The organism is Bradyrhizobium sp. BR 10261, from assembly GCF_019455395.1.
Classification (GTDB): domain Bacteria; phylum Pseudomonadota; class Alphaproteobacteria; order Rhizobiales; family Xanthobacteraceae; genus Bradyrhizobium; species Bradyrhizobium manausense.
Genome location: NZ_JACOFQ010000028.1, coordinates 1 through 57,012, shown reverse-complemented (window position 1 = coordinate 57,012; position 57,012 = coordinate 1). Strand labels below are relative to the sequence as shown.

Genomic DNA, 57,012 nt, shown 5'->3' with positions numbered 1-57,012 from the left:
GGAACGGCGCCTTCGACGAGGATCAGGCCACGCTCGACATCGGTCTGGACGACGCGAAGGTTCAGCGTGGTGATGCGATCGACACCCATGTGGCCGGGCATCTTCTTGTTCTTCCAGGTCTTGCCGGGGTCCTGACGACCACCGGTCGAACCGATCGAACGGTGCGAGACCGACACGCCGTGCGTGGCGCGCAGACCGCCGAAATTCCAGCGCTTCATGCCGCCGGCGAAGCCCTTACCGACCGAAGTGCCGGTGACGTCGACGAACTGGCCGACGACGAAATGATCGGCCTGGATCTCGGCGCCAACGGGGATCATGGCGTCCGCGGTGACGCGAAACTCCTCGACCTGGCGCTTCGGCTCGACCTTGGCGACCGCGAACTGGCCGCGCTCCGCCTTGGGCATGTACACGGTCTTGCGGCTGCCAGAACCCAGCTGGAGCGCGACATAACCGTTCTTCTCTTCAGTGCGGTGGCCTACGACCTGGCAATTGCCGAGCTTCAGCACGGTCACGGGGATATGTTCGCCGGCCTCTGTAAAGACCCGCGTCATCCCGACCTTTTGTGCGATCACTCCGGAGCGCATCGGCGTGCTTCCTGTTCTTTCTGTCCGCTAGGTGCGAACGTGATCCAAAATCTTAGAGCTTGATCTCGACGTCGACACCGGCGGCCAGGTCGAGCTTCATCAAAGCATCGACGGTCTGCGGGGTCGGATCGACGATGTCGAGCAGGCGCTTGTGAGTGCGCATCTCGAACTGTTCGCGGCTCTTCTTGTCGACGTGCGGCGAACGGTTGACGGTGAACTTCTCGATGCGGGTGGGCAGCGGAATGGGTCCGCGGACCTGCGCACCGGTGCGCTTCGCCGTGTTCACGATCTCGCGGGTCGACGTATCGAGGATACGATGGTCGAACGCCTTGAGACGGATACGAATGTTTTGGCCGTTCATTGCCGTGGTCTCTCTTTAGTGGGGGGTGGCGAATAGCGAATAGCGAATGTCCCCATTCGCTACCCGCCAATCCCTATTCTCGTATTTACTCGATGATCGAGGCGACGACGCCGGCGCCGACGGTGCGGCCACCTTCGCGGATCGCGAAGCGCAGCTTCTCTTCCATCGCGATCGGCACGATCAGGTGCACTTCCATCGCGATGTTGTCGCCCGGCATCACCATCTCGGTACCTTCCGGCAGATGCACGACACCGGTCACGTCGGTGGTGCGGAAGTAGAACTGCGGACGATAGTTGGTGAAGAACGGGGTGTGGCGACCGCCCTCTTCCTTGGTGAGGATGTAAGCCTCGGCCTTGAACTTGGTGTGCGGCTTGACCGAACCCGGCTTGCACAGCACCTGGCCGCGCTCGACGTCTTCACGCTTGGTACCGCGGAGCAGCGCACCGATGTTGTCGCCGGCCTGGCCCTGATCGAGCAGCTTGCGGAACATTTCGACGCCGGTGACGGTGGTCTTCTGGGTGGCGCGGAGACCGACGATCTCGATTTCCTCGCCGACCTTGACGACGCCGCGCTCGACACGGCCGGTCACGACGGTGCCGCGGCCCGAGATCGAGAACACGTCTTCAACCGGCATCAGGAACGGCTGGTCGATCGGACGCTCCGGCTGCGGGATGTAGCTGTCGACGTTCTTCATCAGCTCGAGGATGGCGTCGTGGCCCAGCTTCTTGTCCGAATCTTCGAGGGCGGCGAGAGCCGAACCCTTGATGATCGGGATCTTGTCGCCCGGGAAGTCGTACTTGGAGAGCAGCTCGCGAACCTCGAGCTCGACGAGTTCGAGCAGCTCCGGATCGTCGACCATGTCGCACTTGTTGAGGAACACGACGAGCGCGGGCACGCCGACCTGGCGGGCGAGCAGGATGTGCTCGCGGGTCTGCGGCATCGGGCCGTCAGCAGCCGACACGACCAGGATCGCACCGTCCATCTGGGCGGCGCCGGTGATCATGTTCTTCACGTAGTCGGCGTGGCCGGGGCAGTCGACGTGCGCGTAGTGGCGGTTCGGCGTCTCGTACTCGACGTGCGCGGTCGAGATGGTGATGCCGCGCGCCTTCTCTTCCGGCGCCTTGTCGATCTGGTCGTACGCGGTGAACGTCGCACCGCCGGCTTCGGCGAGAACCTTGGTGATCGCCGCGGTCAGCGACGTCTTGCCATGGTCGACGTGACCGATGGTGCCGATGTTGCAGTGCGGCTTGGTACGTTCAAACTTTGCTTTGGCCATTTGACTCTCCGTTCAATCGTCAGCTCTAGACCGACGACAATCAGGCAAACTTCTTTTGGACTTCCGCCGACACGTTGGCCGGCGCTTCTGCGTAGTGATCGAACTGCATGGTGAAGGTCGCGCGGCCCTGGCTCATCGAGCGCAGGTTGTTCACGTAACCGAACATGTTCATGAGCGGCACCATCGCATTGATGACGTTGGCGTTGCCGCGCATGTCCTGGCCCTGGATCTGACCGCGCCGGGAATTCAGGTCGCCGATGACCGAACCGGTATAGTCCTCCGGGGTCACCACTTCGACCTTCATGATCGGCTCGAGCAGTACGGACTTGCCCATCTGCAGCGCTTCGCGGAAGCAGGCGCGCGAAGCGATTTCGAAGGCCAGCGCCGACGAGTCAACGTCGTGATACTTGCCGTCGACGAGCGTCACCTTGACGTCGACCACGGGGAAGCCCGCGACCACGCCGGACGACAGCACGCTCTCCAGACCCTTCTCGACGCCGGGAATGTATTCCTTCGGCACCGCGCCGCCGACGATCTTCGATTCGAACTCGTAGCCCTTGCCGGGCTCATTCGGCTCGACGATGAACGATACGGCCGCGAACTGGCCGGTACCGCCGGTCTGCTTCTTGTGGGTGTAGCTGTGCTCGACGCGCTTGGTGATGCGCTCGCGGAACGCCACCTGCGGCGCGCCGATGTTGGCATCGACCTTGTAGGTACGCTTGAGGATGTCGACCTTGATGTCGAGGTGGAGTTCGCCCATGCCCTTGAGGATGGTCTGGCCGGACTCGTGGTCGGTCGACACCCGGAAGGACGGATCCTCCGCGGCGAGCTTGGCCAGCGCCACGCCCAGCTTCTCCTGGTCGGCCTTGGACTTCGGCTCGATCGCGATCTCGATGACCGGCTCGGGGAATTCCATCTTCTCCAGGATCACCTGCTTGTCGGGATCGCACAACGTGTCACCGGTGCGCGCTTCCTTCAGGCCGGCCAGCGCGACGATGTCGCCGGCATAGGCTTCCTTGATGTCTTCGCGGTTGTTCGCATGCATCAAGAGCATGCGCCCGATGCGCTCCTTCTTCTCGCGGGTCGAGTTCACGACGCCGGTGCCGCTCTGCAGAACGCCGGAGTAGATGCGGCAGAAGGTGATGGTGCCGACGAACGGGTCGTCCATGATCTTGAACGCGAGCAGAGCCAGCGGCTCCTTGTCGTCCGCCTTGCGCACGACCTCGTTGCCCTTGTCGTCGGTGCCCTTGATCGCAGGCACGTCGAGCGGCGACGGCAGATAGTCGACGACCGCGTCGAGCAGCGGCTGCACGCCCTTGTTCTTGAAGGCCGAGCCGCACAGCACGGGATAGAACGCGCCGGTCAGCACCGCCTTGCGGATCAGGCGCTTCAGGGTCGCCTCGTCCGGCTCCTTGCCGTCGAGGTAAGCGGCCATGGCGTCGTCGTCGAGCTCGACGGCGGCTTCCACCATCTTCTCGCGGTATTCCTTGGCCTGGTCGACGAGGTCTTCCGGAATGTCGACATAGTCGAACTTCGCACCGAGCGACTCGTCGTTCCAGACGACGCCCTTCATCTTCACGAGGTCGACGAGACCCTTGAAGTTGTTCTCGGCACCGATCGGAAGCTGGATCGCGACGGGCTTGGCACCCAGACGGTCGACGATGTCGGCCAGACATTTGAAGAAGTCGGCACCGATCTTGTCCATCTTGTTGGCGAAGACGATGCGCGGAACCTTGTACTTGTCGCCCTGGCGCCAGACGGTCTCGGTCTGGGGCTCAACACCCTGGTTCGAGTCGAGCACGCAGACGGCGCCGTCGAGCACGCGCAAGCTGCGCTCGACTTCGATGGTGAAGTCGACGTGGCCGGGAGTGTCGATGATGTTCAGGCGCTTGCCATTCCAGAACGCGGTGGTCGCAGCCGAGGTGATCGTGATGCCACGCTCCTGCTCCTGCTCCATCCAGTCCATCGTCGCGGCACCTTCGTGCACTTCGCCGATCTTGTGGCTTTTGCCGGTATAATAGAGGATGCGCTCGGTCGTCGTCGTCTTGCCGGCGTCGATATGCGCCATGATACCGAAGTTACGGTAGTCCTCGATGGCATGTTGGCGGGGCATGGGGTGTTCCTTGCGAGTCCGTTTGGTTCGCCGTTACCAGCGATAATGCGAGAAGGCGCGGTTGGCTTCTGCCATCCGGTGCACGTCTTCACGCTTCTTGACGGCGTTCCCGCGGTTGTTCGATGCGTCCAGCAGCTCTGCCGAGAGGCGCTCGGTCATGGTCTTCTCGTTGCGCTCGCGTGCAGCCGAGATCAGCCAGCGGATGCCCAGCGCCTGACGGCGGGTCGAGCGAACTTCGACCGGAACCTGATAGGTCGCACCGCCGACGCGGCGGGACCGCACCTCGATCGTCGGCATGACGTTCTCGAGCGCCTGCTCGAACACGCCGAGCGGGTTCTGCTTGGTCTTGGATTCGATGATGCCGAACGCACCGTAGACGATGCCTTCCGCGACCGACTTCTTGCCGGCGTACATCACCGAGTTCATGAACTTCGTGACGATGATGTTCCCGAACTTCGGATCGGGAAGAACTTCGCGCTTTTCCGCTGAGTGGCGACGAGACATTGAGCTGGTTCCCGCTTACTTCGGACGCTTCGCGCCGTACTTCGAACGACGCTGCTTACGGTTCTTGACGCCCTGGGTATCCAGAACGCCGCGGAGGATGTGGTAGCGCACGCCGGGCAAGTCCTTGACGCGGCCGCCGCGGATCATGACCACCGAGTGCTCCTGAAGGTTATGGCCCTCACCCGGGATGTAGCCGATCACCTCGAAACCGTTGGTCAGACGCACCTTGGCGACCTTACGAAGCGCCGAGTTCGGCTTCTTCGGGGTCGTGGTGTAGACGCGCGTGCAAACGCCACGCTTCTGCGGCGACTGCTGCAGCGCTGGCACCTTCTTGCGCGACTTCTGCACTTCACGCGGTTGAGCGATCAGCTGGTTGATCGTCGGCATCCTGGCCTTACCCTTTGTTATCGCAGCCCCTTACGGGTCCGCTGTCTTGCCGCGAGCCCGTTGCCGGGACCGCAAATTCTTGTCGCGCTACCCGCCCGACGAGGCCGCCTCGCACGGGAACAATCCGCACAAAGCGAAATCGCGCCAACCGCTCCATCGCTGAGCGGAAAGCGCTTCGACGCCACAGAGGACCGCAGTCTTTGGGCCGATCAGCGTAAAGCGACGGCCCGCGCACCGAGGTCATGCATCCGAATTCGGCCTCGCGAGAACATGCTCGGAAGACCTAAAATCGCACTGGCATTGCCTAGCTATTATCGACAGCGTTTGAGCGGCATTCGTCGAGGTTGGTGCCCGTCTTTGCGACCCCTCAGGGATCAAACGGGTAGCCCGTTCCGACGTTGGCGATGCTCACCGCCTGTCGTTAAGTGAGGCGCTTTCTATAAGTGAGAATCGTTCAAGTCAAGGCGAAACCACAGTCACAAAGCGCTTCTCGCGCCTTCAGAAATTGCCTGTGGGCGCCCTCACAGCGCATCCCGGATATGGGAACGAAGCCCCTGCTCCGCCAGCCTCAGACCAATTTTTACCCGGATTAAATGTACTTTTATAACCAACGCTAAGGCTTTTTTTCTGTTCACGCGTCAATCTGCCCACTTTCGGCAGAGGCAAGCGCGATGCGGTACACCGATATTGCCATCATTGGCGGGGGACTTGCCGGCTCGACCGCCGCCGCAATGCTCGGGCGTGCCGGCGCTTCAGCCGTGCTGATCGACCCGCGCGAGACCTATCCGGCCGATTTTCGTGTCGAGAAGCTCAGCGGTCACGCGCAGCTCGAGCGATTCCAGCGCACGGGAATCGCCGACTCAGTGCTGCGCCGCGCGACTTTCTCCGGCAAGAACTGGATCGCACGGTTCGGCCATCTGCTCGACAAGGCGCCGAGCCGGCAGTTCAACCTCCTCTATGATTCCCTGGTCAACGCGATCCGGGACGAGATTCCCGGCACCGTCGAGCGAATCTGGACCAAGGCGGTATCGGTCGAGACCAGCCCCGAACGGCAGAGGGTAGCGCTCGCCAATGACGAGACGATTTCCGCCCGCCTTGTCGTGCTCACCAACGGTCTGAATGTCGGCTTGCGGCACCAGCTCGGCATCAGCAGAAACATCATCAGCGCCTGCCATTCGATCTCGATCGGGTTCGATGTGGCGCCGGCCGGGCGGAACGCGTTCGACTTCCCGGCGCTGACTTATTCCTCCGAGCAGCCGAGCGACCGTATTGCCTACATCTCGCTGTTTCCGATCGGCACGCGGATGCGGGCCAATCTGTTCGTCTATCGCAGCTTTGACGATCCCTGGCTGGACGAATTCCGCCGCGCGCCGGCCGAGACCTTGAACGCCGCCCTGCCGCGGCTCAAGTGCATCACCGGCGCCTTCGACATCTTGGGCGAGGTGAAGATTCGCCCGGTCGATCTCTATGTGAACAATGCCAGCGATCAACCCGGCGTGGTGCTGGCGGGCGATGCCTACGCAACCTCCTGCCCGGCTGCGGGCACGGGTTGCGACAAGGTGTTCACGGACGTCGAGCGACTCTGCAACATCTATATCCCGCAATGGCTGGCGTCGGACGGGATGGATGCGAACAAGATCGCCGCCTTCTACGCTGATCCCGTCAAGCAGGCCTGCGATGAATGGTCGGCGGCGAAAGCCTTCGACTTCCGCTCGGTTTCGATTGCGACGAGCCCCTACTGGACAGCGCAGCGCTGGGCGCGTTTCATGGCTTGGTCGACCCAGGGATTATTGCGGCGGCTCGGAGGCGCTGTCGACCTGGAGCCGAACTTCCTCGGTCACTCCTCGTCCTCGTCGAGGTCCTCATCGTCCTCGTCGTCATCACTGTCATCGTCAGCCTGAGCGGCCACGCCGTGCGGCTGGTGGATCTGGTCGTTCCACAGCTTGCGATAGGTGCCGTTCTTGGCGAGCAGATCGGCATGCGAACCGCGCTCGATCGCCCTGCCCCCTGAAATCACGATGATCTCGTCCATCTCGACCACCGACGTCAGGCGATGGGTCGACCAGATCATGGTGCGGCCCTTGGCGACCTTCAGCAACGTGCGGTTGATCGCGGCCTCCGTGGTCTGGTCGAGCGCCGAGGTCGCCTCGTCGAGCAGCAGCACGGACGGATTGCGGATGACCGCGCGCGCGATCGCAATGCGCTGGCGCTGGCCGCCTGAGAGTGTATCACCGCGCTCGCCGACCGGGGTGTCGTAGCGCTGCGGCAGGCTCATGATGTAGCGGTGGATCTCGGCCTTCTTGGCCGCCTCCTCCACCTCATCATCGGTCGCGCCCTCCTTGCCGAGCCGGATGTTCTCGCGGATCGACATGTTGAACAGCATGTTCTCCTGGAACACCACCGCCATGCTCCGGCGCAGCGAATCCCGCGTCACCTTGCGGACGTCGACACCGTCGATGGTGACGCGGCCCTCGTCCGGCACGTAGAGCCGCAGGATCAGGTTGAGCAGCGTGCTCTTGCCGGAGCCCGAGGGGCCGACAATGGCGATGCGCTTGCCGGCGTTGAGCCTGAGGCTGAGATTGTCCAGCACCGGAGTCTGCGCGCCCTCGTACTGGAACGTCACGTGGTCGAAGGTGATGTCGTGGGTGATGCGCGGCAGATCGGGCGCGCCGGGACGGTCGGCAGCGCGGGTGGGCTCGTCCAGCAACTCCTGCATATGGCGGATCGCGGCGGCCGAGGAGATCGACACCGGGATGAAGTGCATCACATGGGCGATGTTGTAGGAGACCTCCCAGAATGCGCTCTCGAAAGTGACGAAAGTTCCGATGGTGATCTGGCCCTTGGTGGCCAGATAAGCGCCGATCGCGAGCACGACGAGGTGCAGCAACAGCACCGAGATGGTGACGGTGCGCTCCACCATCGTCGACAGGAACCCGGCAGCCGCGATCTTGTTGCGGGTCTCGTCGTTGCGGAAGCTGAAGAAACCGAACATCTTGCGTTGCAGGCTGAAGGCCTTGATCACGGCCTGCGCCGCCACGTTCTCCTGGACCATGCCGAGCAGCGCACTTTCGTTGAGCTTCTGCTCGTAATTGGCCTGCACCGCCTTCGGCGTCAGGATACGTGGACCGATCAGCGTGATCGGGAACACCAGCAGCGCGACGACTGCGAGCTGCCAGTTCAGGAACAGCATCAGGATAATGCCGGCGATCAACTCCAGGAACGGCAGCGCGGCGCTGTTGGTGAAGGTTTTGACCGAGCCTTCGAAGGCCGAGAGGTCGACCGAGAAGCGCGACAGGATCTCGCCGCGCTTGGTGCGGCCGAAATAGGCGGCGGGCAGGTCCTGAACGTGCTCGAACAGGCGTTTGCGGACATCGGAGATGACGCAGGCGGCGAGCCGCGCGTCCCAGCGTTCGTACCAGACCGCGACGATCGACGTGAAGATACCGGCGGCCGCGAGCACGCCGAGGATCTTGTACAGCGCCTGGAAATCCTCCTCGCCGAGCGCGTCGTCGATCAGGAACTTCAGGCTGAGGGGCATGATGACGTTGAACAGCGTCTCGACCAGAACGCCGAACGCCACATAGCCCAGGATGCGCTTGTAGTTGGACAGGAAGGGCTTGACGAAACCCAGGATGGTCGCGAGCGCGCCGGCGGCTTCGCGCGCAGTGAAGACGACGAGATCCTCATCATCATCGTCATCGTCGAGCTCAAGCTCGTCATCATCCTCGTCTTCGTCGTCCTCGTCGTCTTCGAGGTCCGGCTTGATGCTGGAGGCGAGCTTGTCGTCGAGCTCGGCCGCCTCTTGCGCGGCGAGCTTCTGTTTGTCGGGAGAAACGGGCCTGGACGCCATGAAACCAACCGATGCTGACGGCCGGCATGACCGCAGAGAAAGCAGAAAATAGCGGAAACCGCTATTTGCACCGATTCTATGCGATCAGGATGAATTCGGCAAAGCAATTGGCGAATTCATTCCGCCTTGAAATGCTAGTCGTCGTCTTCGTCCTCGACCTTGTCGAAGAAGGAATAGCGCAAGCTGTCGGCGTCGGCATACCACTGGCCCGGGCCCTTGCCTGCGGCGAGCGTCGCGGTCCAGAGCGCATCGGTGCAATCCTTGCGGTGCATCGACAGGTCGAAGCCGTTGCCGAAGAACAGCTCGGACCATTCCCACCACGTGCCGAGCTTCTTGACCCCGCGCAGGAGGTCATAGCGGTCGATCACGGCTGGGGCCATGTCCGAGGTGACCGAGCCGAACACGAGTCCGGTCTTGACCACGCGGTTGAGCTCACGGATCGCGCGGACCACCTGCTTCGGGGCAATGTGACAGAGGCAGGTCTCGAACACGAAATCGAACGAGCCATCCTTGAAGGGCATGTCGGTGATCGAGCCGAGTTTGTTGTACTTCTTCAGCGCCTTCGGCGTCCTGGCGTGGATGGCGCGGTTGTTCTCGATGCCGAAGGCATCGATGCCGCGCTCGCGCAGCGCGCCGACAAGCTCGCCGCTGGCGGAGCCCGCGACCAGGAGCTTTGTGCCCTTGGCCCTGCCCCAGACAATGCCGATCAGCTTGGTCAGATAGTCGGGATCGGTGAAGTGGCTCCACGCCTCGCTATAGGGGCCGAGGCCGCGATAATTCTCGAAATAGTCGCGATCGATCTTGTCGGAGATCGGCTCGCCCTTTTGCTGCGCGCGCTCACGGCGCAGCCGCATCATCTCGGTCAGGATGATGTCGGTCGCCGCATCCGAGGAATCGAGCAGGCCGTTCAGCGTGGAATCGAACAGATAGTCGCCGACCACGACGATCCCAGGATGTTCCTTCGGCTCGGGCCGGTGATTGGTCATGACGTCGCGCACGGGCAGACCGCCCGGTATCGCATTGACCGAGGACAGCCAGCGGTGGATCTTGCCTTCCATGAAGTGCGCACGGGCATCGCCGAGCGAGGCTGGGAGCGATTTCAGCGCGGCGTCGATCAGCTCCTGGTCAGACAGATTGGCGAAGGCGAGCGCATCGGAGCCGGGAATCAGCCAGTTCAACACGCCGTGCTTGCCGACGTCGTGGCGCGCGCCCTCGTTATAGACGCAGCAGCCGCCAAAGGCTTCCGACATGAACCAGGCGCCGGGAATCATGTCGCCCCAGAACGGGCTATCGAACAGGATCGAGACGCGCAAATAATGCGCGGGACGGTCGAAATAAGCGACGTGCTTGACCATCGACTTGCGCAGCTGCTCGCCTTCCCAGCCCATCGTGGAGAGCCAGGAATGCGGCAGGCAGACCAGCACGAGATCGAAGTCGCGCGTCTCCGGCCCCTTCCCGTTCATCATCTTCAGCTGATAGCGGCCGGTCGGCGCCTTGCCGACGGCGAGCACGCGATGATTGAGCTGGATGTCGGCGTTGACCTCGGACTGCAGGCACTCGATCAGCTGCTCGTTGCCGTTCTGGATGGAGTAGAGGCCGATATAGCCGTCGACATCCATCAGATAGTTCTTGAGCGCGTTGAGGCCGTTGGTGTTGTGGCTTTCGGTCGCGATGTCCGAACGCGCCATCACCTTGAAGAAGCGCTTTGCGGTCTCGTCCTCGACCTCCTCGTCGAGCACCTGTTCGGCGGTCTTGTAGGCCCAGGGGTTCTCGTTGTCGTGCGCGCCGACGCCCTCGTAATATTCGATCGGTGACATCACTTCGGTGCAGCGCTTGCGGAACGCCTCGATTGCCGCTGCGGTCTTGGCGCCGTATTTGCGGCGCATGCCGGCGACGTCGTCGAGCAGCTCACCGCCGAACTGCACCTGCTCGGCGTCCATCGGAATGGTCTGCAGGCCGAAATGCTGGATCAGCTCGCGCAGCGGATCCGGGCCCGTCATCGAGTAGTCGTAGATCTCCGCAACGCCGGCCTCATACATCGCCGGCGCGGAATCGAATTTGCGCGTGACGATCTTGCCACCGAGCCGGTCGGAGGCCTCGAAGATGGTGATGCGGCAGAGATCGCCGAGCTTACGCTTCAGATACCAGGCGCTCATCAGCCCGCCGGGGCCGCCGCCTACGATTGCGAGATCAAGCATGTGAGTTCCGTGGTCTCCGGCCCTGCCCCCGTCACGGGACCACCGGTCTAAGCTCCCTTAGCAGAAGCGCTTTTCAGGCTGAAGGAAAGATGAACAAAGGTTGATCCCGCATCGCAGCAGACGGAGAAAGCAACAAAAAGGCCGGCAAAAGCCGGCCTTTCCGTTATCCTCAGTAATCGTACGGAGGAGCTATTATTCCGCGGGCGGGAGCGCAGGAAGCTCCGCCTCCGGCGCCGGCGACACGACAGCCGCCTGCTTCTCGCGTTCGTCCAGGATCAGCTTGTCGCGCTTCATGGCGACTTCGCGGATCTTGGCCATGGAGGCGCCGGTGCCTGCCGGGATCAGCCGGCCGACGATGACGTTCTCCTTGAGGCCTTCGAGCGGATCGATCTTGCCGTTGACCGCCGCTTCCGTGAGGACGCGAGTGGTCTCCTGGAACGAGGCCGCCGAGAAGAAGGAGCGGGTCTGCAGGCTCGCCTTGGTGATGCCGAGCAGAACCGGCGTACCCGTGGCGGGCTTCTTGCCCTCTTCCTTGGCCTTCTCGTTCAGCGCGTCGAACTCGATCTTGTCGACCTGCTCGCCGGAGATCATGTCCGTGTCGCCCTGGTCGGTGATTTCCACCTTCTGGAGCATCTGACGGACAATCACCTCGATGTGCTTGTCGTTGATGAGCACGCCCTGGAGCCGGTAGACCTCCTGGATTTCGTTGACCAGATAGGCCGCCAGTTCCTCGATGCCCTTGACCGCAAGGATGTCGTGCGGCGCCGGGTTGCCTTCAACGATGAAGTCGCCCTTTTCGACGATGTCACCGTCCTGAAGGTGGATGTGCTTGCCCTTCGGGATCAGGTACTCGCGCGGCTCGTCGGTCTTGTCCATCGGCTCGATCGAGATGCGGCGCTTGTTCTTGTAGTCGCGTCCGAACCGGATGGTGCCCGCGATTTCGGCGATGATCGCCGCATCCTTCGGACGCCGTGCCTCGAACAGTTCCGCCACCCGCGGCAGACCGCCGGTGATGTCACGCGTCTTGGCGCTTTCGGTCGAGACACGGGCGAGGATGTCACCCGGGTTGACCTTGGCTCCGACGTCGACCGAGAGAATGGCGTCGACCGACAGCATGTAGCGGGCATCGCCGCCACGGGCGAGCTTGAGCACCTTGCCGTCCTTGCCCTTCACCACGATGGCCGGACGCAGGTCCGAGCCGCCGCGGGTCGAGCGCCAGTCGATGACCACGCGCTTGGCAATACCGGTGGCCTCGTCCAGCGTTTCCGAGATCGACTGGCCCTCGACCAGATCCTCGAAGCCGATGGTGCCCTCAACTTCGGTGAGAAGCGGACGGGTGTACGGGTCCCACTCGACGATGCGCTGGCCGCGCTTGACCATGTCGCCGTCGTCGACGTGCAGGCGCGAGCCGTACTGGACACGGTGCGTCGCGCGCTCAGTGCCGTCGGCATCGACCACCGCAACCACCATGTTGCGCACCATCGCGATCAGGTGACCTTCGCTGTTGCGGGCGATGGCCTTGTTCCGGATCACGATCTTGCCGTCGAAATTGGCTTCGACGAACGACTGCTCATTGAGCTGCGCCGCACCACCGATGTGGAAGGTGCGCATGGTGAGCTGGGTGCCCGGCTCGCCGATCGACTGCGCCGCGATGACGCCGACCGCTTCGCCGTGGTTGACCGGTGTGCCGCGGGCGAGGTCGCGGCCGTAGCACTTGCCGCAGATGCCGTTGACGAGCTCGCAGGTCAGCGCCGAGCGGATCTTCACCTCCTGAACGCCGCCCTGCTGGATGGCCTCCAGATGGCTCTCTTCCATCAGCGTATCGCGCTTGATGATCACCTTGCCCGAAGCGTCCTTGATGTCTTCGCAGGCCGTGCGTCCGAGGATGCGCGAGCCGAGCGAAGCGACCACGGTGCCGGCATCGACGATGGCGCGCATCTTGATGCCGAGCTTGGTGCCGCAATCGGACTGCGTGATGATGCAGTCCTGCGCGACGTCGACCAGACGACGGGTCAGGTAGCCCGAGTTCGCGGTCTTCAACGCGGTGTCCGCGAGGCCCTTGCGGGCGCCGTGGGTCGAGTTGAAGTACTCGAGCACCGAGAGGCCTTCCTTGAAGTTCGAGATGATCGGCGTCTCGATGATCTCACCCGACGGCTTGGCCATCAGGCCGCGCATGCCGGCGAGCTGGCGCATCTGGGCCGGCGAACCGCGGGCACCGGAGTGAGCCATCATGTAGATCGAGTTGATGTCGGCATCGGCTCCGCTCGCCGTCTTCTTGGTGGCGGAGATTTCCTTCATCATCGCCTTGGCGATTTCTTCCGTGGCCTTCGACCAGGCGTCGACGACCTTGTTGTACTTCTCGCCATGGGTGATCAGACCGTCGTTGTACTGCTGCTCGAAATCCTTCGCCAGCGTACGGGTGGTGTCGACGATCTTCCACTTGCCGTGCGGCACGACCATGTCGTCCTTGCCGAACGAGATGCCGGCCTTGAACGCGTTGTAGAAGCCGAGCGCCATGATGCGGTCGCAGAAGATCACAGTCTCCTTCTGGCCGCAGTGACGATAGACCTGGTCGATGACGCCCGAGATCTCGCGCTTGGTCATCAGCTTGTTGATGATCTCGTACGAGATGCGCGGGTTCTTCGGCAGCAGATTGCCGAGCATGACGCGGCCGGCGGTGGTCTCGATCCAGCGCTTGGAGACCTTGCCGGTCTCGTCCATGCCTTCCCACCGGTACTTGATCTTGGTGTGGAGGTGGATGACCTTCGCATGCAGGGCGTGCTCGAGCTCGGCCATGTCGCCGAACAGCTTGCCCTCGCCGGGCAGGCCTTCGCGCATGATCGAGACGTAGTAGAGACCGAGCACGATGTCCTGCGACGGCACGATGATCGGCTGGCCGTTCGCCGGATGCAGGATGTTGTTGGTCGACATCATCAGGACGCGCGCTTCCAGCTGCGCTTCGAGCGACAGCGGAACGTGCACGGCCATCTGGTCACCGTCGAAGTCGGCGTTGAACGCCGAGCAGACCAGCGGGTGAAGCTGGATCGCCTTGCCCTCGATCAGCACCGGCTCGAACGCCTGGATGCCCAGACGATGCAGCGTCGGCGCGCGGTTGAGCAGCACCGGATGCTCGCGGATGACCTCGTCCAGGATGTCCCAGACCTCGGGCCGCTCCTTCTCGACCAGCTTCTTCGCCTGCTTCACGGTGGTGGACAGGCCCTTGGCGTCAAGCCGGGAATAGATGAACGGCTTGAACAGCTCGAGCGCCATCTTCTTCGGCAGGCCGCACTGATGCAGGCGCAGCTCGGGACCGACCACGATCACCGAACGGCCCGAATAGTCGACGCGCTTGCCGAGCAGGTTCTGACGGAAACGGCCCTGCTTGCCCTTCAGCATGTCGGCGAGCGACTTCAGCGGGCGCTTGTTGGCACCCGTGATGACGCGGCCGCGACGACCGTTGTCGAACAGCGCATCGACCGCTTCCTGAAGCATGCGCTTCTCGTTGCGGATGATGATGTCGGGCGCGCGCAGCTCCATCAGCCGCTTCAAGCGGTTGTTGCGGTTGATGACGCGGCGATAGAGGTCGTTGAGGTCGGAGGTCGCGAAGCGGCCGCCGTCCAGCGGCACCAGCGGACGCAGGTCCGGCGGGATCACGGGAACGACGGTCAGGATCATCCATTCCGGCTTGTTGCCGGAGTGGCGGAAGGCCTCGACGATCTTCAGGCGCTTGGCGAGCTTCTTGTGCTTGATGTCGGAGTCGGTCTCCTGCATCTCGGCACGCAAGCTGAGCTCGAGCTTCTCGAGGTCCATGCCCTTGAGCAGCTCGCGGATCGCCTCGGCGCCGATCATGGCGGTGAAGCTGTCCTGGCCGTACTCGTCCTGCGCCTTCAGATACTCGTCTTCCGACAGCAGCTGACGGTCCTTCAGCGCGGTGAGGCCCGGCTCCAGCACGACGTAATATTCGAAGTACAGGATCCGCTCGAGATCCTTCAGCGTCATGTCGAGCAGAAGGCCGATGCGCGAGGGCAGCGACTTCAGGAACCAGATGTGGGCAACGGGCGCCGCGAGCTCGATGTGGCCCATGCGCTCGCGCCGGACGCGCGACAGCGTGACCTCGACCGAGCACTTCTCGCAGATGATGCCCTTGTACTTCATGCGCTTGTACTTGCCGCACAAGCACTCGTAATCCTTGATCGGCCCGAAGATGCGGGCGCAGAACAGGCCGTCGCGCTCGGGCTTGAAGGTGCGATAGTTGATGGTCTCCGGCTTCTTGATCTCGCCGTAGGACCAGGACAGAATCTTCTCCGGGGACGCGATCGAGATCCGGATCTGGTCGAAGACCTGAGCCGGCGTCGTCGGATTAAAGAGATTCATAATTTCTTGGTTCATCGTCTTCTCCTCGCGTACCGGTCGCCTCCGGCCGCAAATTCGAAAATCACTCGAGCGGGGCGCCCTGCCCTCAAGGCATCGGAAAGGGCGCCAATGCCCGGCCGCGATGGCCGGGCATGAAAGGTCGTGTTACTCGGCCGCTTCCGACGTCGGCGCCGGACCCATCTTGGAATTGTGCAGGTCGACGTTGAGGCCGAGCGAGCGCATTTCCTTGACCAGCACGTTGAACGATTCCGGAATACCGGCCTCGAAGGTGTCGTCGCCACGCACGATCGCCTCGTACACCTTGGTACGGCCGGCGACGTCGTCCGACTTCACGGTCAGCATTTCCTGGAGCGTGTAGGCCGCGCCGTAAGCTTCGAGCGCCCACACCTCCATTTCGCCGAAACGCTGGCCGCCGAACTGCGCCTTGCCGCCCAGCGGCTGCTGGGTGACGAGCGAGTACGGACCGATCGAACGCGCGTGGATCTTGTCGTCCACGAGATGGTGCAGCTTGAGCATGTAGATGTAGCCCACCGTCACCTTGCGATCGAAGGCGTCGCCAGTGCGGCCGTCATAGACGGTCGACTGACCCGAAGCGTCCAGACCCGCGAGCTTCAGCATCTCCTCGATATCGGTCTCCTTGGCACCATCGAACACCGGCGTCGCGATCGGCACGCCGCGGCTCAGATTATGGCCGAGTTCAAGCAGCTCGTTGTCGTTGAGCGACTTGATGGTCTCGTCCTCGCCGTAGACCTTCTTCAAGGTTTCCTTCAGCGGCTTGATGTCCTGCTTCGACAGGTAAGCATCGACCGTCTGGCCGATACGCTTGCCGAGGCCGGCGCAAGCCCAGCCGAGATGCGTCTCGAGGATCTGTCCGACGTTCATGCGCGAGGGCACGCCGAGCGGATTGAGCACGATGTCGGCGTGCGTGCCGTCCTCGAGGAACGGCATGTCCTCGATCGGCACGATCTTCGACACCACGCCCTTGTTGCCGTGGCGGCCGGCCATCTTGTCGCCGGGCTGGATCTTGCGCTTCACCGCGACGAAGACCTTGACCATCTTCATCACGCCGGGCGGCAATTCGTCACCGCGCTGAAGCTTCTCGACCTTGTCGAGGAAGCGCTGTTCCAGCCCCTTCTTCGACTCGTCGTATTGCTTCCGCATGGCCTCGATCTCGGCCATCAGCTTGTCGTTTGGCGAAGCGAACAGCCACCACTGCGACTTTGGGTACTCCTCGAGCACCGCACGGGTGATCTTGGTGTCCTTCTTGAAGCCCTTGGGACCGGCAATGCCCTGCCGCCCCTCGAGGAGCTCGGCGAGACGGTTGTAGACGTTGCGGTCCAGGATCGCCTGCTCGTCGTCGCGGTCCTTGGCCAGACGCTCGATCTCTTCCCGCTCGATCGCCAGCGCACGCTCGTCCTTGTCGACGCCGTGGCGGTTGAACACGCGGACTTCCACGATCGTGCCCTGCACGCCCGGGGGGACGCGCAGCGAGGTGTCGCGAACGTCGGAGGCCTTTTCGCCGAAGATGGCGCGCAGCAGCTTTTCTTCCGGCGTCATCGGGCTCTCGCCCTTCGGCGTGATCTTGCCGACCAGGATGTCGCCCGCACGCACTTCCGCGCCGATGTAGACGATACCGGCTTCGTCGAGGTTCTTCAGCGCTTCTTCCGAGACGTTCGGAATGTCGCGGGTGATTTCCTCAGGCCCGAGCTTGGTGTCGCGCGCCATCACCTCGAACTCCTCGATGTGGATCGAGGTGAAGACGTCTTCCTTCACGATCCGCTCGGAGAGCAGGATCGAGTCTTCGAAGTTGTAGCCGTTCCACGGCATGAACGCGACGAGCACGTTGCGCCCCAGAGCGAGCTCGCCGAGATCGGTCGACGGACCGTCAGCGATGATGTCGCCCTTCTTGACGATGTCGCCGACCTTCACCAGCGGACGCTGGTTGATGCAGGTCGACTGGTTGGAGCGCTGGTACTTCATCAGACGGTAGATATCGACGCCCGACTTGGTCGGATCGAGATCTTCCGTTGCACGGATAACGACGCGGGTCGCGTCGATCTGGTCGATCACGCCGGAACGGCGCGCCGCGATCGCTGCACCCGAGTCACGCGCAACCACGCCTTCCATGCCGGTGCCGACGAACGGCGCCTCGGCGCGAACCAAAGGCACCGCCTGGCGCTGCATGTTCGAGCCCATCAGCGCGCGGTTGGCGTCGTCGTTCTCGAGGAACGGGATCAGCGCCGCGGCGACCGAAACGAGCTGCTTCGGCGACACGTCCATGTAGTCGACCTTGTCGGGCGTCAACGGCACGACGTCGCGGGTGCCGCTGGCGCGGCAGACCACGAGGTCCTCGGTGAAGCGGCCCTTGGCGTCGACGGGCACGTTGGCCTGCGCGACCGAATAGCGGCCTTCCTCCATCGCCGAGAGGTACACGACCTCGTCGGTGACGCGACCGTCCTTGACCTTGCGATACGGCGTCTCGACGAAGCCGTACTTGTTCACGCGCGCGAAGGTCGCAAGCGAGTTGATCAGACCGATGTTCGGGCCTTCCGGCGTCTCGATCGGGCAGATACGGCCGTAATGCGTCGGGTGCACGTCGCGCACTTCGAAGCCGGCGCGCTCGCGGGTCAGACCGCCCGGTCCAAGCGCCGAGAGGCGGCGCTTGTGGGTGATCTCGCTGAGCGGATTGGTCTGGTCCATGAACTGCGAGAGCTGCGAGGAGCCGAAGAACTCGCGCACGGCGGCAGCCGCCGGCTTGGCGTTGATCAGGTCCTGCGGCATGACCGTGTCGATATCGACCGAGGACATGCGCTCCTTGATCGCGCGCTCCATGCGGAGCAGGCCGATGCGGTACTGGTTTTCCATGAGCTCGCCGACCGAGCGCACACGGCGGTTGCCGAGATGGTCGATGTCATCGATCTCGCCCTTGCCGTCGCGCAGGTCCACCAGCGTCTTGATGACGCAGAGGATGTCTTCCTTGCGCAGCGTGCGCTGGGTGTCGGGCGCATCGAGGTCGAGACGCATGTTCATCTTGACGCGGCCGACCGCGGAGAGGTCGTAACGCTCGGCGTCGAAGAACAGCGACTGGAACATCGCCTGCGCCGAATCCAGCGTCGGCGGCTCGCCCGGACGCATCACGCGGTAGATGTCGAACAGCGCGTCCTCACGCGTCATGTTCTTGTCGGCCGCGAGCGTGTTGCGGATGTAGGCACCGACATTGACGTGGTCGATGTCGAGCAGCGGCAGCTCCTTGTAGCCCTGCTCGTTGAGCACCTTCAGCGACTTGTCGGTGATTTCCTCTCCGGCTTCGGCGTGGATCTCGCCGGTCTTCGGGTTGACGAGGTCCTCGGCGAGGTAGTTGCCGACGAGCTCCTCATCCGACATGCGCAGCGCCTTGAGCCCCTTCTCCTGGAGCTGGCGGGCGGCGCGGACGGTGAGCTTCTTGCCGGCCTCGAGCACGACCTTGCCGGTGTCGGCGTCGATCAGGTCGTTGATGGTCGAGTAGCCGCGGAAACGGTTGGCGTCGAACGGAACGCGCCAGCCTTCCTTGGTCCGCTTGTAGAGGATCTTCTTGTAGAACGTGGACAGGATCGCCTCGCCGTCGAGGCCGAGGGCGAACATCAGCGACGTCACCGGAATCTTGCGGCGACGGTCGATACGCGCATAGACGATGTCCTTGGCGTCGAACTCGATGTCGAGCCAGGAGCCGCGATACGGGATCACGCGGGCAGCGAACAGCAGCTTGCCCGACGAATGGGTCTTGCCCTTGTCGTGGTCGAAGAACACGCCCGGCGAACGGTGCATCTGCGAGACGATAACGCGCTCGGTGCCGTTCACGATGAAGGTGCCGTTCATCGTCATGAGCGGAATGTCGCCCATGTAGACGTCCTGCTCCTTGATGTCCTTGACCGACTTCGCGCCGGTTTCTTCATCGATATCGAACACGATGAGGCGCAGCGTCACCTTGAGGGGGGCCGCGAAGGTCATGCCGCGCTGGCGGCACTCGTCGACGTCATACTTGGGCTGCTCGAACTCGTAGCGGACGAATTCGAGCATCGAGGTGCCCGAGAAGTCGGAAATCGGGAATACGGAACGGAACACAGCCTGCAGGCCCTCGTCGAGGCGCCCGCCCGCGGGTTCATCGACCATCAGGAACTGGTCATAGGACGCCTTCTGAACCTCGATGAGGTTCGGCATCTCGGCGACTTCCTTGATGTGTCCGAAAAACTTGCGAACGCGTTTGCGACCGGTGAATGTCTGCTGCGCCATCGTGGCCTCTCATTTTCGTCGCCCGATCTGGGCGAACCGTCCGAACGCAGCTGCCGCCGCCCCCGGGTTGAATTTTTCGAACCCGTTTTGGGGACCGAAAAACCAGGTTCAGGCCGTCATGTCCTGAATCTGTTCTTCAGACCTTCAAAACGCAAAACGACGCGCGGGGCGCATAGGCACGCCCGCCCGTCACAACGATCGTCTTCACGGACTGCAAAAGCCCGAAATAGCCTGCTCTCCCAACGGCTTACAGGGAAACCCGGCATCCCTGCCCACCGCGCTTTCGTGCTGCCGACCCGATATGGGGCGACAATAGTGCAGATTCGAGGGTCAAACCCTCAAATCCCCACACATTTTCGTGTGTGGCCTGCGTCGGGACGATCCGTCGCACGCCTTTTGCATCTGGCCCCGTCCCTTCCGATCGGCATGGCCGGGCCTAACCCGGCCATGCACGATCTCGAGACGAGATCCCCGGGTCGCGCTTCGCGAGCCCGGGACATCGCTGAAGCAACTTGTGTTACTTCAGCTCAACCTTGGCGCCAGCCTTCTCGATCTGGGCCTTGATCTTCTCGGCTTCTTCCTTGTTCACGCCTTCCTTCAGCGGCTTCGGAGCACCCTCGACGAGGTCCTTTGCTTCCTTGAGGCCGAGACCGGTGATGGCGCGGACTTCCTTGATGACCTCGATCTTCTTCTCGCCGGCGGAGGCGAGAACGACCGTGAACTCGGTCTTCTCTTCAGCCGGAGCGGCGGCAGCGCCACCACCAGCCGGACCGGCCACGGCGACAGCCGCGGCAGCCGAAACGCCCCACTTCTCTTCGAGGAGCTTGGCCAGTTCAGCGGCTTCGAGCACGGTGAGGCTCGAGAGGTCGTCAACGATCTTCTGCAAGTCAGCCATTGTTCAGTTTCCTTAGGTGTAAGTCTGGTTCGGGTTTGAGTTTTGCGAAGGGCGTCAGGCCGCTTCGCCCTTTGAGGCATGAGCCTGGATGACGCGCGCGAGCTTGCCCGCGGGCGCGTTGGCGAGCTGAGCAAGCTTGGTCGCCGGGGCCACAAGCAGGCCGACGATCTTGCCACGCAGTTCGTCAAGCGACGGCAGCGAGGCAAGCGCCTTCACGCCGTCGACATTCAGGACGGTCTTCCCCATCGAGCCGCCGACGATGACGAACTTTTCGTTCGCCTTGGCGAATTCGATGGCGACCTTCGGCGCCGCTACCGGATCGTTCGAAGTGGCGATCACGGTCGGTCCCTTCAGCATGGGGCCGATGGCAACGACGTCGGTGCCTTCAAGAGCAATTTTGGCGAGACGGTTCTTCGAGACCTTCACCGAGGCACCAGCCTGCTTCATCTGCTTGCGCAGGGTCTGCATCTGGGCAACGGTCAGGCCGGAATATTGAGCAACGATCGCGACGCTCGTGGTCTTGAAGACCCCATTGAGCTGTTCGACCGCCTCTTTTTTTGCCGCTCGTTCCACAGCAAGCTCTTTCCGGTTGGCGGTCATCGCGAAGCGGGACCGCCGGGTTGCACCCATCGTCCCGCCCAAACCTGAACCTCAGGGCCAAAACCCATCGGACGCGCCGGGCAAGACGACAATTCAAAGCCTGCCCTCCGGGAGCCCAAGGGCCCACGGCGTGTCGAGGTCCGAACCAGACCCGTTCCGCAACCACCTTAAGGTGGAAGGCGAAGTGAAATCCGGTCTTCACCCGTCTATGCAGGCCATGCGATTAAGCCGTTGAGAAATCGAAATTTCCCGCGGGCGCCTGCAGTCTTGGACAGGACGAGGCCAGCCGGCGAACCGCCTGACCCCTGCCCGCATCCCACCGGCCGATGGATTTCCTTTCCTTTTCGGGCAAATCCTTACGGACGTCCTGAAAAGGAATGATCTCCTGCGTGTCGGTTTTCGGAATGCGTGCACGAACGCGCCAGCCAAGGCCGGTACGTCCGGAGGCGGTTCTTTAACCGCTCTCTGCCGGAATGCCAAGAGCAAAATTCACACCAGTTCCAATCCGTTGCCGACCCGGCTTGATCCGAGCCAATAAGGGCCGATTCAGGCCGATTTGACTGGATAAGGCAGCGGCTTGCCCTCGAAAAACGCAGTGAGGTTGGCCAGCACGCAGTTCTGCATGGCGACCTGCGATTCGAGGGTATGGCCACCGATATGCGGAGAGAACACCACGTTCGATAGCGCCGTCAGCGCGTCAGGGGTGTGCGGCTCCTTCTCGAAGACGTCAAGACCGGCACCGGCGATGGTTTTGTCGATCAAGGCCGCGAGCAGGGCCTTCTGGTCGATCACCGAGCCGCGGGAGATGTTGACGACATAGCCGTCCGCGCCGACGCGCCCCAGGATGTCGGCGTTGACGACGTGCTGGGTCGCCGCCCCTGCCCGGACTGCGATCATCAGGACGCTGCACCAGTCGGCCAGCGCTTCCAGGGTCGGGAAATATTGATAGGGCAGATCGTATTTGCTGCGGCTGAAATAGCCGACCTCGCTCTCGAACGCGGCGCAGCGCGTCGCGATCTTGCGGCCGATCTCGCCCATGCCATAGACGCCGATGCGCCGGCCGGGCATGCCGGCTTGCGGGCGCATCATCGGCGACGGCTTCGATGTCGCCCAGTCGCCGCTGCGGACATATTGGTCGGCGACGATCAGCCGCCGCGTCGTCGCCAGCATCAGGGTCATCGCAATATCCGCGACTGAGGCCGCATTGGCGCCCGGGCTGTGCCCGACAGCAATGTTGCGCGCGGCCGCGGCCTCCAGGTCGACCCCGTCATAGCCCGTGCCGTAGCAGACGATCGCGCCGAGCTTCGGGAACAGGTCCATCGCCTCCGTATCCAGCGGCGATCCGCCGGCCGTGAGCAAGGCGCGGACGGTGCCGAGCTCGTCCGCCGAAAACACCTCCTGCGCAGCCTGGCCGCGCGTGTCGAGCAGCTCGAACCGCTCGGCGAAGCGCACGATCATCGACTTGGGAAAGCGCGAGTAGACCAGGACCTTGTCAGCCATTGTTGTTTCCGATGAGTGCCGCCCACAAGCGACGAGGGGCGGAATCGGTTGCCCAATTCCGCCCCTCGCCTCATGCAATTTCCAGACTTAACCGAGAATGGTGCCCGGTTCGACCTTCACGCCCGGGCCCATCGTCGAGGACACCGCAACGCGCTGGATGTAGGTGCCCTTGGAGCCAGCCGGCTTTGCCTTGGCGACCGCATCAGCGAGCGCCTTGATGTTCTCGACCAGCTTCTCCTCCGAGAAGGAGGCCTTGCCGACGCCAGCCTGCAGGATGCCGGCCTTCTCGACGCGGAACTCGACCGAGCCGCCCTTGGCCCCCTTGACCGCACCGGTGACGTCCATGGTCACGGTGCCGATCTTCGGGTTCGGCATCAGGCCGCGCGGGCCAAGCACCTTACCGAGGCGGCCGACCAGCGGCATCATGTCGGGGGTGGCGATGCAGCGGTCGAAATCGATCGCGCCGTTCTGCACCTTCTCGACCAGGTCTTCGGCGCCGACGACGTCGGCACCGGCGGCCTTGGCTTCGTCAGCCTTGGCGCCGCGGGCGAACACACCGACGCGGAGCGTACGGCCGGTGCCGTTCGGCAGGGTCACGACGCCGCGGACCATCTGGTCGGCGTGGCGCGGATCGACGCCGAGATTGATCGCGACCTCGATGGTCTCGTCGAACTTCGCCTTGGCGCGCTCCTTGACCATCTTGATGGCGTCCGTGAGCGGATAAAGCTTTTCGCGGTCAATGCCTTCGCGGGCCTTGTTCAAACGCTTTCCGATTGCCATGACCGCTTACCCCGCAACTTCCAGACCCATCGAACGGGCGGAGCCCTCGACCATCTTCATGGCCGATTCGATGGTGTCGCAATTGAGATCCTTCATCTTCTTCTCGGCGATCTCGCGCACCTGCGCGCGTGTCACCTTGCCGGCCTTGTCACGACCCGGCGCCTTCGAGCCGGACTGGATCTTGGCGGCCTGCTTGAGGAAGTAGGACATCGGCGGCGTCTTCATCTCGAAGGTGAAGGAACGGTCCGCGTAAATGGTGATGATCACCGGGATCGGGGTGTTCTTCTCTTCCTTCTGGGTCTGGGCGTTGAACGCCTTGCAGAACTCCATGATGTTGAGACCGCGCTGACCAAGCGCGGGACCGATCGGGGGCGAGGGATTCGCCGCACCGGCCGGGACCTGAAGCTTCAGGTATCCGGTCACTTTCTTTGCCATGTATCACTCCTGTTGTGCCGGCTGACGCCGGCGGTTCAGGTTCGTGGTCTGGGTCGGATGCGGCTGGCAACCGCCCTCTCCCTCCCACGGCCTCTCTTTGCGCGAGACCGGAGTCTCACGCGCACCCGGTCAGACCTTCTCGACCTGACCGAATTCCAGTTCCACGGGCGTGGCGCGGCCGAAGATCGACACGGCGACCTTCACGCGCGAGCGCGCCTCGTCGATTTCCTCGACCACACCGGAGAACGAAGCGAACGGGCCGTCGGCCACGCGCACGTTCTCGCCGATCTCGAACGACACCGACGCCTTCGGCCGTTCCACGCCTTCCTGCACCTGGTGCAGGATGCGCATGGCCTCGGATTCCGAGATCGGCATCGGCTTGTTTTCCGCGCCGAGGAAGCCCGTCACCTTCGGCGTGTTCTTGATCAGATGGAACGCCTCGTCGGTCAGCTTCATCTTCACCAGCACGTAGCCCGGGAAGAACTTGCGTTCGGCGTCGATCTTGCGGCCGCGGCGCACTTCCGTGACCTTCTCGGTCGGAACCAGCACCAGCTCGAACAGCTCCTCGAGCCCGCGCTGCTTGGCCTGCTCACGGATCGATTCGGCGACTTTCTTCTCGAAGTTCGAATAAGCGTGGACGATATACCAGCGCTTGTCGGACGATTGGGTTGCGGCGGCTGTTGCCATCAGTGAATGCCCAAAAGGAAGGTGATGAGGTAGCGGATGATCTGATCGGCGGCGAAGAAGAAGATCGAGGCCACGGCGACCATCACGAACACCATGATGGTGGTGATCGTGGTCTCACGACGGGTCGGCCAGGTGACCTTGGCGGTCTCCGAGCGCACTTCCTGCAAGAACTTGAACGGGCTGACTGCCATCGTTTGAGACGCCAATAAGGATTTCAGGGATCCGAACAGCCGCCTGTGGCCCAGCCCTCTGTCTCGAAGGATGAGCCGGAAAACCGGGCTCTGATGTTCGGGGATTTCAAAGCCGCGCCGGAGATCCGCGTCTAACGGGCCGGCTGCGAGTGCGGGGTATCTACTGCGGATGAGGCCAAAGGTCAAGATCGAGGGAGCCTCCCCGGCCCGACCGGCCCTGCCAGGACGACGAGGCAGAGCCCAAGCCGATCAAGGATTTATCTGTCCCTTAGGCGCGCCCCAAACGGCTATGACCCGTTCCCTGCAGATCGCCCATCAGCGCCCTCGCCTCGAGGGGGTGTAGACATAGTTGCGGTACTGGACCTCGGGATTCCCGACATGGAGAATCTGGAGATGGCCGCAATCCCGGCAAAGATGCGACGCCATCGTGGGATGCCGCCTCCGTCGGCGGCCTCTTCATTATCTATTGGCGTCAAGGAAATCCGAAACTTCGCCTACCGGCAGACCAAACCTTCATCGCTTCTGCAACACGGTCGAGAGCGCCGAACCGTCGTTCAAGATCGAAAAGACCTCCCGCGAAGACAGATGTTCTGCGGCCTCCTCGAAAGTATCGCTCGCATCGACCTTGGCACGGCCGACCGCCAGATTGGGGTCGACCATGTCGGGCCTGGCGGCGCGGGGAGGCGGCAGCTGCGCGAGATGGAAGGTCAGGAGCGCAGGGTCTTCGCGCAGCTCCAGCAACCCGGGTTTGATCCCTGCATCCGCCGACGCGCTCAATTCGTTCGCCCGACGCAGGATCGGAGGCGGCTCTCGGTCTTCGGGGGTGACAAACAAATTGCCGGAGACGGGCTGGGAGGTGAGCGCGCCGATGGGAACGGCGAACAGCAGTCCGACGATAACCGGCGACATCCAGAGCAGAAGCGGCAGCGAAACGGCGTAGGCGCTTGCCGCCATCGCCACGCCGCACAGGGTTGGAACGCCGTATTTCCGATAGAGCTCGCGGCGCTCCACCGTGCCGTCGTCGCGCCTTTGCGTCTGCCAGCCCGCATCGCGACCGGCCAGAATCTCGACCACCGCGATCGACTGAAAGATCATCATCACCGGTGCCATCAGCGCGGATACGATGATCTCCGCGAAAAGTCCGGCCAAGGCTCGCAATGCGCCGCCGAATTGGCGTCGCGCCGAACCCCGCATGCAAACCAGGATTAGGCTGAGCAGCTTCGGTAGCAGCAGCAGACCCATGGTGGCGACGAACACCCAAATGGCGAGTACGGGATCCTGGGCCGGCCAGGTCGGAAATAACGAGAACCCCTTCGGAAAATACTCCGGCCGCACGAAGCGGGCCTGCAGCGAGATCAGCATGCCCAGCAACAGGAAGAGCAGCCACAGCGGTGCCGTCAGATATGCCCCGATTCCCACCATGAAATGCAGGCGCGACACCCAATGCAGACCTCGCGCCGGCACGACAGCGAGATGCTGAAGATTGCCTTGGCACCAGCGTCGATCGCGCGCCGCAAAATCGAGGAGCGATGGCGGCACCTCTTCGTAGCTGCCGCCAAGCGTCGGCAGCATGTAGATGCCCCATCCGGCCCGCCGCATCAGTGCGGCCTCGACAAAATCGTGACTCAGGATGTGGCCTCCAAATGGCTTGCGTCCGCGCAGCTGCGGCAGCGCGGCCGATTCCGCGAAGGCCTTCACCCGGATGATCGCGTTGTGGCCCCAGTAGTTGCCTTCCGAGCCGTGCCACCATGCCACGCCGGCCGCGATCATAGGGCCGTACAGGCGGCCCGCAAATTGCTGGACGCGGCTGAACAGGCTTCGCGCGTTCACGACCATGGGAAGCGTCTGGACGAGCCCGGCGCTCGGGTTGCTCTCGATAGCATGGACCAATCGGACGATGGTCTGCCCGCTCATCAGACTGTCGGCATCGAGCACGATCATGAAGTCGTAGATGCCACCGAACCGCGTGATCCAGTCGGAGATGTTACCGGCTTTCCGCGCCGTGTTGTCGGCCCGGTGGCGATAATACAGCCGCGTTCCAACGGCCTGTCGCAACGCGAGCAGGGCTTTTTCTTCGGCCACCCAGATGTCCGGATCAGTGCTGTCGCTCAGAACGTACCAGTCAAACAGCTTTTCGTGCGATGTCGTCTCCAAGGATTCGATGATCGCGCGAAGCCGCGCCGTCAATCGGTGCGGGTCTTCATTGTAGGTGGGAAGCAGCATAGCAGTGCGGCTTGCGATGGCAGGCAGTTCCGTCGCCGGGCCGTCCCCGTCCGGACGATGGGCCAGCAGCACAAAGAAGCCGGCCAATGCAGACGCGAACGAAAAGGCGACCCAAGCGAGCAGAACCAAGAAGAGCGCCAGCACCATGGCTTCGAGGATGGTAACGCCGCCGACCTGCAGCACGCGATACATCTCGTAGCCACCCGCTCCCGTAAGCGCCGCCGTGGAGACAAGGATGACGCCGCGTCGCCAGGCCAACGCGGGCACAGCCGCCGCAGGAAGACGGTCCGGTATCCGGCTCTTTCCGAGGTCGCCAGCAGCCATCGGAAGTGGAGCCTCGCGCGGCAGCAGGCGCTGGGTCGCGATATCGCCAGCCATCGGCTGCGGTGCAGTCAGGGTGCCCATCGGTAGACCCAGATTTCCGACAAGGGCTTGTCGCCTTGGGTGAGAAACGCGCGCAGTTCGATCGGCTCGCCTTTCACCTGGCACTGGAAGTTGAGCCGCCAGCCGCCGGTGTACGGGTTGGGCTGCGTCACGATGTTCTTCACCTCGGACTTCTCCGCCGTCACCACGCCCTTGACGGTCGCAGGATCGATGCCCTTGAGGTTGTAGCCGACCAGATCGAGCACGAAGAGGCGCGCGTCCTCGCCCCTCGCGCCGATGCCGCTTCGGGTGAATCTGGCGAGCGAATGCGGTTTTGGGCTATCCGGTCCCCAATGCAGCCGATAGGTGTAGTTGTGTTCGCCTTTAGCCTGGAGCGGGGTTTTGGGCCGCCAGAACGCGGCGATGTTGTCGTGGACTTCCTCTTTGGTCGGGATCTCGAACAGCATGACGCCGCCCTCGCCCCAGTCACCGATCGGCTCCATCCACAGACTTGGGCGTTTCTCGAAGCCGGATTCGATGTCTTGGTAGGCGAAGAAATTTCGCTCGCGCTGCATCAAGCCAAACCCCCGCGGATTGAGATCCTGAAAGGTGCTGATCTGCAGATCGCGAGGGTTGCTGAGTGGGCGCCAGAGGCTTTCGCCCTTTCCGTTGAAGATCGCAAGCCCATCGGAATCGTGGACGGACGGACGGAAGTCGTCGATGTCGTTGCGGTCGTTCGGGCCGTAGAAAAACATGCTGGTCATGGGTGCGAGGCCGGCCCGCTGCATTTCGACTCGCGGGTAAACCGACATCTCGACATCGAACACCGTCGTGTCCCCGGGCCGCACGGTGAACCGGTAGCTCGCTGCGCAGCTTTTGCTATCGAGCAGAGCATGGATCACCAGCGAGGTCGCACCCGGTGCCGGCCGCTCGAGCCAGAAGGCCTTGAAGAGCGGAAATTCCTCGCCCTTGGCTTCACCCGTATCGATCGAAAGCCCCCGGGCGGAAAGCCCGTACGTCTGCCCCTTGGCCACGGCGCGGAAATAGCTCGCGCCGAGGAAGACGCAGACCTCGTCGTAATAGTCGGGGCGGTTTATGGGCGAGTGTATGCGGAAGCCGGCGAACCCGAGATCGATGTCTTCGAACGCCGGGACCTTCTCGCCGAACGAGAAGTCCGCCTTGCGGTACTTGAACTCGGTTGCCTTTCCGTCGGCGACCTCGAAGATCGTCACTTTGTTCTTGTAGAAGAAGCCGCGATGAAAGAACTGCGCCTCGAATGGAAGATTCTTGTCGCGCCAAAGCGCCCGTTCGGGCAAAAAGCGGATCGAACGGTACTGATCGTAATCCAAGTCCTTCAATTCGCTCGGAAGCTTTTCGTCGGGAGCCTCGTACGGCTTGCCCGCCAGCATGCGGGCCAAGTCCCTCACCGTTGACGGCCCAAACACCCCATCCGGCGCCGCGGCGAAACCGCTGCGCGAAGCGAGCAGCAACGCCGGCAGCACTGCCGACCCTTGAACAAGCTGGCGTCGGTTCACATGCCCTCCTACTCGCTACTGCTGCCGCGGCCATGCAACAACCACCACGCCCGCGAGTTCCATGGCCGGATCGACCGCGGAACGGACGAAATTGGACGAGCTCAAACTCCTCCGCCATCCAGAACGGCTGATGGCCCGCGCTTAACCGATGGTCACCAGCGCCCCGCGGGTAGGTAGGAACTGCCCGAGTGCTCCCGCGTTCCCGCCACGTCTGAACTCAGCGAATGCGCCGGCTTGGCGCGGCGGCGATGCCTTCGGAGGACAAATGTCGAGATTGGCGCCCGGAGCCGCTCCCAGATCACTGCTGCATCCCGGCTTCATCGGTGCCGGATCAACCCTGCTGATCGCAGGGTTGGCGACCGATATCATGTACTGGAATACGTCGAACTGGCAGTGGGCCAATTCGTCAACATGGTTGATCGCGGCAGGCTTGGTCCTGGCTCTGTTCGCCGCCATCATCCTGATCATCGATTTTCTCACCAGCCGAGCTGGACGGATCAATTGGGTCCCCTTCCTGCTCGTGGCAGCGGCAGCGCTGCTGTCGCTCGTGAATGTCTTCGTTCACAGTCGCGACGCCTGGACCTCGGTGGTGCCGCAGGGGATTTCGCTCTCCGCGATCGTGACGATTCTGCTCCTGATGGCCGCCGCCACCGGTTGGAGGGTGACAACGGTTCGTACCACCGCGACCGGAGACAGCCTGTGACCTATGCAGTGCTTCGAGCCTTGCCGGCCCTCTGCGCCCTCCTCGCGCTGACCGCCTGCAGCGACCAAGGCGGTGACCCAATGCGGCAATACGGGTCAGATCCCTATCTGCCCGAACCTCAGAACTACTTGTTGCCACCCATGAGCGTTCCCAAGGAGATTGGCTGGAAACCAGGGGAGACGCCAACGGTCGCCGGAGGATTGAAAGTTCGGGCAATGGCGACAGGGCTGATGCATCCTCGCATCGTTTATCCTCTGCCGAACGGCGACGTCCTCGTTGTCGAGGGCAACAGCCCCGGCACCACACCTTTCCGGCCCAAGGACTTCATCCAAGGCAAGGTTAAGGCGCGGGCCGGAACGGCCGGCAAGGGCGGTAACCGCATCACGCTGCTTCGCGATGCCGACGGAGATGGAACGCCGGAGCAGCAAACAATACTCGTCGACCACCTCCACTCACCCTACGGCGTGGCTTATGTGGACGGCACACTCTACGTGGCCAACACGGACGCGATCATGGCGTTCAAATACACGCTCGGACAGACCAAGATCACGGAGCCAGGTTCGCAGCTTGCGGACCTTCCTGCCGGTCCGATCGACCACCACTGGACGAAGGCGATGGCTGCGAGCTCCGATGGATCCAAGCTCTACGTTGGGGTCGGGTCGAACAGCAACATCACCGAAAACGGCCTCGACGCCGAAGAGGGGCGCGCCGCGATCTATCAGGTCGACCGCCAGACTGGTGCCAAGCGCATCTTTGCTTCGGGTACGCGCAATCCAACTAATCTGGCGGTCGATCCCGAAACTGGCCGGTTGTTCGCGGTGGTGAACGAGCGGGACGAGATCGGCCCGGATCTTGTCCCGGACTATCTCACAATGGTGCAGGAGGGCGCCTTCTATGGCCGGCCTTACAGCTATTGGGGCCAGCACCTTGACGTCCGAGTCCATCCGCAGAGACCTGACCTTGTGGCCAAGGCCGTCAAGCCCGACTACGGCCTAAGTTCTCACGTGGCCGCGCTCGGCCTTGCATTCAGCAAAGGCGAGACGCTATCTCCGCAGTTCGACAACGGCATCTTTGTCGGTGAGCACGGCAGTTGGGACCGCAGCCCGGTCAACGGTTACCAGGTCATTTTCGTGCCGCTGGTGAATGGGCGACCGGAGGGCAAACCTGTCCCGGTCGTCAGCGGATTTCTCGGCAATGATACCGATACGGTGCGTGGTCGACCCGTGGGCGTAGCGCTTGACCGCACCGGTGCGCTGCTGGTTGCCGACGATACCGGCAACGCGGTGTGGCGCGTCAGCGCGCAAAATTCGGCTCGTTAGTCCAGAGGATCATCACGTCGCCCTATCCTGTCCTAAGACGATCGTCGGGTTCACGGCAGTCCAAGCCAAGTGAGTAATTGAGCGCTCCCTCCTCCAGCTGTCGCTGCCGCCTTTCGTTCCGCTGCGATCATGAGGATCGTCAACAGCTGGAGCTGGCCGAAATCTTCCGATGCACACGTTGCCAATGCGAAGGCGATGTGCGGTGCCTATTCGGCCGACGCTTCGATCTAACCTGGGTTTACGCGCGACGTCTCGCAGGATGGCGCGCTACGGGGAACAACGGGCGGGCGACGTTGGTTTCCTGCCCAGGAGCATTCCATGAGATTAAGGAAATCGATCGAAGGTCTCGGACCTTATCCGTCGCTGCTCCTGCTGGCAGTTCCGGTAGCGACCGTAGAACCACTGAAACTCGTCGCGGTGGCGGTCGCCGGAAGAGGCCACTGGATTACAGGTACGGCGATGATCGTTGCGTGCTACGCGCTTAGCCTTCTCGTGGTCGAGCGACTTTTCATCATCGTCAAGCCGAAGCTGCTCACAATTCCATGGTTCGCGAAAGTTTGGGAAGCGTTCGTGTCGGTCCGTACGCGCGCTTGGGGCGCCTTCAGAGGGTAGATCGGACTTCGCCAAGATTCCAAAGCATCGCCAAGGGAGTGCGCCGGCTGGTCCCGCGACATTCTTCGGCCGGCGACCGCCTCTGGAATGAGCCGCGAGATTCTGCGGCTCATTTTCGGCTACCTAGCTCAAGATTTAGAACTGCGAGATGGTGGCCCATCGCAAGGCCGTCAGGCCTCACGACTGCTTTGCCTTTTCCCTGGCCGCTTTGACGGCGTCCGTTCCCGCTTGCTTCATCCGATCCACCGCCTCGGCACCCATATCGCCCGCCTCCGCCACCAGCGTATCGGCAGCTTCGCGCAGCGCCTTCGACACGGCAGTCCCACGCCTGCTCAGATCACCCTTCACCTCGTCGCTGACCCCGCCGATGTACTCGTCTTCGATCTGAGACGTTCGAAACGCGCCCGCGAGTGCGGCGCCAATGGCCAAGCCGATGGCGCCGATGACCAGCGGCTGCCTCTCCATAATGTCGCCGAGCGAAGACTGAGCTTTCGCCAAGGTCTCTGCTGTGCCCACGTTGGCGAACCGTTCGCGAGCGTAAGCCACGCCTTCCTCGAAACGATCCCGGACGCCCTCCGCCGCATCAGACATCGTGTCGGCTGCAGCTCCGGCGGCCGCGCGTATCGTCCCGCTCGCATCGCTTCCCTCATGGTCAAATTCCGGGGCTGTCGGCGGTGCTGCCGTCCGCTGCAAGCCCGAGGCGGCAGCCCGAAGATTGCTCGCGCTGGTGTCGACGACATCTGACGCGACGTTGGCAGCCGATCGTGCAGCACCCTTAATCTTCTCGTCGCCAAGCAGCAGCCAGAGTGCTCCACCCCCGATCAGCGCGGCGGAGAGCGGGTTTTCTCGGGCCGCAGCGAGGAGACTGTCAAAAAAACCGGTTTGCGCACCACCGCTCATCGCACCATTCCCTTCACAGTGTCCTTGTCCTTTTCAAGCTGCCGTATCGTCTCCTGGGGCGTGAGGTTGCGCGCGTCCAGCCGCTTCACGCCAACAGCAAACAAGGCGCCCGATATGGCCGCCGCGACAATCGCCGAGCTTAGGTAGGCCAATGTCGGCGACCACCCGGCACTGATCAACGCCGATGACAACGCGAACAATGCCATGACTACGGCAGGCATAACCAAGACTGCGCCTCCGGCAAAAAATCCGAGGGCTCCACCGAGCCTTTGCACTTTTTCGCCTAGTTCGGCCTTCGCCAGATCAAGCTCATTCTGGAAAAGCTTCGCGACCTGAGCCATTGCGTCGCCGATGAGTCCCGAAATTTTGTGGAGATCGTTCTCGCCGGTTTCGATATCGTGCTTGATGCTCATGATGCGCCACCATTCCCCGAAGGTGACTTCTGCTGCTGTCCTGTCGTGGATTCCGTAGAGTTTTGGCCACTGAAGCCCTCACTCGCGAAGGCGGCTCTCTGCCCAGATGAGCCAGCTCCTGCAGCTGTCGCCGAGCCCGTTCGCTGTGAGGTCGAGGAGCTGCCCGAAGCCTTTAGAAAGCGTACTGCGGCGAACCCGGCCAAAACGGAAAGGCCTAGAAATGCTGCGGGTTGCCGCTTCGCAAAATCGGTCGCACCGTCCACGAGGTCGCGGAAGCTGCCGTCGCGAACCTTCGCGGCCGCTTCTTCCACGTAGTCCGCAGCTGAATTGATCCCTCGTGCGGCGAATGGCACGTCAGTCTCGAAGGCGCCGGCGGCCTGGCGGAAGTTGCCCGCCAGGCGCTCGATGAAATCGGCGCCCGCTCGTTGTTGTTCCCGCGCACGCTCTTGGATTTGGTCGACGGTACCACTCGCGACGTCCTTAGCGGCATCGCTGGCTTCGCTGAACCTGTCACGGGCCATGTCCGCCGATGCCTGCAGGGCCTCCGTGGCGCGCTGTTTCATCTCGGCCCCAGCATCCCCAACCTGATCCTTCAGGCTTGTGGAGGAGTTGTTCTTACCTTTGTTGAAGTTGGCCGGCTTGATCACATCTGAATCGCTCATGTTGTGTCTCTCAGGTGCTCGATTTTGGGGATGGGCTGAATGCGGCGTCGACGGCCTCGCCAGCCGCCTCCTTAATGTTGTCGGCAAAATTGCGTGTCATCCGGCTCGCATGCCGCCCGAGATCGGCTTCACTCACAGTTCTCGTGGCAGCATCGGCGGCAGACAACGTCGCCTCCTTGGCTGCCTCGAAACCGGATTGAGCCATTTCGCTTGCCGCCTCCTTAAGGCTGTCGCTGGTCGGGCCTGCCGTCCTGTCCTCGAATTTCGTTTCCGGAAGCGCGGCCGCAATCATGGCTCCGATGGCGATACCGAGTCCCCCAATCAGTGCGGCATTGTCGCCGACGATCTGGCGCGCCTGTTCCGGAGCGGCGGTCGCCGAATCCCTGATGGCGTCCATTCCCCCGGTGATCTTGGTACCTACTGTTCCAGCCGCCTCCGTTGCTCGCGTCCTGAGGTCGTCGGCCGCCGTCTTGGCCGCGTCCATCGCATCATTGACTGCGCCGGCGGCCCGTCCGTGGAATTCGGAAAACTTCGCCTTCGCCTGGACTCCCTCGGCAGTCTGGCCAATGAATCGGCCCGCACCATCCACCAGCGGCGACGCCGCTCCAGCAGCCCGCTCGCGGACGCTCTTGGAGGTCAGAGCGAGGCCCGCAGCAATCATGAGAAGCGGCAGGGGTACACCTCGCGCCAATCGCAGCAGGGGCACGGCCACTGCGGTGCCCGCGGCGATCGCATGCATCGGGTTGTCCATCGCCTGCTGTTTGAGCCCTTCGACCCAGCCTTGAGCTTTGTCGCTCACATACTCCGACACTTCCGATTTGACGTGCTGGGGCGAGACGATCTGACGCAGATCCCGCGTCGTTTCGGAGATCCCCTGCTTCAGACGGTCGACCGTGGCCGCCAACTCTGCCCGGCTACGCTCGGACTCGCGTCGTAGCTCCTCCACCGATCGAGTCATGTTCATCCTCTTGGTCTTATTTTCAATTGTGCCTTGAGGACGAACTCACCTTCTGTTGGATCGTTCCTAGTAGCCGCTCCAACCATTACGCGACCAAACAGGAGAGCACTGCGGAGGAACGCAATCGGGATAGCCGGGTCCGATCACTGTCACGTCGCCACGTCTCCTCCATCGACTGTTCTAGACCCTCGCGAAAGAACGCGAGATCTCGGCCTACCAATCCTCGAATTGCCTGCGGCTCGTCTGGAGGGATAAGGCTTGGTGTCCTTAGGAACGCTGGACCCGGCGGCGAATTGTTATGCGCTGGTTTGCTGGCTGCACCGGCGAGCGGCCCCTTTCCTACGGGGAGGGGACCACGATTTTGCGCAAGGTCCTCATGTCGTGGACGAAGAGCGCGACCGGAGGATAACTTGCGGGTTCTTGTAGCAGAGGACGAAGACCTGATCCGTGACGTGGTGGTGGACATCCTGGAGGCGCACGGACATCAAGTGATGGAGGCCGATAGCGGCGAACGCGCGCTCAAGCTCTGCGCGCAGGCCGCACCCGAACTTCTATTCACCGATATAAGATTGGCCGGCACTTTGTCGGGATGGGACGTAGCCATCAGATGTCGGGAGTCGAATCCAACTATCCCGGTCATCTACGCGACCGGCTACACTCACACCGCGCCGCGTCCAGTATCTGGCAGTGTCATGCTTCAAAAGCCATTCAGACTTGAACGCCTTCTTGAGGCGATGAAGTCGCTCACCGGCAAGTAGCCGTGCCCGAAGTGACGGGTGACCGGCGAGCTATGAACATCCTTGCCGAGTTACATGAAGCTGAGGAAGAGCTGATAGGGCGCGCTGTCATCTTGACGGACGGTAAGGCAGGTTCGATTGAACGCCTATTTCTCGACGACATTCATGGGCTGCGCATTTCCATAGTTGGACATGATGGCCAGTGGCCCATTTCAACGATCAAGAAAATTGAGGGTTGATCGCCGACCATGAATCCAGCGGGGCATCGGAGCGCACCGCGCGCACGCCCCCGACGCTTTCTTCCCACGCGATGTCAGCCGGGACCATATAGCCGGAGGATATCCTGCCGCCCAGACTGGTGTCAGCAGTGTCCGGCGCTCATGGCCTCTGCTGCGGGGCATCTTCGGAATTATCTTCGGGTTGCTCGCTTTTCTCTTTCCGGAGCCCACCATGCTTTAGCTGGCGTTGTTGTTCTCGGCTTACATGTTGGTCGACGGCGTAGCAGGAATCATTTCCGCCGTTCGGGCGATGCGGCGGAAGGATGAATGGGGACTGCTGATATTTGAAGGCCTAATATCGCTGTCGGCGTTGCTGCCTTTGTCTGGCCTGACCTGACGGTGCTTGCCTTTGTTTTTCTGGTCGCCGCCTGGGCGGTCATCTCAGGCGCGCTGATGCTGGCTGCTGGCTTTCGCCTCAAGCTTGATCATGGCCGCTGGTGGATGGTTCTGGGCGGGCTGTTGTCTCTCGTTTATGGCGCGCTGCTGGTTGCTATGCCGCTGATCGGGGCAGTAGTGCTTACGTGGTGGATGGGAGCCTGCGCGATGGCCTTCGGTATTGCGCTGGTCGTTCTGTCCTTCAAGTTGCGCGCTCGCCAGAACGAGCAGACTGGCTCCTCCGCCGTGGCGGCGCGAGAGATGAGCGCCCCCCAAGACGGCGGCGCATCATCGCAGATTGGCCCAGCATCGGACCTAACCAGGCATAGCGTACCGCCGCCAGTGGCGAGTGATCGCCGGTCCAGAGTGTCGGAACGAAAACAAAACTGCAGGGTTCATGCTCGACAGTCGGAAGTGATCCGATGCTTCTGATCCGACATGAGTACGGCAGGCGGACGGTGTCCGCCGGAACTTTTCTGATCGCGGTGCTGGCCACGCGCGCAGCGGTGCTCGTGACCCGCTGCGAGACTTGACGTGTTCAGGTGGAGTTCGCGCGCCTCTGGCGGCGTCTTGCCATGATCGCGCGGGCAATCGAGATCGCTGCGGGCGTTGTTCTGATCGTGCTCGCTCTGCGAGACGTCTTCGACACGGTGGTCGTCCCCGGCGAGAGCAGAGGCACTTTGCGCGTAGCCCGTAGGCTCCTCGTGGTGGCTGTCCCGATCTGGAAGTGGACACGTCGCGGCAAGCGTGCGGTTTCGACCAGTTTCGCACCCGCAATCTTGATGGGTTCTTTTTTCATCTGGATGGGTCTCCTCCTGCTCGGCTTCGGCCTGGTGGCCCATGGCTTGAGGTATTCGTTCTCTCCGTCTCCCGATTTCCTTCAGGCGTTGTTCATTGTCGGAAGCGCCCTCTGTACCGTGGGGCTGAGCGGCATCGAGGCGCAAGGACCCGCGCGTTGGGCCCTGGTTACGGCGGGCTTCTCCGGCCTTTCGGTCCTGACGATGGCGGTGACTTACTTGCTCGAGGTGCAGGAGGGGATCTCTCGCCGCGACTCCGGGATTTTGAAGCTCACAACGGCGGCGGGCGAGCCGCCGTCTGCGCTAGGACTGCTGGAACGTTACGCAGACCTGAACTCCCCCGAGGAAATCAGGCGCGTTCTCTATGGCGGTCGCGACTGGTGCGCATCCGTGCTCCAAAGCCATGCTTCGCACCCTTCCCTGATTTACTTCAGGTCGGCATCAGTAGGCGCCGGGTGGCCGGCGACTCTTGGCGCAATGATGGACCTCGCGCTCATCCTCGAACTGCTGATCGATGATCCGGGCAGCCTAGCTCCCGCGATCCTTCTTCGCAGCGAAGGATTGCGGCTCATTGACGAATTGAACCGCGTGGTCGGCCTCGATCCTCTGGTTGACGATACGACAGGAGCGTCCGTGCCGCAGCTCTGCGCCCGGCTGGCCGCCGCAGGCTACAAGCTGCGACCATCGATCGATGCGCTGACGTTTACGGAGCGACGCCGTAGGCATGCAACATGCGTGCAGGCCGCTGCGGAGCATCTTGGTACGGCGGCGGCGCCGTTATTGCCCTGATCGCGCCGCTAGCGCTAAGCCGAGACCTGACTTCGGTTTTGAGTCGATAAGCGGAACGTTGAGCATGAAAGAGGCCGCCAACCTGACGCGGCCTTACAGGAGGTCATAAGCAGGCCGGCAAGGAAAATGATCGCGCTGACGAGCGCAATCCCAACAGATGCGCGCTTGGCGAGAACAAGCCTCGATTTGTGGCTCGGGATCAGGCGATCAATACGGCTATTGCAGGCCGGGCGTTCTCAGCCACTCACTCATGTGCACACCCTCTTCGAGCTGGCGGGCCCTGCGCAGAAGAGTTTCCCGCTCGTTACCTGGGGGAGCCTCAACTGCCTTCTCGCGCAGGTGCTCAGCCTCCGCCGCAAGGCGCTCTTCCAATGATTGCGATTGCTTGAAGCGACGCCGCCGCTTGGACATAGCGCTCTCCCAGTATGCATTTGGCGCGAGCGCTGATGGGCGCCCCCATCACCGATGTTTGCCGCGGGCCGGGCGGTGATCTGGGAAACTATTGAGTTTGTGACGCGGCTTCCCTGACAACTGATAATTCCAGGCGATTACTCTCGTCGCGCCAGTTTGGCAAAGTGCAAAAGCCGACGTCAGTGAACAAAAAAAGGAACACGCCCCGCCGTATGCGATTGGAGGTTCGGAGAGCGTCATGACGAATATTGACACGGGCGGCCAAGAAGGCACGAGCCAGAACCAGATTCCCAACTCAAGAAAATCTCTCGAGGCGCCTCGGAGAGCCGACAGGGACGTCGAATCAGAAGATCGTGGCCGGCAGGCGACCTCGCCGTCGGAAATCCCCGCGAAGGGATGGAAGGACATCCTGCTGCGTGTCTTTTCCAACATCTCTAGACACCGCGTCCTCACCCTCGCAGCAGGTATGACCTACTACAGCATACTTGCCATTTTTCCGGCGATTGCAGCGCTGGTTGCGATCTACGGACTCTTCTCCGATCCCATGACCATCGGCAAGCACCTCGATCAGCTTGGCGGCTTCCTACCTGGCGGGGCATTGGATATCGTGAGAGAGCAACTGACCCGCGTGGCGTCGAAAGGCTCCAACACGCTCGGCCTCACCTTCCTGATCGGGCTGGCAACATCTCTTTGGAGCGCCAATGCCGCCATGAAGTCGCTTTTCGACACGTTGAACATCGTTTACGGCGAAGACGAGAAGCGCGGGTTCTTCAAGCTGAATGCTGTTTCCCTGGGTTTTACGGTCAGCGGGATCGTGTTCATGATGGCGGCCTTAGGCTGCATCGTCGCTGTTCCAGTGATCCTCAACTATGTAGGCTTGTCCAACACCGGCGACCTTCTGGTCCGCATCGGGAGATGGCCAGCGATGTTTCTGTTACTGACGCTGGCCTTGGCCTTGATTTACCGCTATGGCCCCAGCCGAGAGGCGGCCCAATGGCGTTGGGTCACGTGGGGCAGCGCGATCGCGGCACTGCTTTGGCTCGCGGTATCCGGGCTATTCTCCTGGTATGTCGCGAGCTTCGGTAAATTCAACGAGACGTACGGTTCGCTTGGGGCTGTCATCGGCTTTATGACCTGGCTGTGGATTTCGGCCATCGTCATCCTTCTTGGCGCCGAGATCGATGCCGAGATGGAGCATCAGACCGCCCGCGACACAACCACGGGCCCGCCAACCAAGATCGGCGCCCGCGGGGCCCGGGTGGCCGACACGGTCGGCGCGGCACGAGGTCATTGAAGGTTGGTGCTGCTCATCGAGCCGCCGTCCGGAAAGCAGACAATCAGTTCATGATACGCCACGTTGGATTGCGTCGAACCCTACATCCGTCAGTTCGACTGCCCGCGCGTCCGCAACGCTGACGTATCCAAGCTGATTCATCTCCGAAACGGCCACCGCAACGCTGGGATCGGTCCCGAAGTGTGCGTCGAGAGTTGCGATAGTCATGCGCGCACCGGGTTTCGCTGCGTTTCACGAAAAAATTCGAGGATTTCGCGGGCTGTTTCGCTGAGCGGTGCCTCCATCGATCCGCTTTCATTGGCCGATCGGGCACGCCTGGGCGTTTGACCCAAAGAGCGATACATAGAAACGTCCAGCCTTACCGGGCCACGATGGCTCGATAGTGGCGCAAGTAATCCCGTGCCATCCGCTCCGCCGTGAAGCGCTCTTCGAAGCGCGTACGGACGCGCCCGCGATCGATTTGCCCAAGCCGCGCTACAGCCTGAACTGCTTCGTCCTCATTTTGGACGATGAAACCTGTCACGCCTTCCTCTATAATCTCGGGCACCGAACCGGACCGGTAGGCAATGACTGGCGTTCCGCAGGCCATCGCCTCAATCATCACCAATCCAAACGGCTCGGGCCATTTGATCGGGAAGAGCAAAGCAGCAGCTCCCGCAAGGAAAGGCTGTTTCGATTCGTCATCTACTTCGCCGACCAGCTGGATCTGTTTGCCGTCAATCTGAGGCTCTATCTTCTCTCTGAAATACCCTGTTTCGGCGCGAGGGACCTTGGCAGCAATTCGAAGCGGCATTCTTGCGGCGAGAGCGATGCGGATAGCATCTTCGGGGCCTTTTTCGGCGGTTAAGCGCCCGAGAAACGCCAGGTACGATCCGGCAGCCGATGAGGCGCGGAACTGGTCGATAGGCAGACCGTGATAAACCGTTCCACACCAGTTTGCGCTGGCGAGCGGGATGCGCTGATTATCGGAGATGGATACAAAACAAGCTTCTGGAAACTTGCTGGTCACGGCCGGCAATCCAGGCAGATCCAGCCGGCCGTGCATCGTCGTAAGGAATGGCACTCCCGCTCGTTTGAGGATGGGCAGATGTAGCCAATCGATGTGAGCGTGGATCACGTCGAACTGGGTAGCGCAATCGGATACGGCTTCTAGTTGGGCGGCCAAAGCCGCGTTCGGATCTGAGCGTGGTCGCCCAAGGCGAAGGGCTTTGGGCCAGACCGGAAAAAGCGTAGCTCGGGTCCTGGAATCGCCGCTCGCAAACAAAGTGACCTCATGCCCAAGCTCGACGAGTGCGTCCACCAGCCAGGCAACAACTCTTTCAGTCCCGCCATAGAGCCTTGGCGGGACGCTTTCGGCCAGGGGAGCAATCTGAGCTATCCTCATTGAAATATTCGAAACCGAGCTTGCGTCTCAGCGGCCTGAATTCGAACCGGCGGGCTCGCGAAAGCTATCGCGGAGCAGGTCGCCTCTGTCAGGCAAGCGCACCATCATTCCATGCGAAACCAACGATATCCGTAGCCATCAAGTTCAATCTCATCATCCAGATTGGCGTTTGATGAGTAAATGCGATTACCGAAGACGTCTATCAGCTTGCGTTCTTTCGAAAGACCCGTGACATGGACATTGCCCTTAGCCTGCGACAAGTTGGGCAATGTGAGCACCGATCGGCCCTCCCACGCGAATTGTTGGGTCAGAACTGTGGATTGACTATGCGCAAGGCGCGCACGCTGCATGCTCTTTGGGTTTCCACAAGCTCGCACGGTGACATTCGTCAATTCGCCAACGGGTTTTCGTCGTCGCTGAAGCCTATTGCGACAGTGGGCGCTCATCTTGCCGCGTTTGAGCGCTGCCGTGTCTGCCGGCGCCAGCTAGCTAACCGACCGCGCATCTCGCCCGCCGTCTCACGCTCTCCGACCCAGCCGTTTTGCGGCGCACCTGCACGAAGCGCAGGCGCAGCCAGCAAGCCGATCAGCGCCTGACGAGTACGCATACTGACTTGGCAGCAAGCTTCCTGCTTGACGAGCCATCAGAGAAAATTGGGTACAAGGACGGTAGAAATCCTCGTTCTACCGCACTCACATTTAGGCTAAGTTATTGATTTTGCTGGCAGGAGTGGCAGGGCTCGAACCTGCGACCCCCGGTTTTGGAGACCGGTGCTCTACCAATTGAGCTACACTCCTACGAACCTGCGTCGCCGCGGCTCAGGGGCGCTTTCAAGCACAGGGGACGACCGGATTGCAAGGGAGAAGCGCATTGGGGCGGCTTGTTCACAGTGCCGCGTCTGGGCCAGTGTTGCGCCCGAACGACAAGAACACAGCCGGGAGCCCTCATGAACGCCCACGCCGCCACGACAGTCGCCTCTGCACCCCGCACACCGGCCCTGCCGGACGCCCGCCCCGAAACCCTCGGCCTGTCACGGCCCCGCCTGCAGGCGATATCGGTTGCGTTCAAGCGCGAGATCGACAAGGGAACCATCCCCGGTGCGACCGTGCTGGTCGCCCGCGGCGGCCAGGTCGGCTGGTTCGAGGCGCTCGGCAAGCAGAGCCCGGCAGCCGCGGCGCCGATGGCGCTTGATTCGATCTTCCGGATCTTCTCGATGACCAAGCCGATCGTTTCGGTCGGCGTCACGGCGCTGGTCGAGGACGGCCACCTCCTGCTCGGCGATCCCGTCGCCAAGTTCATTCCGGAATTCGCGAACCAGAAAGTCGGCGTCGTCAGCGGCGGCAAATTGGAACTGATTGCGCCAAAGCGGCCGATGACGGTGCAGGACCTGCTCCGCCACACCTCGGGTCTTACTTACGAGCACCAGGGCGACGGCCCCGTGCACAAGCTCTATCAGGAATCCCGCGTCCGCAGCCGCAAGATCACCAATGCGGAGCACGCCGCACTGGTGGCGAGCTTTCCACTGGTCTGCCATCCCGGCGACGAATTCAACTACAGCCGCTCCACCGATATCCTCGGCCGCATCATCGAGGTCGTCACCGGTAAATCGCTCGGCGCATTCCTGTCGGAGCGTATCCTTGCACCTTTGCAGATGACCGAGACCGGCTTCTCGACCTCCGGGGCCAATGCTGGCAGGCTCGCCCAGCCGTTCGAAGCCGACCCATGGACCGGCGACAAGGTCGCGCTGTTCAACATGCTCGAGCAGCCGGTGATGGAGTCCGGCGGCGGCGGTCTGGTCTCGACCACGATGGACTACGCCCGCTTCGCACTGATGCTGCGCAATGGAGGCACCCTCGACGGCGCCAGGATCATCGGTCGCAAGACACTGGAGCTGATGGCCTCGGATCACCTCGGACCTCACATTCAGACCAACGGCACGCTGCTCGCGCCCGGCCACGGTTTTGGCCTCGGCTTCGCCGTGCGCCGCGAAGCTGGCATCGCGCCCTTCCCCGGCAGCGTCGGCCAGTACTCCTGGAGCGGCATCGCCGGAACGTTCTTCTGGATCGATCCGAAGGAGGACCTGATCACGGTGTTCATGAGCCAGGGCCCGGGACAGCGTGATTTGACAAGGACGCTCGTGCGGAATCTGGTTTACGCGGCGGTGGAGTGAGGTCGCTTCCCGTCGTTTAGCCGCAACGCTGCATCCTAATTCTCGCCGTCATGCCCCGGCTTGACCGGGGCATCCAGTACGCCGAGGCGGATGTTGTGAGAGCGAGTTCTCCATCGCCGGCCTCTGGGATCCTGGATCGCCCGCCTTCGCGGGCGATGACACCTGTTGTTGTCTCAACTAATTGTCGCGCCGCCGTCGATCACCATGGTCTGGCCGGTCATGAAGTCGCCGGCCTTCGAACCCAGGAACACGGCTGCACCCGCGATCTCGTCGGGAATGCCGATGCGCAAGAGCGGCGAGCGCGAGGTCGACGCTTTCAAATTCTCCGGATTGTCCCACAGCGCCTTGGCAAAATCGGTCTTGATCAGGCCGGGCGCGATGCAGTTCACGCGGATGTTGTGCTTGCCATATTCGCAAGCGAGGTTGCGCGCGAGCTGCATGTCGGCGGCCTTCGAGATCGCGTAGGCGCCGAGAATGGTCGAGCCTTTCAATCCGCCGATCGAGGAGACGATGATGATCGAGCCGTCCTTGCGCTCGATCATCTGCGGCACCACCATCGAGATCAGCCAGTTGTTGGCGACGATGTTGTTGTCGAGAATCTTGCGGAACTGATCGTCGGAAATGCCGGCGAGCGGGCCGTAATACGGGTTCGACGCGGCGTTGCAGACCAGCACGTCGATCTTGCCGAAGGCGCGGTTGCTCTCGTCGACGAGGTTTTGCAGATTCTCTTTCGAGGAGATGTTGGCGGCGATCGCGACCGCGGTGCCCTTGCCGTACTTCTCGTTGATGTCCTTGGCGACCTGCTCGCAAACGTCAGCCTTGCGCGAGGAGATCACGACCTTGGCGCCGTGCTCGGCCATGCGCTCGGCGATCGCAAGCCCGATGCCGCGCGTCGAGCCGGTGATGACGGCAACTTTACCCTTCATGTCGAACAAGGTCATGTTTCTCTCCCAGATTGATCTTCGTAGCCGACGTCACTCCGGGACGGTCCGTAGGACCGGACCCGGAATCTCGAGATTCTCAGGTACGCAACTGCGTACCATAGTTCGATGCTTTGCATCGGCCCGGAATGACAACTCAGCTCACGCGAGCTTCTTGACTTCCGGCCCTGACGGCTGATGCATCTCGGCATGGGCATCGTCGGCGATCCAGGGTTGCTGGTTCACCATCGGCAGCCGCCAGACCGAGCGCTCGGGGCTGGCAAAATAATCGAGCCGCGTGATCGAGACGTTGTCGATGTCGAACGACAGCGCCCGCTCGACCTGGCCGTCGAGCGCAAGGCCGATCGCCGCCTTGATGGTGCCGCCATGCGCGACCGCGATCACGTCCCGCCCAGCCGCCTCATTGTTGATCCGATCGATGGTCCGGCGCGTCCTGATATAGAGGTCCATAAAGCTCTCGCCGCCGGGTGCGGGCTCGTTGATGTCGGCAAACCAGTTCGAGCCGACGGGACGGCTCGCGATGAAGGCGGCGCGGTTCATGCCCTGCCAGCGGCCGAGATTCTGCTCGGCGAGGTCCGCCTCCCATGTCATCGATTCAGGCTTTGGATAGCCCGCCGCCCAGATCGCTTCCGCGGTCTGATGCGTGCGCATCAGATTGCTCGAATACCACACCGCCTGGCGTGGCAGCACCTTTGCAACGGCATTGAAGACGTAGGTGTCGCTGGTATCGCAGGCGATGTCGCTCTGCCCGTAGATGTTGCCGCCGTCGTTGCGCACCGGCGCATGCCGGACCCACCACCATCGCGTGATGACCACATCAGGCTTGTCTTCGGCTGCCATCGAAACCCTTCCATCCTGTCTCATGTCGCTGTACGTGAGGTGTGAACGTGTCTCAAGACACTTTACTGTTTGAAATCTTGTTTGAAATTCCGTCGCGCGGCAAGCGTCGCGTGCCAAGCAAAGGGAGAAACGCATGGGCCGCCTGCAAGGCAAATCCGTCATCATCACCGGCGCCGGCAGCGGCATCGGCCGCGCGGCTTCGCTGCTGTTCACCAGAGAAGGCGCCAAGCTGATCGCGGTCGATCGCACCGAGGCGGTGAAAGAGACCGTCGACGAGGTGAAAAAGGCCGGCGGCGTTGCGGAAGCCATGATCGCCGATGCAGGCTCCGAGAAGGATGTCATGGCCGTCATCGACAAGGCCGTGACGACGCATGGAAGGCTCGACGTGATCTGGGCCAATGCCGGCGTCTCCGGCGGGCTCGTTCCGCTCGGCGAGCAGACCGTCGAGCATTGGCAGGAGGTGCTGCGCGTCAATCTGATCGGGCCGTTCCTCGCGGTGAAGCATGCGATGCCCCATATGGTGAAGCAGCAATCCGGCGCGATCGTGCTCACGGCGTCGGTTGCGGGCCTCAAGGCCGGCGCCAGCGGACATCCCTATGCCGCGAGCAAGGCGGGCGTCATCTCGCTGGTGCAGACCACGGCCTATTCGCTCTCCGGCACCGGCGTGCGCATCAATGCGGTCTGCCCCGGCCTGATCGAAACCGGCATGACCAAGCCGATCTTCGACCGCGCCAAGGAGCGCGGCACCCATGACAAGATCGGCCAGCTCAATCCGCTGAAGCGTGCGGGCCAGCCGCACGAGCTCGCGGCGATGGGATTGTTCCTGGCGAGCGATGAAGCCTCTTACGTCAACGGCCAGGCGTTCCCGGTGGATGGTGGTCTCACGGCGTCGATGCCGTATACGGGCAAGCCGGTTTAGCGGCTCCGGCGTCGTCGCCATTACATCCTCAGTGTCGTCCCGGCGAAAGCCGGGACCCATACCGCGGAATCTATCGAGCGCCGAAGATCGAAGTACCGAACAACGCCTCGTCGCCAAACTCCTCCCTGGGGTTATGGGTCCCGGCCTTCGCCGGGACGACGATGGGGAGATAGCATACCCATCCGCATCAACACCGTCATTGCGAGCGTAGCGAAGCAATCCAGAGTCTTTCCGCGGATACATCTCTGGATTGCTTCGCTACGCTTGCAATGACGGGGTATGTGGGTGGCAGCGTCGCTATGGTCATTCGCATCTTTGTTGCAGACACACCTTCACATTCTCGCGGCTCATTTTGCCCGAGCAGCCCCTGTGTTGATTTGCGCGCCCCAGCATCACGTTGGTATGGTTCATGCAAGCACCTTTGCCTCCGTGTTCCTCCGACAAGAATTGACAATGCCCAATCCGATCTTCCCGAACTCACGCCCCGACCGTATCCGCAACATGCTCGCCGAGCTCGTTGCCTTCGACACGATCAGCGATCGCACCAACCTGCCCCTGATTGCACATATCGAAAGCTATCTCGCCTTGCTCGGCGTCAAAGGCGAGCGCATCACCGACGAAACAGGAACGAAGGCCTCGCTCTGGGTCACGATCGGACCGGAGGATAGGCCCGGTCTCGTGCTGTCAGGGCACACCGACGTCGTACCCGTCGTCGGCCAGGACTGGAGCCACGATCCGTTCAAGCTGGTCGAGCGCGACGGCAAGCTTTTCGGCCGCGGCACCACCGACATGAAGGGATTTGTCGCGGTGTGCCTCGCCATGGTGCCGGAGATGCTGGAGGCGAAGCTGGCGACACCGATCCATCTTGCGATCTCCTATGACGAGGAGATCGGCTGCGTCGGGGTGCGGCCGATGCTTGCCGGGGTCGCGAGGAAGAAAGTGAGGCCGCTCGGCGCCTTCATAGGCGAGCCGACCGAGATGAAGGTCATCATCGGCCACAAGGGCAAGCACGGCGTGCGCGCGACGTTCCATGGCCTCGCCCGCCATTCCTCGATCGCGCCCGACGGCGTCAACGCCATCGAATATGCCGCCGAGCTGATCACCGAGATCCGACGCCGCGCGGTGAAGCTCGCTGGCGAGGCCGAGCGCAACAGTCTCTACGACGTGCCGCATTCGACGCTGCTGACCAGCATCGTGCATGGCGGCGCGGCGCTGAACATCGTGCCTGACACATGTACCGTAGATTTCGAATGTCGCGGCATCGGCATCACCGAGTCCAAGGAGGTGACGGATGCGATCATCGCCTGGGCCAAAGCCGAGCTCGAGCCCGCGATGAAGGCGAGACATTCGGACTGCGGCATCGATTTCGAGGAAATTCTCGACTACCCCGCGCTCGACACCAAAGCGGATACGGCCATCGTCACGCTGGCCAAGAGCCTTGCGGGGCGCAACGACCATGCCAAGGTCGCGTTCGGTACCGAGGCAAGCTTGTTTGCCAGCATGGCTGATATCCCCTCGGTCGTGATCGGCCCGGGCTCGATTGCGCAGGCGCATACGCCCGATGAGTTTGTGGAGATGGCGGAGCTGGAGAAGTGCGCGAGCTTCGTGGAGAAGCTGATCGCGCATTGCGCGAAGAACTGAAAACGTAGGGCGGATTAGCGCAGCGTAATCCGCCATTCTCTCCGCTCTCAGCACTGTGGCGGATTACGCTGCGCTAATCCGCCCTACGGGTCCTGGCGTTGAAGCGAACGCTGCCCGTCATCGCTCCTGCAACGCCAGCCGCACGCCGACGGCGCAGTAGATGGTCCCGACCACCTTGCCCTGCCACTTCACCACGGCAGGGTGGCGGCGCAGCAGATTGCCGAGCCGGCCGGCGCCGAGGGCGAATACGACGGTGCTGACCAGGCCGAGCAGCACGAAGACAATGCCCAGGATCGCAAGCTGAAGTCCGATCGAACCGTGCTCCGGCCGCACGAATTGCGGCAGGAAGGCCAGGAAGAACAGCGCGGTCTTGGGGTTGAGCATCTCGGTCAGCACGGCCTGGCGAAAGGCGCGGCCCGCGCCGATCGCGGGCACGCCGCCGTTCAGCTCGATCGGTGCCTTGTCGAGCATGGCGCGAATGCCGAGATAGATCAGGAACGCGGCGCCCGCATATTTGACGATGCTAAACAGCAGCGCCGAGGTCGCGATGATCGCCGAGAGGCCGACGATGGCCATGCTGGTGTGGATCAGGTCACCGGCGGCAATCCCGGCGCCGGTCGCGATGCCGGCCCTTGTGCCGGAGCTTGCGGCGCGCGCGATGGTGAGCAGCGTCGCCGGGCCTGGAATAAACACAAAACCGAGGACGATGATGACGTAGGTGATGAGCGTGGCGTGATCGATCATATGGCGGGCTCCGGGCGGATCAGTGCAGGAGGCTGCGCGACGGCGAGTAGTCCACCGGCACCAGCAGGCGGTCCTCGATCTGCCCGACCATGAGACCATGCTCCGCGTGAGTAACCCGCTTGATCTCGGCCCACTCGGCGTCCGCCATGAAGGCCGTCCATGCCGATGTCTTGGCCGCCTCATCAGGCCATTCCAGCAGGTAGGCGAACTCGGTGCGCTCGCCTGACTTTGTTTCCCACATTGCGACGATCCGGAAGCCATATTTGGTTCGCATGATGCGCGCGGCATGGTCGCGGAACCGGGCGTGAAAGGCGACCTTGTTCTTCTCGAAGATCTCGTAGATGCGAAGTTGCTGGATCATGACTGTCTCCTTGGAGGGGAGATATGGTCGAACAATGAGCTGTCAAACCAATACAGGCGGTTCGTAGGGTGGGCAAAGCGAAGCGTGCCCACCACTTCCCGCGGTCGTGGACAGACGGTGGGCACGGCGCTAAGCGCGCCTTCGCCCACCCTACGAGAGCTGTCAACGCGGGAGCACGTGAGCCACCTCGCCGTCATAGCGAGGAGCTCTTGCGACGAAGCAATCCACCGCGGAAAGATTCTGGATTGCTTCGCTACGCTCGCAATGACGGTGGAACGAGCTCGCCCCACTCACCGGTGTCATGCCCCGGCTTGACCGGGGCATCCAGTACGCCGCGGCTTCTCGATTCCGTCGCTGAAGTCTCTGGGATGGATGGCCCGTGGATACAACGTCGCACCAAAAGCGCGGCCCTCGGCCGCGCGCTCGTTCATTCCTACGCGGCGCCCGCCTTCTGCGCGTATTCCCACGACGCCTTCGACAGCGGCACGGTGCGCTTGGCTGACTCCAGCGCCTTGGCGTTGGCGGCGGTGCCGTCGCGGACGCGACCGGCGATGCCTTGGGTGATGCCGGCGAGGCGGAACAGATTGTAGGCAAAATACCAGTTCAGATCGGGCACGGTCATCCTGGTGACGTTGCAATAGATCTGCGCGGCTTCCTCCACGCTCGGGATGTTGAGCGCCTTGAGGTCGGCGCCCTCGAGGCCCGGCATGATCCACTGCATCAACAGATAGGTGAAATCGGCCATGGGATCGCCGAGCGTCGACAGTTCCCAGTCGAGCACGGCCTGCACACGCGGTTCCGTCGCGTGGAAAATCATGTTGTCGAGACGATAATCGCCATGGACGATCGAGACGCGCGCCTGCTCCGGCACGGTCTTGGGCAGCCATTCGGCGACCTTCTCGAACTCCGCAATGTGCTGGGTCTCGGACGCCCGATACTGCTTGGTCCAGCGGTCGATCTGCCGCGCAAAGTAGTTACCCGGCTTGCCGAAGTCGCCGAGGCCGATCGCGACCGGATCGTACATATGGAGCTTCGCCAGCGTCTCGATCTTGCTGGTGAAGATCTTTCGGCGCGCATCTTTGTCCTGGCTCGGCAGCGTCGGATCCCAGAACACGCGCCCCTCCTCCATCGACATGATGTAGAAGGCAGCGCCGATGACGCCGTCGTCCTGGCACAGCGCATAGGCACGCGCGACCGGAAAGCCCTGCTTTCCGAGGGCTGCGATGACGCGATATTCGCGGTCGACCGCGTGCGCGGACGGCAGCAATTTGCCGAACGGTTTTCTGCGCATCACGTAGGAGCGCGTGGGCGTGTTGAGCCGGTAGGTCGGATTGGACTGGCCGCCCTTGAACTGGAGGACGACGAGCGGGCCTTCAAAGCCTTCGACATGCTCGCGCATCCACGCCTCCAGCCTGAGCTCGTCGAAGCGATGACGCTCCTCGACCGGCTTGGTGCCCGAGAACTCCTCGTCTTTCCTGACGCCGTCCGCCACGTGACGCTCCCCTCTTTTCGTTGTCGTCATTCCGGGATGGTCCGAAGGACCAGACCCGGAATCTCGAGATTCCGGGTTCGCGCTTTGCGCGCCCCGGAATGACGGTGAGGAGAGCGCTGCTAGCGCTCTCCGCCGTTTCTAATGCTTCGGAGAGTTGGCATACTTCCGAACCTCTAGCCTTGCAATGGCGCGATTGTGCACTTCGTCCGGACCGTCGGCGAGACGCAGCGTGCGGATGTGGGCATAGTCCTTGGCAAGGCCGGCCTCATCGGATACGCCGGCGCCGCCGAACGCCTGGATTGCCTCGTCGATGATCTTCAGCGCCATATTGGGCGCGGCGACCTTGATCATGGCGATCTCCGCCTGCGCGGTCTTGTTGCCGACCTTGTCCATCATGTCGGCAGCCTTCAGACACAGCAGACGCGTCATCTCGATGTTGGTGCGGGCCTCGCCAATGCGCTGCTCCCACACCGAGTGCTCGACGATCTTCTTGCCGAAGGCGGTGCGCGAGGAAAGCCGTTTCACCATCTTCTCCAGCGCTTCCTCGGCCTTGCCGATGGTGCGCATGCAGTGATGAATACGGCCGGGCCCAAGGCGGCCCTGCGCGATCTCGAAGCCGCGGCCTTCGCCCAGCAGGATGTTCTCCCTCGGGACCCGCACGTTCTCGAGCAGCACCTGGGCGTGGCCGTGCGGCGCATCATCGAAGCCGAACACCGGCAGCATCTTCTCGACCTTGATGCCTGGCGTGTCGAGCGGAACCAGGATTTGCGACTGCTGCTGATGCTTCGCGGCGTTGAAATCGGTCTTGCCCATCAGGATCGCGATCTTGCAGCGGGGATCGCCAACGCCTGACGACCACCATTTGCGGCCGTTGATGACGTAGTGATCGCCGTCCTTCTCGATGCGGGTCTCGATGTTGGTGGCATCGGACGACGCCACGGCCGGTTCCGTCATCAGGAAGGCCGAGCGGATCTCGCCGTCCATCAGCGGACGCAGCCATTTGCGCTTCTGCTCCCTGGAGCCGTAGCGGATGAACACTTCCATGTTGCCGGTGTCGGGCGCGGAGCAGTTGAACACTTCCGAGGCCCAGGTGATGCGGCCCATCTCTTCCGAGAGCAGCGCGTATTCGAGATTGGTCAATCCCGCGCCGCGGAATTCGTCGTCCTCATGCTCGCTCGGCGGCAGGAACATGTTCCAGAGGCCTTCGGCCTTCGCCTTCTTCTTGAGGTCTTCAAGGATCGGAATCACCTTCCAGCGGTCTCCGCTCTTGTCCTGTTGATCGTAGATCGGCACCGCCGGACGCACGTGCTTGGCCATGAAGGACTGCACGCGCTCGAGCCATTCCTTCTGCTTGGGCGACATATCGAAGTCCATGGGACGCTCCTCGTCTCTCGCTTTGAAAGCCTGTTTTGCGCCGGACTGTCCTCCCGCGGTGCGCGGCCCGCAAGCGCCATCAGCGGATTGCGGGGCATGGAACCGGCGGCACCCAGGTGCGGCACAATTCCATCATGCGGATTGACTTTCTCCGGCCTTCAAACGATAGTTTCATACAAGTGTTTGAAATGCAACTCCCCTCGCTTCGTGCCCCCGCTCGTCATTCCGGGGCGACGCGGAGCGTCGAACCCGGAATCCAGAAGTTGCGGCGCGAGATTCCGGGTTCGCGACTGCGTCGCGCCCCGGAATGACGAGGTTTCTCACCATGGCCAGCGATCATACGAGGTCTGCCATTCTCGCCGCCGCCGAACGGCTCTATGCCGATCGCGGCTTTGGCGACGTCACGCTGCGCGACATCGTCGCCGAGGCCAACGTCAATCTGGCGGCGGTGAACTATCATTTCGGCTCGAAAGACGAGTTGATCGCGGAATTATTCGTCACCCGCTCGATCGCAACCAATCGCGAACGTCTACGCGAATTGAAGGCGGCGGAAGAAGCCGGCGGCGGCCGCGCGCCGATCGAGGTGATCTTGCGCGCGCTGGTCGGTCCCACGCTGCGCGGGTGCCTGGGCCCCGAGAACCAGCGCTCCACCGCGGCGCGCTTCATGATCCGCGCCTCGATCGAGTCAGTGCCGCCGATACGCCGCATCAAGAACCGCGAGATCGACCATTTGCGCAAATTCGCGGGCGCGATGCGCAGGTCCCTGCCCGACCGCAGCGACGTCGATATCTATTGGGGCCTGAATTTCGCGCTGGCGATGGCGCATCACACCATCCGCGAGAGCGAGCGCCTGACGAAACTGTCGGAGGGAAAATGCGACCTCGACGACGTCGAGGACGTAGTCGAGCGCGTCGTCAGCGTCGCGACGATGGCGCTGACGGCGGGACGAACGGAGACCAAGGCGGCGTCGAAGGTAGCGGCGCGGTAGTCCTCACATCATCGCGATGCAGTCGATCTCGATGTCGAACGGGCCGAACCATTCCGGCGTCACGACGAAGATCCGCGCCGGCGGATCTTCAGGGAAATAGCGCGCATAGATCGTGTTGAACGTGGCGAAGTGCCTGGTCGAGGTGCAGTAGACGTTGCACTTCATGACATTGTCGAGCGAGGCGCCTGCCGTCTGAAGGCACAGCATCATCTGCTCCATGACGATTTCGCTTTGGCGTTCGATTTCCATCCCGCCGATCTCGCCCGTCTCCGGATGAAACGGCGGCAGGCCGGCAACGAAGACCATGTTGCCGGCGCGCGTCACCGGCGAGGTCGGCGCCTTCACACGATCGAGAAAGGACGAGATCGGTTCGACGCGGAGCACTTCGCGTTTCATGGGCCACCTTCGATTCAAGCGGGACTGCCTGCTGACTACATTAATCCGCAGCCAGCATGTTTCGCTTCTGATCGAAGTGTGGGTGCGGGTTAGCCCCGCTGCGGCATCTCCTCGGCCTCTTCCTTGGCGAGCAGCAGCAGCATCTCGATGCCCATGTCGCCTTCCTGCGGCGAGCGGATGAACTTGATCTCTTCGGCGCTTTGCCGCAGTGCGGCAATGATCGCGACCGCCTGATTGGCAGTCGCCGCTTCAGTCGCCAGAATTGCCTTCTGGTCCTTCGCCTGGAACCCGATCGTGTAGGACATGCACGTGTCTCCCCGAACTCAGTGATGAGATCGAATCTGAGTCGGAGCCGAAACGAAAGCCTGTGCGAGTACGGACCGGGTTTATCTGGGGATTGCGCGCAAGCCTCAGATAAGGCCGCAGCATCGTCATGCTTTGGTCACCAGATGATGCACAGGGCTCAAGCATGATCCGGAAAAGTGCGAAGCGGTTTTCTCTCGCGACAAACGCGGAACGCGTTTGCGCGGAGATCATGCTCAAACAATAACCTAAAGCGCGATGACGATTCATCCTAATCTCATCGCGCTTTAGATGATCCCCTGCTTCTTCAGCTCGTCGATCTTCCCGGCGTCATAGCCGAGCTTGCCGCCGAGCACCTCCTCTGTGTGCTCGCCGAGCAGCGGCGGAGCGCGGTAGTCGGTGATCGGCGTGCCGGAGAAGGTCAGCGCATTGCGGATCAGCGACAGATCAGGCTGGAAGGGATGGTCCACCTTCACCCGCATGCCGCGCGACTGCACGTGCGGATCGGAAAACACCTGCTCGAAATTGTTGATCGGGCCTGACGGCACGCCGGCCTCCTCGAGCTTGTCCAGCCAATAGGCCACCGGCTTTTTCAGGAACAGGCCGGCGAAGATCGCCATGATCTCCTTGCCGTGCACGACGCGGTCGTTGTTCTTGACGAAGCGCGGATCGCTCGCAAGCTCCGGCTCGCCGAGCACGGCGCAGGTGCGCTGGAACTGGCCGTCATTGCCGACCACCACCATCAGCTCGCCGTCGGTGCAGCGGAATACGCCGGCCGGCATGCCGCCATTGCCCCAGGTGCCGCGGCGCGGCGGGATCTTGCCGTTGACGAGGTAGATCTGCAGCCAGTGGCTGAGCGAGGCGATCACGGTGTCGAACAGGCAGACGTCGAGATGCTGCCCGACGCCGCCATTGGCGTCGCGATGGTAGAGCGCCGAGAGAATCCCGATCGAGGCGTTCATGCCGGTCATGTAATCGACGATGGAGGGACCGACCTTCATCGGGCCCTCGCCGGGCTCGCCGTCGATATGGCCGGTGACGCTCATCAGGCCGCCCATCGCCTGCAGAATGGCGTCATAACCGGCACGCGGCGCGTAAGGGCCGGTCTGGCCGAAGCCGGTCACCGAGCAATAGATGATCTTGGGGTTGATCGCCTTGATCGTCTCGTAGTCGAGGCCGTAGCGCTTGAGATCGCCGACCTTGTAATTCTCCATAAAGACGTCGGCGTCCTTGGCGAGTTCGCGGATGATCGCCTGCCCCTCGGGCTTGGCGATGTTGACGGTGACCGACTTCTTGTTGCGGTTGGCGCAGAGATAGAACGAATTGTTGTTGTTGGCCTTGCCCACGGGGTCGGCGAGGTAAGGCGGGCCAAAGGCGCGGGCGTCGTCGCCGGTGCCGGGCCGCTCGATCTTGATCACCTCGGCGCCGAGATCACCCAGCATCTGGGCCGACAAGGGGCCGGCGAGGACGCGCGTGAGGTCAAGGATCTTGATGCCTGAGAGCGGCAAGGCCGACATGCGATTTCCTCCGGGGAACTGGATCTTGAAGCTGATCTTGGCGCAGCGGCGAGAGGCCATGCCGCGCTCCCTGCGGATACACCATTTTGGTGCCCTGAGCACTGCACTGGCGGCATACGGCCATCCCCTGCCCTGGCAGCGGACGCAGCCCCGCTGCGCCGAATTCCGCGCTGCGAGTAACGCCTCAGGTCGCGGCCGCTGCGGCCAGCCGCGGCCGACGCCGTCCGAGCAGCACCAGGATCAGCACCGTCGCGCAGGAGATCACCAGCGTGAGGCCCAGCGCGCCGCGGCTGCCGAACTGGGTGAGCAGGCCGGCAAGCAGCGGCGGCGCGATCGCGGAGGCCAGATTGAGCGGCAATGCGATCATCGACATCGCCTTGGCGAACTCGGCCTGGTCGTAAAAGACCAGCGGGATCGTTGCCCGCGCCACCCCCATCGCGCCACTGCCGGCGCCGTAGAGCAGGATGAAGGTTGCGACCGCCCAGGTCGCGCCCTCGCTCAGCATCAGCAGCACCATGGCGATGGGAAGCGCCGTGCCGGCAACCAGCCCGGTGGTGATGCCGTCCCAGCGGCCGCCGCCGAGGAAGTCGAGGCCGCGGGCGCTGACCTGGATCACGCCCAGCATCGAGCCGAACGCAAGCGCCTGCGCGGGCCCGAGCCCCTCCGCTCGCAACAGCTCGATCAGGATGGCGCCGATGCCGAAATTGACGAAGGCGTTCATCGTGATCACGGAGGCGACGAGGCCGAAAGTGCTTCTTGGAATCGCAGGCGGCCGCACCGCCTTCACGGCCTCGGCATGTTCGTCGGTCACGATTTTGCGGCGCGGCGCGACGAACGCGTAGAGCGGGAGATTGATGCCGAGCAGCAAGACTGCAAAGACCAGACAGGTGCCGCGCCAGCCGAACCAATCGCTGAGGAATGACGTGGTCGGCCAGAAGATGCTGCTGGACAGACCCGTCACCAGCATCAGCCCGCCGATGGCATTCTTGGCACCCCGCCCGGCGACCTCGTTCAGCATGATGTAGGCGCCGGTCGACAAGGTGGCGCTGCCGCCCATGCCGAGAAAGATCCAGCCGGCAAAATACAGGATCGGCTCGCGCGCGAAAAACAGGACGACGTAGCCCGGCGCGGAGACGACAGTGCCCACCATCATCACCTTGCGCGCGCCGTGGCGCGCAAAGGCCTTGGCGAGCCAGGGCGCACACAGGCCCATGGTGACATAGAGCACCGAGCTGCCCGCGAACACCGCCGGCAAGCTCATGCCGAGATCGGCCGCGAGGTCGCGGCCGACCACGGCCGGAAGGCCGATCGTACCCCATGCAATGAGCTGGGTGATTGCAAGCACCAGCAGGACCCCGATGAGCCTGCTGTCAGATTTCAAGAACCGCATTCCAGTCGTCGCCTGCCCGGCAGGCGCCGATCACGCCTGTGAGCCCCTCTTACCGGGAGACTCAGCACACGGGAACGCCGGCCGCCGAATGGCAGAAGGCAGCCAGGAGCATGTCAGGTGCGGGACGGTCGTCCCCCTACCGCACGATCCCGAGCAAGGATCGCGCCTCCGTCGCGGTTGCGGCTCGGCGGCCGTGGCGCGCCAAGGCCTCGCAGGCGATGCTCACGAGCTCCGCATTGCTGGCGGCGAGGCGCGTCTTGTCGACCCTGATATTGTCCTCGAGCCCGGTGCGAACCGCATCGGCGCCGCGCGCAAGGGCCCAGTCCATGACCTCGGCCTGATGGCGGCCGATGCCGGCCGCAGTCCAGGTTGCCTTCGGGATCAGGCGACGCAGCTCGGCCAGCAGAATGTCGAGCACGTGCTCGTCGGCCGGCATCGCGTTCTTGACGCCCATGACGAATTGCACATGCGGACGCGCATCCATCAGCCCCGCCTCGATCAGGCGTCGTGCGCCGTGCAGATGCGACAGATCGAAGATCTCGATTTCAGGACGAACGCCATTTGCCTTCATGCCGGTGGCAAGAGATTCGACCAGCGCGGCGCTGTTCTCGTAGACAATGGTCGGAAAGTTCACCGACCCCGTCGACAGCGAGGCCATGTCCGGTTTCAGATAGAGCGATGACCCACGTGCCGAGGGATCGCGGCCGCGCCCGCCGGTCGAGAACTGCACGATCATCCCTGGGCAATGCTTCCGGATGCCTTCCTGCACCAGGGCGAAGCGCTCCGGGTCGGAAGACGGCGTCTCGTCGTCGTTGCGAACATGAATATGGGCGAGCGTGGCACCGGCCTCGAAGGCCTGGTGCGTCGATTCGATCTGCTCGGCGGGCAGGATCGGCACCGCGGGATTATCCTTCTTGCGCGGAACGGAGCCGGTGATGGCGACGGCGACAACAGCGGGATTCATCCTGCAACCTCATCATGAGCGCTCACGCGCATACCAAGTCGATCGATCGTCAGTCTATACCGTGAAGCTGCGCCGCTGCGAGCGTCATCTATCGCAGCGGCGCGGCCTCTCTCGGTCAGGTCCGAGCTGCGGCAGCGCCGCTCGCTGCCTCCGTCCGCTGCCGATCATAGTCGGCCCGCGCGATCGGAACGGCTTTGGGATTGCCGAGATCGTCA

General features: G+C 62.5%; 51 protein-coding genes and 1 tRNA gene (1 of these 52 only partly in view). 14 read left to right on the top strand and 38 right to left on the bottom strand.

Annotated elements, in window-relative coordinates; translation table 11 throughout:
• The 6 genes from rplC to rpsL form a co-directional block, all read right to left on the bottom strand.
• Positions 1-584: the 5' portion of a 50S ribosomal protein L3 gene (gene rplC, locus HYH07_RS27830; protein ID WP_220005475.1), read on the bottom strand. The gene continues 133 nt to the left of window position 1, outside the view; 584 of the gene's 717 nt are visible here — the first part of the coding sequence; it begins with the start codon at positions 582-584; its stop codon lies off the left edge, out of view.
• A gap of 52 nt (positions 585-636) precedes the next feature.
• Positions 637-945 (bottom strand): 30S ribosomal protein S10, encoded by a 309-nt coding sequence (rpsJ, locus tag HYH07_RS27825; protein ID WP_002712302.1) that lies wholly within the window; start codon positions 943-945, stop codon positions 637-639.
• Between the two features lie 85 nt (positions 946-1,030).
• Positions 1,031-2,221, bottom strand: coding sequence for an elongation factor Tu (tuf, locus tag HYH07_RS27820; protein WP_057745503.1), 1,191 nt, complete (start codon positions 2,219-2,221; stop codon positions 1,031-1,033).
• Between the two features lie 40 nt (positions 2,222-2,261).
• The gene (gene fusA / locus HYH07_RS27815; RefSeq protein WP_057745506.1) at positions 2,262-4,334 is read right to left on the bottom strand and encodes an elongation factor G; all 2,073 of its coding nucleotides are present in this window, start codon (positions 4,332-4,334) and stop codon (positions 2,262-2,264) included.
• 33 nt (positions 4,335-4,367) lie between these two features.
• Positions 4,368-4,838: a 30S ribosomal protein S7 gene (rpsG, locus tag HYH07_RS27810; RefSeq protein ID WP_008136420.1), complete on the bottom strand. Its 471-nt coding sequence runs from the start codon at positions 4,836-4,838 to the stop codon at positions 4,368-4,370.
• 15 nt (positions 4,839-4,853) lie between these two features.
• A complete protein-coding gene (gene rpsL / locus HYH07_RS27805) occupies positions 4,854-5,225 on the bottom strand; it encodes a 30S ribosomal protein S12 (protein ID WP_007603006.1) in 372 nt (123 codons plus the stop codon).
• 671 nt (positions 5,226-5,896) lie between these two features.
• Between rpsL and HYH07_RS27800 the strand changes: the two genes are divergently transcribed.
• On the top strand, positions 5,897-7,126 hold the full coding sequence (locus tag HYH07_RS27800) for an NAD(P)/FAD-dependent oxidoreductase (protein WP_220005474.1): 1,230 nt from the start codon (positions 5,897-5,899) through the stop codon (positions 7,124-7,126).
• Here HYH07_RS27800 and HYH07_RS27795 read toward each other — a convergent pair.
• From HYH07_RS27795 to HYH07_RS27735, 13 genes are all read right to left on the bottom strand, one after another.
• Positions 7,063-9,075: an ABC transporter ATP-binding protein gene (locus HYH07_RS27795; RefSeq protein WP_220005473.1), complete on the bottom strand. Its 2,013-nt coding sequence runs from the start codon at positions 9,073-9,075 to the stop codon at positions 7,063-7,065. The two genes, HYH07_RS27800 and HYH07_RS27795, sit on opposite strands and share 64 nt — an antisense overlap.
• 134 nt (positions 9,076-9,209) lie before the next feature.
• Positions 9,210-11,273 carry an FAD-dependent oxidoreductase gene (locus tag HYH07_RS27790; RefSeq protein WP_220005472.1) on the bottom strand — a complete coding sequence of 688 codons (2,064 nt, stop codon included), beginning with the start codon at positions 11,271-11,273 and terminating at the stop codon, positions 9,210-9,212.
• A 192-nt stretch (positions 11,274-11,465) separates the two neighbouring features.
• Complete coding sequence (gene rpoC, locus HYH07_RS27785; protein WP_220005471.1) at positions 11,466-15,662, bottom strand: DNA-directed RNA polymerase subunit beta'; 4,197 nt, start codon at positions 15,660-15,662, stop codon at positions 11,466-11,468.
• 129 nt (positions 15,663-15,791) lie between these two features.
• Positions 15,792-19,916 carry a DNA-directed RNA polymerase subunit beta gene (rpoB, locus tag HYH07_RS27780; protein ID WP_220005470.1) on the bottom strand — a complete coding sequence of 1,375 codons (4,125 nt, stop codon included), beginning with the start codon at positions 19,914-19,916 and terminating at the stop codon, positions 15,792-15,794.
• Between the two features lie 517 nt (positions 19,917-20,433).
• Complete coding sequence (gene rplL / locus HYH07_RS27775) at positions 20,434-20,811, bottom strand: 50S ribosomal protein L7/L12 (protein ID WP_018647233.1); 378 nt, start codon at positions 20,809-20,811, stop codon at positions 20,434-20,436.
• Positions 20,812-20,865: 54 nt separating this feature from the next.
• Positions 20,866-21,384, bottom strand: a complete 519-nt coding sequence (gene rplJ / locus HYH07_RS27770) for a 50S ribosomal protein L10 (RefSeq protein WP_057745888.1) — start codon at positions 21,382-21,384, stop codon at positions 20,866-20,868.
• A gap of 573 nt (positions 21,385-21,957) precedes the next feature.
• Positions 21,958-22,911 carry a 2-hydroxyacid dehydrogenase gene (locus HYH07_RS27765; RefSeq protein WP_220005469.1) on the bottom strand — a complete coding sequence of 318 codons (954 nt, stop codon included), beginning with the start codon at positions 22,909-22,911 and terminating at the stop codon, positions 21,958-21,960.
• 87 nt (positions 22,912-22,998) lie between these two features.
• Positions 22,999-23,691, bottom strand: a complete 693-nt coding sequence (gene rplA, locus HYH07_RS27760; protein WP_220005468.1) for a 50S ribosomal protein L1 — start codon at positions 23,689-23,691, stop codon at positions 22,999-23,001.
• A gap of 6 nt (positions 23,692-23,697) precedes the next feature.
• Entirely contained in the window at positions 23,698-24,126 is a 429-nt protein-coding gene (rplK, locus tag HYH07_RS27755) for a 50S ribosomal protein L11 (protein ID WP_057745528.1), read from the bottom strand.
• A 129-nt stretch (positions 24,127-24,255) separates the two neighbouring features.
• Positions 24,256-24,813 carry a transcription termination/antitermination protein NusG gene (gene nusG / locus HYH07_RS27750; RefSeq protein WP_015685389.1) on the bottom strand — a complete coding sequence of 186 codons (558 nt, stop codon included), beginning with the start codon at positions 24,811-24,813 and terminating at the stop codon, positions 24,256-24,258.
• Positions 24,813-25,004 (bottom strand): preprotein translocase subunit SecE, encoded by a 192-nt coding sequence (secE, locus tag HYH07_RS27745; protein ID WP_007611620.1) that lies wholly within the window; start codon positions 25,002-25,004, stop codon positions 24,813-24,815. The genes nusG and secE overlap by 1 nt, the downstream gene beginning before the upstream one ends.
• Positions 25,005-25,517: 513 nt before the next feature.
• Entirely contained in the window at positions 25,518-27,632 is a 2,115-nt protein-coding gene (gene mdoH / locus HYH07_RS27740; protein WP_220005467.1) for a glucans biosynthesis glucosyltransferase MdoH, read from the bottom strand.
• Positions 27,620-29,125 (bottom strand): glucan biosynthesis protein G, encoded by a 1,506-nt coding sequence (locus tag HYH07_RS27735; protein ID WP_220005466.1) that lies wholly within the window; start codon positions 29,123-29,125, stop codon positions 27,620-27,622. Before HYH07_RS27735 ends, mdoH begins: the two co-directional genes overlap by 13 nt.
• 274 nt (positions 29,126-29,399) lie before the next feature.
• Between HYH07_RS27735 and HYH07_RS27730 the strand changes: the two genes are divergently transcribed.
• From HYH07_RS27730 to HYH07_RS27720, 3 genes are all read left to right on the top strand, one after another.
• On the top strand, positions 29,400-29,828 hold the full coding sequence (locus HYH07_RS27730; RefSeq protein WP_228749799.1) for a DUF2231 domain-containing protein: 429 nt from the start codon (positions 29,400-29,402) through the stop codon (positions 29,826-29,828).
• Positions 29,825-31,147: a sorbosone dehydrogenase family protein gene (locus tag HYH07_RS27725; protein ID WP_220005464.1), complete on the top strand. Its 1,323-nt coding sequence runs from the start codon at positions 29,825-29,827 to the stop codon at positions 31,145-31,147. Before HYH07_RS27730 ends, HYH07_RS27725 begins: the two co-directional genes overlap by 4 nt.
• A 318-nt stretch (positions 31,148-31,465) precedes the next feature.
• Complete coding sequence (locus tag HYH07_RS27720) at positions 31,466-31,759, top strand: hypothetical protein (protein ID WP_220005463.1); 294 nt, start codon at positions 31,466-31,468, stop codon at positions 31,757-31,759.
• A 177-nt stretch (positions 31,760-31,936) separates the two neighbouring features.
• Here HYH07_RS27720 and HYH07_RS27715 read toward each other — a convergent pair whose 3' ends face one another.
• From HYH07_RS27715 to HYH07_RS27700, 4 genes are read right to left on the bottom strand one after another with little or no spacing between them, the layout of a single operon-like run.
• A complete protein-coding gene (locus HYH07_RS27715; RefSeq protein WP_220005462.1) occupies positions 31,937-32,659 on the bottom strand; it encodes a hypothetical protein in 723 nt (240 codons plus the stop codon).
• Positions 32,656-33,072, bottom strand: coding sequence for a phage holin family protein (locus HYH07_RS27710; protein ID WP_220005461.1), 417 nt, complete (start codon positions 33,070-33,072; stop codon positions 32,656-32,658). Before HYH07_RS27710 ends, HYH07_RS27715 begins: the two co-directional genes overlap by 4 nt.
• A complete protein-coding gene (locus tag HYH07_RS27705; protein ID WP_220005460.1) occupies positions 33,069-33,734 on the bottom strand; it encodes a hypothetical protein in 666 nt (221 codons plus the stop codon). The genes HYH07_RS27710 and HYH07_RS27705 overlap by 4 nt, the downstream gene beginning before the upstream one ends.
• 10 nt (positions 33,735-33,744) lie before the next feature.
• Positions 33,745-34,692, bottom strand: a complete 948-nt coding sequence (locus HYH07_RS27700; RefSeq protein WP_220005459.1) for a DUF3618 domain-containing protein — start codon at positions 34,690-34,692, stop codon at positions 33,745-33,747.
• A gap of 410 nt (positions 34,693-35,102) precedes the next feature.
• Between HYH07_RS27700 and HYH07_RS27695 the strand changes: the two genes are divergently transcribed.
• From HYH07_RS27695 to HYH07_RS27680, 5 genes are all read left to right on the top strand, one after another.
• Positions 35,103-35,450: a response regulator gene (locus HYH07_RS27695; RefSeq protein ID WP_220005458.1), complete on the top strand. Its 348-nt coding sequence runs from the start codon at positions 35,103-35,105 to the stop codon at positions 35,448-35,450.
• Between the two features lie 32 nt (positions 35,451-35,482).
• Complete coding sequence (locus HYH07_RS27690; RefSeq protein WP_083514119.1) at positions 35,483-35,668, top strand: photosystem reaction center subunit H; 186 nt, start codon at positions 35,483-35,485, stop codon at positions 35,666-35,668.
• 244 nt (positions 35,669-35,912) lie between these two features.
• A complete protein-coding gene (locus tag HYH07_RS36855) occupies positions 35,913-36,044 on the top strand; it encodes a hypothetical protein (RefSeq protein ID WP_409363919.1) in 132 nt (43 codons plus the stop codon).
• 2 nt (positions 36,045-36,046) lie between these two features.
• A complete protein-coding gene (locus tag HYH07_RS27685) occupies positions 36,047-36,514 on the top strand; it encodes a DUF308 domain-containing protein (RefSeq protein ID WP_312016697.1) in 468 nt (155 codons plus the stop codon).
• A 143-nt stretch (positions 36,515-36,657) separates the two neighbouring features.
• Positions 36,658-37,668 (top strand): hypothetical protein, encoded by a 1,011-nt coding sequence (locus HYH07_RS27680; protein WP_220005457.1) that lies wholly within the window; start codon positions 36,658-36,660, stop codon positions 37,666-37,668.
• Between the two features lie 216 nt (positions 37,669-37,884).
• Here HYH07_RS27680 and HYH07_RS27675 read toward each other — a convergent pair whose 3' ends face one another.
• A complete protein-coding gene (locus HYH07_RS27675) occupies positions 37,885-38,079 on the bottom strand; it encodes a hypothetical protein (protein WP_220005456.1) in 195 nt (64 codons plus the stop codon).
• A 238-nt stretch (positions 38,080-38,317) separates the two neighbouring features.
• Here HYH07_RS27675 and HYH07_RS27670 point away from each other — a divergent pair, with 238 nt between their 5' ends.
• A complete protein-coding gene (locus HYH07_RS27670) occupies positions 38,318-39,373 on the top strand; it encodes a YihY/virulence factor BrkB family protein (RefSeq protein WP_220005455.1) in 1,056 nt (351 codons plus the stop codon).
• Between the two features lie 358 nt (positions 39,374-39,731).
• Here HYH07_RS27670 and HYH07_RS27665 read toward each other — a convergent pair whose 3' ends face one another.
• From HYH07_RS27665 to HYH07_RS27655, 3 genes are all read right to left on the bottom strand, one after another.
• On the bottom strand, positions 39,732-40,757 hold the full coding sequence (locus HYH07_RS27665) for a glycosyltransferase family 4 protein (RefSeq protein WP_220005454.1): 1,026 nt from the start codon (positions 40,755-40,757) through the stop codon (positions 39,732-39,734).
• A gap of 104 nt (positions 40,758-40,861) precedes the next feature.
• On the bottom strand, positions 40,862-41,107 hold the full coding sequence (locus HYH07_RS27660) for a hypothetical protein (protein WP_220005453.1): 246 nt from the start codon (positions 41,105-41,107) through the stop codon (positions 40,862-40,864).
• Positions 41,108-41,478: 371 nt separating this feature from the next.
• A tRNA-Trp gene (locus HYH07_RS27655) sits at positions 41,479-41,554 on the bottom strand.
• Between the two features lie 149 nt (positions 41,555-41,703).
• On the opposite strand from HYH07_RS27655, the gene HYH07_RS27650 reads away from it, so the two are divergent.
• Complete coding sequence (locus HYH07_RS27650; protein WP_220005452.1) at positions 41,704-42,927, top strand: serine hydrolase; 1,224 nt, start codon at positions 41,704-41,706, stop codon at positions 42,925-42,927.
• Positions 42,928-43,100: 173 nt separating this feature from the next.
• On the opposite strand, the gene HYH07_RS27645 is transcribed toward HYH07_RS27650, so the two are convergent.
• Both HYH07_RS27645 and HYH07_RS27640 read right to left on the bottom strand, forming a co-directional pair.
• A complete protein-coding gene (locus tag HYH07_RS27645; RefSeq protein ID WP_220005451.1) occupies positions 43,101-43,868 on the bottom strand; it encodes an SDR family NAD(P)-dependent oxidoreductase in 768 nt (255 codons plus the stop codon).
• Between the two features lie 141 nt (positions 43,869-44,009).
• Positions 44,010-44,708, bottom strand: a complete 699-nt coding sequence (locus HYH07_RS27640) for a histidine phosphatase family protein (RefSeq protein ID WP_220005450.1) — start codon at positions 44,706-44,708, stop codon at positions 44,010-44,012.
• Positions 44,709-44,841: 133 nt separating this feature from the next.
• On the opposite strand from HYH07_RS27640, the gene HYH07_RS27635 reads away from it, so the two are divergent.
• Positions 44,842-45,627: an SDR family NAD(P)-dependent oxidoreductase gene (locus HYH07_RS27635; RefSeq protein ID WP_220005449.1), complete on the top strand. Its 786-nt coding sequence runs from the start codon at positions 44,842-44,844 to the stop codon at positions 45,625-45,627.
• Between the two features lie 453 nt (positions 45,628-46,080).
• Positions 46,081-47,268: an acetylornithine deacetylase gene (gene argE, locus HYH07_RS27630; protein WP_220005448.1), complete on the top strand. Its 1,188-nt coding sequence runs from the start codon at positions 46,081-46,083 to the stop codon at positions 47,266-47,268.
• A gap of 117 nt (positions 47,269-47,385) precedes the next feature.
• On the opposite strand, the gene HYH07_RS27625 is transcribed toward argE, so the two are convergent.
• The 4 genes from HYH07_RS27625 to HYH07_RS27610 form a co-directional block, all read right to left on the bottom strand.
• Positions 47,386-48,012, bottom strand: coding sequence for a LysE family translocator (locus HYH07_RS27625; RefSeq protein ID WP_220005447.1), 627 nt, complete (start codon positions 48,010-48,012; stop codon positions 47,386-47,388).
• A 19-nt stretch (positions 48,013-48,031) separates the two neighbouring features.
• A complete protein-coding gene (locus HYH07_RS27620) occupies positions 48,032-48,373 on the bottom strand; it encodes an NIPSNAP family protein (protein WP_220005446.1) in 342 nt (113 codons plus the stop codon).
• Between the two features lie 433 nt (positions 48,374-48,806).
• Positions 48,807-49,865 carry a phosphotransferase family protein gene (locus HYH07_RS27615; RefSeq protein WP_220005445.1) on the bottom strand — a complete coding sequence of 353 codons (1,059 nt, stop codon included), beginning with the start codon at positions 49,863-49,865 and terminating at the stop codon, positions 48,807-48,809.
• Positions 49,866-50,003: 138 nt separating this feature from the next.
• Positions 50,004-51,239: an acyl-CoA dehydrogenase family protein gene (locus HYH07_RS27610; protein WP_220005444.1), complete on the bottom strand. Its 1,236-nt coding sequence runs from the start codon at positions 51,237-51,239 to the stop codon at positions 50,004-50,006.
• 325 nt (positions 51,240-51,564) lie between these two features.
• On the opposite strand from HYH07_RS27610, the gene HYH07_RS27605 reads away from it, so the two are divergent.
• Entirely contained in the window at positions 51,565-52,227 is a 663-nt protein-coding gene (locus tag HYH07_RS27605; protein WP_220005443.1) for a TetR/AcrR family transcriptional regulator, read from the top strand.
• Between the two features lie 3 nt (positions 52,228-52,230).
• On the opposite strand, the gene HYH07_RS27600 is transcribed toward HYH07_RS27605, so the two are convergent.
• The 5 genes from HYH07_RS27600 to HYH07_RS27580 all read right to left on the bottom strand — a co-directional run bounded on the left by HYH07_RS27600 (position 52,231) and on the right by HYH07_RS27580 (position 56,797).
• The gene (locus tag HYH07_RS27600; protein ID WP_220005442.1) at positions 52,231-52,623 is read right to left on the bottom strand and encodes a RidA family protein; all 393 of its coding nucleotides are present in this window, start codon (positions 52,621-52,623) and stop codon (positions 52,231-52,233) included.
• 89 nt (positions 52,624-52,712) lie between these two features.
• Positions 52,713-52,928: a hypothetical protein gene (locus HYH07_RS27595; RefSeq protein WP_128966853.1), complete on the bottom strand. Its 216-nt coding sequence runs from the start codon at positions 52,926-52,928 to the stop codon at positions 52,713-52,715.
• A 285-nt stretch (positions 52,929-53,213) separates the two neighbouring features.
• Positions 53,214-54,443 carry a CaiB/BaiF CoA-transferase family protein gene (locus HYH07_RS27590; RefSeq protein WP_220005505.1) on the bottom strand — a complete coding sequence of 410 codons (1,230 nt, stop codon included), beginning with the start codon at positions 54,441-54,443 and terminating at the stop codon, positions 53,214-53,216.
• Positions 54,444-54,627: 184 nt separating this feature from the next.
• Positions 54,628-55,833: an MFS transporter gene (locus HYH07_RS27585; RefSeq protein ID WP_220005441.1), complete on the bottom strand. Its 1,206-nt coding sequence runs from the start codon at positions 55,831-55,833 to the stop codon at positions 54,628-54,630.
• A gap of 136 nt (positions 55,834-55,969) precedes the next feature.
• Positions 55,970-56,797, bottom strand: coding sequence for a 3-keto-5-aminohexanoate cleavage protein (locus tag HYH07_RS27580; RefSeq protein WP_220005440.1), 828 nt, complete (start codon positions 56,795-56,797; stop codon positions 55,970-55,972).
• Positions 56,798-57,012: the final 215 nt, after the last annotated feature.

Excerpts from the sequence above, each read along its gene's own strand:
- HYH07_RS27580 (WP_220005440.1), bottom strand. The coding sequence starts at position 56,797 with ATGAATCCCGCTGTTGTCGCCGTCGCCATCACCGGCTCCGTTCCGCGC.
- nusG (WP_015685389.1), bottom strand. The coding sequence starts at position 24,813 with ATGGCAACAGCCGCCGCAACCCAATCGTCCGACAAGCGCTGGTATATC.
- secE (WP_007611620.1), bottom strand. The coding sequence starts at position 25,004 with ATGGCAGTCAGCCCGTTCAAGTTCTTGCAGGAAGTGCGCTCGGAGACC.
- HYH07_RS27800 (WP_220005474.1), top strand. The coding sequence starts at position 5,897 with ATGCGGTACACCGATATTGCCATCATTGGCGGGGGACTTGCCGGCTCG.
- HYH07_RS27650 (WP_220005452.1), top strand. The coding sequence starts at position 41,704 with ATGAACGCCCACGCCGCCACGACAGTCGCCTCTGCACCCCGCACACCG.
- HYH07_RS27625 (WP_220005447.1), bottom strand. The coding sequence starts at position 48,012 with ATGATCGATCACGCCACGCTCATCACCTACGTCATCATCGTCCTCGGT.
- HYH07_RS27680 (WP_220005457.1), top strand. The coding sequence starts at position 36,658 with ATGATCGCGCGGGCAATCGAGATCGCTGCGGGCGTTGTTCTGATCGTG.
- HYH07_RS27660 (WP_220005453.1), bottom strand. The coding sequence starts at position 41,107 with ATGCAGCGTGCGCGCCTTGCGCATAGTCAATCCACAGTTCTGACCCAA.
- HYH07_RS27720 (WP_220005463.1), top strand. The coding sequence starts at position 31,466 with ATGAGATTAAGGAAATCGATCGAAGGTCTCGGACCTTATCCGTCGCTG.
- HYH07_RS27600 (WP_220005442.1), bottom strand. The coding sequence starts at position 52,623 with ATGAAACGCGAAGTGCTCCGCGTCGAACCGATCTCGTCCTTTCTCGAT.
- HYH07_RS27590 (WP_220005505.1), bottom strand. The coding sequence starts at position 54,443 with ATGTCGGCCTTGCCGCTCTCAGGCATCAAGATCCTTGACCTCACGCGC.
- rpoC (WP_220005471.1), bottom strand. The coding sequence starts at position 15,662 with ATGAACCAAGAAATTATGAATCTCTTTAATCCGACGACGCCGGCTCAG.
- rpoB (WP_220005470.1), bottom strand. The coding sequence starts at position 19,916 with ATGGCGCAGCAGACATTCACCGGTCGCAAACGCGTTCGCAAGTTTTTC.
- HYH07_RS36855 (WP_409363919.1), top strand. The coding sequence starts at position 35,913 with ATGTTGGTCGACGGCGTAGCAGGAATCATTTCCGCCGTTCGGGCGATG.
- mdoH (WP_220005467.1), bottom strand. The coding sequence starts at position 27,632 with ATGGGCACCCTGACTGCACCGCAGCCGATGGCTGGCGATATCGCGACC.
- HYH07_RS27675 (WP_220005456.1), bottom strand. The coding sequence starts at position 38,079 with ATGTCCAAGCGGCGGCGTCGCTTCAAGCAATCGCAATCATTGGAAGAG.
- HYH07_RS27790 (WP_220005472.1), bottom strand. The coding sequence starts at position 11,273 with ATGCTTGATCTCGCAATCGTAGGCGGCGGCCCCGGCGGGCTGATGAGC.
- HYH07_RS27715 (WP_220005462.1), bottom strand. The coding sequence starts at position 32,659 with ATGAGCGGTGGTGCGCAAACCGGTTTTTTTGACAGTCTCCTCGCTGCG.
- HYH07_RS27705 (WP_220005460.1), bottom strand. The coding sequence starts at position 33,734 with ATGAGCGATTCAGATGTGATCAAGCCGGCCAACTTCAACAAAGGTAAG.
- HYH07_RS27690 (WP_083514119.1), top strand. The coding sequence starts at position 35,483 with ATGAACATCCTTGCCGAGTTACATGAAGCTGAGGAAGAGCTGATAGGG.
- tuf (WP_057745503.1), bottom strand. The coding sequence starts at position 2,221 with ATGGCCAAAGCAAAGTTTGAACGTACCAAGCCGCACTGCAACATCGGC.
- rplK (WP_057745528.1), bottom strand. The coding sequence starts at position 24,126 with ATGGCAAAGAAAGTGACCGGATACCTGAAGCTTCAGGTCCCGGCCGGT.
- rpsG (WP_008136420.1), bottom strand. The coding sequence starts at position 4,838 with ATGTCTCGTCGCCACTCAGCGGAAAAGCGCGAAGTTCTTCCCGATCCG.
- HYH07_RS27610 (WP_220005444.1), bottom strand. The coding sequence starts at position 51,239 with ATGGACTTCGATATGTCGCCCAAGCAGAAGGAATGGCTCGAGCGCGTG.
- HYH07_RS27635 (WP_220005449.1), top strand. The coding sequence starts at position 44,842 with ATGGGCCGCCTGCAAGGCAAATCCGTCATCATCACCGGCGCCGGCAGC.
- rpsL (WP_007603006.1), bottom strand. The coding sequence starts at position 5,225 with ATGCCGACGATCAACCAGCTGATCGCTCAACCGCGTGAAGTGCAGAAG.
- HYH07_RS27670 (WP_220005455.1), top strand. The coding sequence starts at position 38,318 with ATGACGAATATTGACACGGGCGGCCAAGAAGGCACGAGCCAGAACCAG.
- HYH07_RS27710 (WP_220005461.1), bottom strand. The coding sequence starts at position 33,072 with ATGAGCATCAAGCACGATATCGAAACCGGCGAGAACGATCTCCACAAA.
- HYH07_RS27585 (WP_220005441.1), bottom strand. The coding sequence starts at position 55,833 with ATGCGGTTCTTGAAATCTGACAGCAGGCTCATCGGGGTCCTGCTGGTG.
- rplL (WP_018647233.1), bottom strand. The coding sequence starts at position 20,811 with ATGGCTGACTTGCAGAAGATCGTTGACGACCTCTCGAGCCTCACCGTG.
- HYH07_RS27795 (WP_220005473.1), bottom strand. The coding sequence starts at position 9,075 with ATGGCGTCCAGGCCCGTTTCTCCCGACAAACAGAAGCTCGCCGCGCAA.
- HYH07_RS27700 (WP_220005459.1), bottom strand. The coding sequence starts at position 34,692 with ATGACTCGATCGGTGGAGGAGCTACGACGCGAGTCCGAGCGTAGCCGG.
- HYH07_RS27640 (WP_220005450.1), bottom strand. The coding sequence starts at position 44,708 with ATGGCAGCCGAAGACAAGCCTGATGTGGTCATCACGCGATGGTGGTGG.
- argE (WP_220005448.1), top strand. The coding sequence starts at position 46,081 with ATGCCCAATCCGATCTTCCCGAACTCACGCCCCGACCGTATCCGCAAC.
- HYH07_RS27645 (WP_220005451.1), bottom strand. The coding sequence starts at position 43,868 with ATGACCTTGTTCGACATGAAGGGTAAAGTTGCCGTCATCACCGGCTCG.
- HYH07_RS27765 (WP_220005469.1), bottom strand. The coding sequence starts at position 22,911 with ATGGCTGACAAGGTCCTGGTCTACTCGCGCTTTCCCAAGTCGATGATC.
- HYH07_RS27620 (WP_220005446.1), bottom strand. The coding sequence starts at position 48,373 with ATGATCCAGCAACTTCGCATCTACGAGATCTTCGAGAAGAACAAGGTC.
- HYH07_RS27605 (WP_220005443.1), top strand. The coding sequence starts at position 51,565 with ATGGCCAGCGATCATACGAGGTCTGCCATTCTCGCCGCCGCCGAACGG.
- HYH07_RS27665 (WP_220005454.1), bottom strand. The coding sequence starts at position 40,757 with ATGAGGATAGCTCAGATTGCTCCCCTGGCCGAAAGCGTCCCGCCAAGG.
- fusA (WP_057745506.1), bottom strand. The coding sequence starts at position 4,334 with ATGCCCCGCCAACATGCCATCGAGGACTACCGTAACTTCGGTATCATG.
- rplA (WP_220005468.1), bottom strand. The coding sequence starts at position 23,691 with ATGGCAATCGGAAAGCGTTTGAACAAGGCCCGCGAAGGCATTGACCGC.
- HYH07_RS27595 (WP_128966853.1), bottom strand. The coding sequence starts at position 52,928 with ATGTCCTACACGATCGGGTTCCAGGCGAAGGACCAGAAGGCAATTCTG.
- rpsJ (WP_002712302.1), bottom strand. The coding sequence starts at position 945 with ATGAACGGCCAAAACATTCGTATCCGTCTCAAGGCGTTCGACCATCGT.